The sequence below is a fragment of the candidate division KSB1 bacterium genome (genome assembly GCA_016214895.1).
GTDB lineage: Bacteria > Electryoneota > RPQS01 > RPQS01 > RPQS01 > JACRMR01.
In genome coordinates this window covers 1-57,671 of record JACRMR010000017.1, presented here as the reverse complement: position 1 = coordinate 57,671, position 57,671 = coordinate 1, and the positions used below count along the sequence as shown (strand labels likewise).

44 protein-coding genes (2 of these 44 only partly in view) are annotated in these 57,671 nt (G+C 59.9%); 28 read left to right on the top strand and 16 right to left on the bottom strand.

Annotated elements, in window-relative coordinates; genetic code table 11:
• A protein-coding gene (locus HZB60_09315) for a hypothetical protein (GenBank protein MBI5059959.1) crosses the window boundary here: on the bottom strand, positions 1-12 show its beginning. Its footprint begins 423 nt before the window's first position; 12 of the gene's 435 nt are visible here — the first part of the coding sequence; the start codon lies at positions 10-12; the stop codon falls past the left edge of the window.
• Positions 1-1,690 carry the 5' portion of a right-handed parallel beta-helix repeat-containing protein gene (locus HZB60_09310; GenBank protein MBI5059958.1) on the bottom strand. Its footprint begins 23 nt before the window's first position, so the window shows 1,690 of its 1,713 coding nt (coding positions 1-1,690); the start codon lies at positions 1,688-1,690; its stop codon lies off the left edge, out of view. Before HZB60_09310 ends, HZB60_09315 begins: the two co-directional genes overlap by 35 nt.
• A gap of 23 nt (positions 1,691-1,713) precedes the next feature.
• On the bottom strand, positions 1,714-1,989 hold the full coding sequence (locus HZB60_09305) for a DUF721 domain-containing protein (GenBank protein ID MBI5059957.1): 276 nt from the start codon (positions 1,987-1,989) through the stop codon (positions 1,714-1,716).
• 23 nt (positions 1,990-2,012) lie between these two features.
• A complete protein-coding gene (locus HZB60_09300; GenBank protein MBI5059956.1) occupies positions 2,013-3,194 on the bottom strand; it encodes a hypothetical protein in 1,182 nt (393 codons plus the stop codon).
• A 353-nt stretch (positions 3,195-3,547) separates the two neighbouring features.
• The gene (locus tag HZB60_09295) at positions 3,548-5,149 is read right to left on the bottom strand and encodes a tetratricopeptide repeat protein (protein ID MBI5059955.1); all 1,602 of its coding nucleotides are present in this window, start codon (positions 5,147-5,149) and stop codon (positions 3,548-3,550) included.
• 177 nt (positions 5,150-5,326) lie between these two features.
• The gene (gene dnaN, locus HZB60_09290; protein MBI5059954.1) at positions 5,327-6,445 is read right to left on the bottom strand and encodes a DNA polymerase III subunit beta; all 1,119 of its coding nucleotides are present in this window, start codon (positions 6,443-6,445) and stop codon (positions 5,327-5,329) included.
• Positions 6,446-6,589: 144 nt separating this feature from the next.
• Entirely contained in the window at positions 6,590-7,543 is a 954-nt protein-coding gene (locus HZB60_09285) for a hypothetical protein (GenBank protein ID MBI5059953.1), read from the bottom strand.
• 298 nt (positions 7,544-7,841) lie between these two features.
• Positions 7,842-10,595 carry a DUF2961 domain-containing protein gene (locus HZB60_09280; GenBank protein ID MBI5059952.1) on the bottom strand — a complete coding sequence of 918 codons (2,754 nt, stop codon included), beginning with the start codon at positions 10,593-10,595 and terminating at the stop codon, positions 7,842-7,844.
• 714 nt (positions 10,596-11,309) lie between these two features.
• On the bottom strand, positions 11,310-12,824 hold the full coding sequence (gene dnaA / locus HZB60_09275; protein MBI5059951.1) for a chromosomal replication initiator protein DnaA: 1,515 nt from the start codon (positions 12,822-12,824) through the stop codon (positions 11,310-11,312).
• Between the two features lie 562 nt (positions 12,825-13,386).
• A complete protein-coding gene (locus HZB60_09270; GenBank protein ID MBI5059950.1) occupies positions 13,387-16,005 on the bottom strand; it encodes a hypothetical protein in 2,619 nt (872 codons plus the stop codon).
• A gap of 2 nt (positions 16,006-16,007) precedes the next feature.
• Positions 16,008-16,466, bottom strand: coding sequence for a hypothetical protein (locus HZB60_09265; GenBank protein MBI5059949.1), 459 nt, complete (start codon positions 16,464-16,466; stop codon positions 16,008-16,010).
• 431 nt (positions 16,467-16,897) lie between these two features.
• Here HZB60_09265 and HZB60_09260 point away from each other — a divergent pair, with 431 nt between their 5' ends.
• From HZB60_09260 to HZB60_09195, 14 genes are all read left to right on the top strand, one after another.
• Positions 16,898-19,480 carry a right-handed parallel beta-helix repeat-containing protein gene (locus HZB60_09260; GenBank protein ID MBI5059948.1) on the top strand — a complete coding sequence of 861 codons (2,583 nt, stop codon included), beginning with the start codon at positions 16,898-16,900 and terminating at the stop codon, positions 19,478-19,480.
• Between the two features lie 179 nt (positions 19,481-19,659).
• Positions 19,660-20,049, top strand: coding sequence for an endonuclease domain-containing protein (locus HZB60_09255; GenBank protein ID MBI5059947.1), 390 nt, complete (start codon positions 19,660-19,662; stop codon positions 20,047-20,049).
• Positions 20,050-20,247: 198 nt separating this feature from the next.
• Positions 20,248-21,750, top strand: coding sequence for a hypothetical protein (locus tag HZB60_09250; protein ID MBI5059946.1), 1,503 nt, complete (start codon positions 20,248-20,250; stop codon positions 21,748-21,750).
• A 223-nt stretch (positions 21,751-21,973) separates the two neighbouring features.
• On the top strand, positions 21,974-22,120 hold the full coding sequence (gene rpmH, locus HZB60_09245; GenBank protein MBI5059945.1) for a 50S ribosomal protein L34: 147 nt from the start codon (positions 21,974-21,976) through the stop codon (positions 22,118-22,120).
• A gap of 102 nt (positions 22,121-22,222) precedes the next feature.
• Positions 22,223-22,492: a ribonuclease P protein component gene (locus HZB60_09240; GenBank protein ID MBI5059944.1), complete on the top strand. Its 270-nt coding sequence runs from the start codon at positions 22,223-22,225 to the stop codon at positions 22,490-22,492.
• Positions 22,493-22,539: 47 nt separating this feature from the next.
• Positions 22,540-22,773 (top strand): membrane protein insertion efficiency factor YidD, encoded by a 234-nt coding sequence (gene yidD, locus HZB60_09235; GenBank protein MBI5059943.1) that lies wholly within the window; start codon positions 22,540-22,542, stop codon positions 22,771-22,773.
• A 51-nt stretch (positions 22,774-22,824) separates the two neighbouring features.
• Entirely contained in the window at positions 22,825-24,552 is a 1,728-nt protein-coding gene (yidC, locus tag HZB60_09230) for a membrane protein insertase YidC (GenBank protein ID MBI5059942.1), read from the top strand.
• 483 nt (positions 24,553-25,035) lie between these two features.
• Positions 25,036-25,392, top strand: coding sequence for a hypothetical protein (locus HZB60_09225; protein MBI5059941.1), 357 nt, complete (start codon positions 25,036-25,038; stop codon positions 25,390-25,392).
• Between the two features lie 132 nt (positions 25,393-25,524).
• A complete protein-coding gene (locus tag HZB60_09220) occupies positions 25,525-26,658 on the top strand; it encodes an NAD(P)/FAD-dependent oxidoreductase (GenBank protein ID MBI5059940.1) in 1,134 nt (377 codons plus the stop codon).
• Positions 26,659-26,946: 288 nt separating this feature from the next.
• Positions 26,947-29,403 carry a T9SS type A sorting domain-containing protein gene (locus HZB60_09215; protein MBI5059939.1) on the top strand — a complete coding sequence of 819 codons (2,457 nt, stop codon included), beginning with the start codon at positions 26,947-26,949 and terminating at the stop codon, positions 29,401-29,403.
• A 506-nt stretch (positions 29,404-29,909) separates the two neighbouring features.
• Positions 29,910-31,004, top strand: coding sequence for a 4Fe-4S binding protein (locus tag HZB60_09210; GenBank protein ID MBI5059938.1), 1,095 nt, complete (start codon positions 29,910-29,912; stop codon positions 31,002-31,004).
• A gap of 121 nt (positions 31,005-31,125) precedes the next feature.
• Positions 31,126-32,733 (top strand): tRNA uridine-5-carboxymethylaminomethyl(34) synthesis GTPase MnmE, encoded by a 1,608-nt coding sequence (mnmE, locus tag HZB60_09205; protein MBI5059937.1) that lies wholly within the window; start codon positions 31,126-31,128, stop codon positions 32,731-32,733.
• 2 nt (positions 32,734-32,735) lie between these two features.
• Positions 32,736-33,338, top strand: coding sequence for a methyltransferase domain-containing protein (locus HZB60_09200; protein MBI5059936.1), 603 nt, complete (start codon positions 32,736-32,738; stop codon positions 33,336-33,338).
• A gap of 113 nt (positions 33,339-33,451) precedes the next feature.
• The gene (locus tag HZB60_09195) at positions 33,452-35,782 is read left to right on the top strand and encodes a T9SS type A sorting domain-containing protein (protein ID MBI5059935.1); all 2,331 of its coding nucleotides are present in this window, start codon (positions 33,452-33,454) and stop codon (positions 35,780-35,782) included.
• A 509-nt stretch (positions 35,783-36,291) separates the two neighbouring features.
• Here HZB60_09195 and HZB60_09190 read toward each other — a convergent pair.
• Genes HZB60_09190 through HZB60_09175 form a run of 4 tightly spaced genes read right to left on the bottom strand, consistent with a single transcriptional unit; the run spans position 36,292 to position 39,641 of the window.
• A complete protein-coding gene (locus HZB60_09190) occupies positions 36,292-36,993 on the bottom strand; it encodes an ABC transporter ATP-binding protein (protein MBI5059934.1) in 702 nt (233 codons plus the stop codon).
• A 3-nt stretch (positions 36,994-36,996) separates the two neighbouring features.
• Positions 36,997-38,217 carry an FtsX-like permease family protein gene (locus HZB60_09185; GenBank protein MBI5059933.1) on the bottom strand — a complete coding sequence of 407 codons (1,221 nt, stop codon included), beginning with the start codon at positions 38,215-38,217 and terminating at the stop codon, positions 36,997-36,999.
• A gap of 1 nt (position 38,218) precedes the next feature.
• Positions 38,219-39,184 (bottom strand): hypothetical protein, encoded by a 966-nt coding sequence (locus HZB60_09180; GenBank protein MBI5059932.1) that lies wholly within the window; start codon positions 39,182-39,184, stop codon positions 38,219-38,221.
• Positions 39,185-39,230: 46 nt separating this feature from the next.
• On the bottom strand, positions 39,231-39,641 hold the full coding sequence (locus HZB60_09175; protein ID MBI5059931.1) for a winged helix-turn-helix transcriptional regulator: 411 nt from the start codon (positions 39,639-39,641) through the stop codon (positions 39,231-39,233).
• A 381-nt stretch (positions 39,642-40,022) separates the two neighbouring features.
• Here HZB60_09175 and HZB60_09170 point away from each other — a divergent pair, with 381 nt between their 5' ends.
• Both HZB60_09170 and HZB60_09165 read left to right on the top strand, forming a co-directional pair.
• Positions 40,023-41,102, top strand: a complete 1,080-nt coding sequence (locus HZB60_09170; protein MBI5059930.1) for a hypothetical protein — start codon at positions 40,023-40,025, stop codon at positions 41,100-41,102.
• Positions 41,095-41,964 carry a hypothetical protein gene (locus tag HZB60_09165; GenBank protein MBI5059929.1) on the top strand — a complete coding sequence of 290 codons (870 nt, stop codon included), beginning with the start codon at positions 41,095-41,097 and terminating at the stop codon, positions 41,962-41,964. The genes HZB60_09170 and HZB60_09165 overlap by 8 nt, the downstream gene beginning before the upstream one ends.
• 113 nt (positions 41,965-42,077) lie before the next feature.
• On the opposite strand, the gene HZB60_09160 is transcribed toward HZB60_09165, so the two are convergent.
• Entirely contained in the window at positions 42,078-44,162 is a 2,085-nt protein-coding gene (locus tag HZB60_09160) for a carboxypeptidase regulatory-like domain-containing protein (GenBank protein ID MBI5059928.1), read from the bottom strand.
• A gap of 811 nt (positions 44,163-44,973) precedes the next feature.
• On the opposite strand from HZB60_09160, the gene HZB60_09155 reads away from it, so the two are divergent.
• The 12 genes from HZB60_09155 to HZB60_09100 all read left to right on the top strand — a co-directional run bounded on the left by HZB60_09155 (position 44,974) and on the right by HZB60_09100 (position 57,575).
• The gene (locus HZB60_09155) at positions 44,974-45,444 is read left to right on the top strand and encodes a hypothetical protein (protein MBI5059927.1); all 471 of its coding nucleotides are present in this window, start codon (positions 44,974-44,976) and stop codon (positions 45,442-45,444) included.
• Positions 45,445-45,570: 126 nt separating this feature from the next.
• Complete coding sequence (locus tag HZB60_09150) at positions 45,571-46,011, top strand: TfoX/Sxy family protein (GenBank protein ID MBI5059926.1); 441 nt, start codon at positions 45,571-45,573, stop codon at positions 46,009-46,011.
• A 314-nt stretch (positions 46,012-46,325) separates the two neighbouring features.
• A complete protein-coding gene (locus tag HZB60_09145; GenBank protein ID MBI5059925.1) occupies positions 46,326-47,246 on the top strand; it encodes a restriction endonuclease in 921 nt (306 codons plus the stop codon).
• 820 nt (positions 47,247-48,066) lie between these two features.
• Entirely contained in the window at positions 48,067-49,065 is a 999-nt protein-coding gene (locus HZB60_09140) for a restriction endonuclease (GenBank protein MBI5059924.1), read from the top strand.
• A gap of 90 nt (positions 49,066-49,155) precedes the next feature.
• Positions 49,156-49,470, top strand: coding sequence for a nucleotidyltransferase domain-containing protein (locus HZB60_09135; protein ID MBI5059923.1), 315 nt, complete (start codon positions 49,156-49,158; stop codon positions 49,468-49,470).
• Complete coding sequence (locus HZB60_09130; GenBank protein MBI5059922.1) at positions 49,454-49,846, top strand: HEPN domain-containing protein; 393 nt, start codon at positions 49,454-49,456, stop codon at positions 49,844-49,846. Before HZB60_09135 ends, HZB60_09130 begins: the two co-directional genes overlap by 17 nt.
• A 100-nt stretch (positions 49,847-49,946) precedes the next feature.
• The gene (gene mnmG, locus HZB60_09125) at positions 49,947-51,818 is read left to right on the top strand and encodes a tRNA uridine-5-carboxymethylaminomethyl(34) synthesis enzyme MnmG (GenBank protein MBI5059921.1); all 1,872 of its coding nucleotides are present in this window, start codon (positions 49,947-49,949) and stop codon (positions 51,816-51,818) included.
• Positions 51,819-51,841: 23 nt separating this feature from the next.
• Positions 51,842-52,489 (top strand): 16S rRNA (guanine(527)-N(7))-methyltransferase RsmG, encoded by a 648-nt coding sequence (gene rsmG, locus HZB60_09120; GenBank protein ID MBI5059920.1) that lies wholly within the window; start codon positions 51,842-51,844, stop codon positions 52,487-52,489.
• The gene (locus tag HZB60_09115) at positions 52,470-53,483 is read left to right on the top strand and encodes an N-acetylmuramic acid 6-phosphate etherase (protein ID MBI5059919.1); all 1,014 of its coding nucleotides are present in this window, start codon (positions 52,470-52,472) and stop codon (positions 53,481-53,483) included. Before rsmG ends, HZB60_09115 begins: the two co-directional genes overlap by 20 nt.
• Before the next feature lie 102 nt (positions 53,484-53,585).
• A complete protein-coding gene (locus HZB60_09110) occupies positions 53,586-55,559 on the top strand; it encodes an ATP-binding protein (GenBank protein MBI5059918.1) in 1,974 nt (657 codons plus the stop codon).
• 4 nt (positions 55,560-55,563) lie between these two features.
• Positions 55,564-56,916 carry a hypothetical protein gene (locus HZB60_09105; protein MBI5059917.1) on the top strand — a complete coding sequence of 451 codons (1,353 nt, stop codon included), beginning with the start codon at positions 55,564-55,566 and terminating at the stop codon, positions 56,914-56,916.
• Positions 56,913-57,575, top strand: a complete 663-nt coding sequence (locus HZB60_09100; protein ID MBI5059916.1) for a Dam family site-specific DNA-(adenine-N6)-methyltransferase — start codon at positions 56,913-56,915, stop codon at positions 57,573-57,575. The genes HZB60_09105 and HZB60_09100 overlap by 4 nt, the downstream gene beginning before the upstream one ends.
• The last annotated feature ends 96 nt before the right edge of the window (positions 57,576-57,671 follow it).

Below are 57,671 nucleotides of genomic sequence, written 5' to 3'. Positions count from 1 at the left end.
GCGTGTGGCCACGGTCTTGGGTCTTGAGTTGACAGAAATAGACTCCGGACGCCTCGGCGGCGGCGTTCCAGCGAATCACATGACCTCCGGCGGCCGCCTGCCCGTCAAACAGCGTCGTCACCATTCGGCCGGTCAGGTCAAATACGGTAATCGTCACACGTTCCGCCCGCGCCAGCTCGAACGGAATCGTGGTCGTCGCGTTAAACGGATTCGGGTAGTTCTGGCCGAGCGCGAATTCAGGTACGGGCCGACCGGGTTCATCCGCCCGGACCGTGTGGTGGTAATAGAATGCGCCGATATCCGCGAACGTCGAATCGGGATCGCGGGGTAACGAGTGCTGTCCCGCGTCGATGCACGGCGAATCCTCGCTGAGCCGGTAGTCGCCGCCTTCCAGATCCAGCAAGCCGGGATCCTGATACAGGTTGTACAGCACATCGCACGAGTCCCGGTTGTCATTGACACGGCTGACAACGCCGAGTGCATCGGGGTCGGGGTTTTGCGCGAAGTTGCCATCCGGATTCTCGAAGAAGCAGTTGTAGAACACGCCGCATCGATTCCAAATAGCAGATGGCGGGTTCGCCACCGCCGCCGCGCCGGTATTACGAGCGATCACACACGATGTCAGCACGGTATAATCCGGGTAGGCCATCTCGATCGCGCTCCCGGAAGCCGTAACGGAGTTTTCAACGATGGTAGTGCGCGAAATCGTGAGCACCGGATAGTAAGTCGTGGCCAGTCCGCCCCCGACAGCGGCCGAGTTCCCGGCGATGATGCAATGATCGATCTGGACCTCACCGTAGGAAACATACACACCCCCGCCGTCCTGCTCGCTGTGGTTGCCCGAGATCAGGCAGTTGGTGATGCGCGCGTTACTGCTCCCGACATAGATCCCGCCGCCAGGGCTCGCGCTGTGATTGTCGCGGATCGTGCACGAGTCGATCAGCGCGTCGGCCTCGCCCACACTGATTCCCTCTCCATCATTGTCTTCAATCACGCACCGCCTGACCGTCGCCATCGTTCCGCTGCCGATGCAGATTCCCCCGGCGAAGTGCTCGCCGCCCCAGTAACGCGATTCGCGAATCACGCAGTCTTCGACGGTTGCCACGCATTCATTGCCGAACCACAGTGTACCGCCGATTGGCCAGTTGGCTTCAAACCGGCAGGACCGGAGTTCCACATCACAGCCGATGAACGCCGCAATCCCCCCGATCCCGCTCTGGTCCACATAATCGGTCACACAATTGCTAAATTCACTGTGTTCCAGCCTGACGCGGCAGCCTGTCGCCTTCATGGGTGTCCCGGTCCCGCGCGAGAGACTCATCCGACAATACGCGAATTCGAGCGTCGCGTCCGGCGCGCTGGTGATTCCCCGCCACCACGGCGCGGATCCCGGGCCGTTGGTGAAGACCACCGAATCGGTCGCGGTACCCGTCGCGATCAATGCCCCGCCCGTAACCACTTCGACCCATCCATAATCGAGGAACAGGACTTGGACCCCGGCCTCGATGCGCAAGGTATCCAACTGCGCGACGCTAATCCCTCCTGACACCAGGTACGGACTCCCGTTCGCGGTCCACGTCCCGGAGACATCCCCCGCCGCCACCCACGTCGTATCCGCGAGGCTGGGCTCCGCCAGTGCGACCATGAACAACACGACGAGGGTGCATGCGATGATTTGGGTGGTTTTCACGTTTCAAGTTTCACGTTTCAAGTTTACCTCAAAAACACTTCCCTTACGGCATCCTTGCCCAGCACTTCGTTGACGCGTTCGATGATCTCCGGCTTCAGGAATTGCAGTTCGGTGCGCCAGGTGTCATGATCGCATTCGATGGTCAGTCGGCCGCGCTCGATCCTCGCGGGTCTGGTGTGCAAGGCATTGACCGGACCGACGATGGCTTCCCATTGCGTGGCGACGCGCGCGGACAGCACGTGCCCCTGCCAGCCCTTGCGCTGCAGGATCCGCGTAATCAGATCGCCAATGGGAGTCATCCGCTCGGTTCGTCGCATGTGGCTTACGGCGTGTGCTTGAGCGCGCGTGACAGCTCCGGCAGCAGGTGCTCTTCAAGCCGTTGCTTCAGTTGGTCCTGATGCGCCCCCTCGAACTCCACCAGTCGGCACGCGATCTTGTTCGCCGTCAGCAATCTTGCAAACTCGCGGCAGCCCGGCGGAATCCACGCGTGTTCATCACGGGTTCCGACATCAATCACCACGGCGTTGAGCTTCAGCAGATTCGATTTGTAGTCTCTGACTTTGCCCGCCAGGTCGCCGAATCCGGATTCCCAGCGCGCCCATACCACCGGATCGAGCGCGACGGTCCCCTGGACCGCATGATACGGATACTCGAAGAACGGTGGTTTGCCGTCAGTTCGGGGCGCAAACGTGATTCCATAGGCGATCGCGAAGACTCCGGTCAAGTCCGCGGCGTTCAGCATCCCGTTGACTCTCGACATCAGCAGGAGTTTAGCTTCCTGCTCCGGCAGCCGGGACAACGTGTCCATCAGCGCCAGCGTCCTCTCGATTCGCACCGGATCAGCAAACATGTCATGCTGCTTCAAACCATCGGGGGCGGCGAGTCCGGGCGACAGGGCATAGACGGCGCCGAACACATCCGGGTGACGCATTGCCAGGAAGAGCGCGCCGAACCCGCCCATCGAATGTCCCGAGATCCCCCGCGCTGCCGGAGCGGGCAGGGTTCGGTAGTGCGCGTCCACATAGGAGACGACGTCGCGCACGATGAACGACTCCCAGTCTCCTGCGAGCGGTGAGTTGACATAGAAACTACCCTGCAGGAAGTCGCTGCCGTTCGGAATGACGACAATCATCTCGTTCACGCTCCCCGCGCCGATCAGCTGATCCATCATCGGCTGGAGCGAGAATCCGTACACGCCCCACAGCGTGTAGTAGTGAACCAGATCGCCGAAACCCGGGAGAAAGTACACGACCGGGTAGCTGCGGGATGACGAGCGGTACGACGGCGGCAGATACACCGACACCGGTTGCTCGTCGGGAATCGCGAACGCATTATGTCGCAGCGATGGTGCCGGCACGGAAACCGCATGCAGTTCGCCGCCGGGCGGCGCTGGCGTGGTAGCGACCGCGTCGGGTGTTTGCCCGCGGACGGTTCCGGGTCCGGCCGGGCAAACGAGTCCGAGCCAACATACCGCAAGTACGATTACGAAAAGAATTCGTTGCATGTTCTTTTCTCCCCCTCGCTCACGGGGACAGAGGTGGTTCGGCGGAAGCGTAATCCGATTCCGTCCGGGTTGCGCCGACTTAACCGGGCCCGGCGGCGTATGGCCAGGCCACGCCACCCAGCCCGTTGCGCTGAAAACTGGGCGTCCTGAAATCCACAACGATGTGGGCGGGCTAAACCAAGTTAATATACGAAATTCGCCTCTGAATTCCAAAAAAAAGACCGCCCGAAGGCGGTCTTTAAGTATATATCCTGTTTGCGGTTACAAACGTTTTTGCGCTGTCGTGTATTTTCCGGGTCTGGGTCCTGATTTGACCTCGGAAGGCCTCGATAATCCGTCAGCGCCGCAAGGACTCAGGTCCGTACGGGTTGGTCTTTTTCTGCGAAAGCGGCTGTGCGTCTGAGCGCTTCCGCGACATCCGGCCGCGCCAAATAGAAGTTTAGGTTATTCAACATTTTAGGAACACTCGCTCGCTCAAACGATTCCCGTGCTTTGGCCAGATCTCCGCTCTTCTCATAGGCCAACCCGAGATAGTACAGGTTGAATGCATCGAGGGGACTCGACTGCGCCAGTTCCGTGACCGCCTGGGCATAGTGTCCGTCGTGGTACTCGACCAGTCCCGTGCAGAAATGCGACAGTTCGCGGAAATACGGATCGCTCAAGGTCGCGACCAATTGCGATAACTTGTCGGCATAGTGCCGGGCGGCAGCCACGTCACCCGAGACCGCTTCGTAGATACACCCGTTGACGGCAGCCTGCACGGCCTCCTGCCGTCGCCGGATCGCGGCCGGAAAGCCCGCGGCGTCACATTCCCGCTTCTGTTCCTGAAAAACCTGCTTGGCGTCGGCAAACTGACGGCGAACCAGTAACATTCGGCCCAGCATGTTCAGGTTCTGGACCGTCTCATAGGGCGATTGCGCCGCCCGCGAATACTCGACCTGCTCGCGCATCAGTTTGAGCGCCTGCTCATGATCGCCGCGGTCGTAGCAGCAAAACACCTTCGCGAGCTTCAGCAGCCCCCATGCTTCGGCGGCCAGCGAATCATCTCCCGCTCGCACCAGATAGGGCACCGCTTCGTCGTGCCGGCCGAGCATCATCAGGTTCGTGGCCGCGCCCACCCGCGCGTTGACGAAGCCCGGGTCCAGCGCCAGCGCCTGTTTGTAGTTATCCAGCGATTCTGCGTACCGGCCCTGCGTCAACAGGAATTCCGCGAACGAATCCCGTGGATTCGCCTCGCCCGGCAAGATCTCCGTCTGCCGCTTGAAGGCCTGCTCCGCGGCCTTCATGTCGCCCTTGCGCACGCAGTAATAGCCGAGCATGTTATACGCTGCGGGGCAGGCCGGCTTCAGGGCGATCGCCCGCTGATATTCGGCAATGGCCTCGTCGTATTGCTGCGCCTCGGCATAGCAGTCGCCGAGCAAGCGGTGCGCTCGTTCATCCTTCGGATAGTGGGCCGCCAGGGTCGAGCACGCCTCGAACTGCGCGCGCCTGTCCGCGTTCAGCTGCGCCTGCAGGCTGAGGATCCACAGCCGTTCGCCGTCGGAAACCTTGTTGATGCGTTTGGTGGCCTGGCCCACGAGGTCCGAAGAGACTTTGTTTCCGGCGAAGGCGTCGATCCGGATTCCGAAGCCGGAACGGGCGGGCTTGCTGCGTTCTTCGGGACGGGACATCGTCTCGGCCTGCGAGGCGACCTCGACCATCTCCCCGGCATTCGGCTGCACCATGGACAGTCCGGCATAGGCCATGGCAAAGTCCGAGTCGATCATCGCCGCGGCCGCGAATTCGGCCCGCGCCGCGTCGCGTTTGGCGCACTCGGCATATTCCATGCCCTTCAGAAAGTGCTGTTTGGCCTCGGCGGAATTGGTGGTCAGTGGAATCGTATCCGACCGCATTCTGGCACAGCCAAGGGCCAGCAACACACCCAGCAGCATCAGACTCAAAATACGACTATTCATGGCGGATTTACGCCCTCCTGATCGACTGAACTTCACGGGTTCTGTTACTTAGACTCGGGAATCGATGAAAGGGATTCCGGGATAGTCAACCAACTTGGTGACTTTTGAGAGCACACGAGGCGGGTGCCGCACACCCGCCCCGCTTCCTGCATCCGCTTTCGAACGAGTCCCTGCCGGTCAGTTCAAGCGAACCGGCATGATCAGCATGAGCAGGTTTTCATCTTTTTCCTGTTCGGCGGGAGTGACGATTCCGGCGGAGGTCGGTCCGCCTAATTTCATCACGACTTCGCCGGTGGGAATCTGTTTCAGCATGTCCATCACGTAGGCCGCGTTGTAGCCGACTTCCATCGGGTCGCCGTCATAGCTGCACGGCACCGACTCTTCGCCTTCGTTGCCCTGCTCCGCGTCTTCGACGTGAATCTGAATCTTCTCGCTGTCTAACTTGAGCCGGATCTGCCGCGAAATTTCGTTGGACACGATCGCCGCGCGGCGTACGGCCCCGCCCAATTCGTCCGCGCCCACGGTCAGCGTGTTGTTGTTGCCCTGCGGAATCACCGCTTCGTAGTTGGGATAGCGGCCTTCGATCAGCTTGGAGATCAGCGTAGTATGGCCGACGCGGAAGCCGATCTGATTGCCCGCGAACACGACCTCAACTTCGCCTTCGCGTTCGCAGACACGCTGCACGCTCTGCATCGCTTTCTTGGGCACGATCGCGGTCTTTTCGTCGCCCGCATAGGTGGTGTTGAGCGCGCTCACCTTGACCAGCCGGTGCCCGTCGGTGGAGACCAGCCGCAGTTCGCCCGCCACCGCCTGCACATAGACGCCGGTGAGTTGCGGCCGCAGTTCATCCTGCGAGACGGCGAAGATCGCTTTTTCGATCATGCGCTTCAGCCGCATGCGGTCAAACTTGAAGACCGGCAACGCTTCCAGCGTGGGGATCTTCGGGTAGTTGGCCACGTTTTCGGTGGCGAGCTGATAGAGCTTGCCGCCGGCGTCGCGCACATTCAGTCGATCGCTGTCCTTGGTTTCGACGTTCATCAGGCCGTCGCCGCCCCAGCCGCGCACGAGGTCGAGCAGCTTGCGCGCGGGCAGCAATGCTGTGCCGTCGCGTTCACCTTTGACTTCGAGCTTGGTCTCCATCGAGACTTCGAGGTCCGTCGCGGACAGCGTCAGCTCGTTCTTGTCGAGTTTTGCCAGAATATGCGTGAGCACCGGCATCGGACTTTTGGCCGGAACCACGCCCGCCACGGTCGAGAGGGCGGACAGCAATGCGCTTTGAGAAGCCGAGAACTTCATGAACACCTCAGTATGATCAAACGACAAATTACAAACATCGGACTCTCCCCCCACATCCTGTGGGGGGATCAAGGGGGGAATCCTCGCGGCGGCATGTCTCTTTCGCAGTGGACATGCCCCGCTCGGAACCGGCTTCATCCCTCTCTACTCCGGCCTCCACCGATACGTAAACCCGGTCACATGCTTACTCTGAATCCAGTACGCCTTCACCGGTTTGATTTCGGTCAGCGACCCGCGCCACGCTCCCGCCTCCGTGTTGTAGTACATATACCCCGCGCCCTGCTCAATCACTTTGTCCGACGTGCTGATGGTGCCGCCCAGAAACCCGGCGTCCAAGAGCGTCGCCCCGACCTGTTCACGCGGTAGATTCCGCACCGTCGCCCACGAATACGGCGTATACGAGTTCGGATTCACTACCGAGCTGTCCACCACTAGCGCCGAGCACGGATGCATCACGCCAGCCAACACCAACCGCGGCGGAAACTGCCACCAGGCCTGGTACCAGTAAGCGCATGACCCCCGCATCACCGGCGGGGTCTCCAGCGAACCCGCCCACACACAGTTCGAATACTCACTCCGATAGGAGAAGCCCCCGCCCTGTCGAATCACGCGATCGGCCGTGACTAGGTTGCCGCACGCGGGTTGTTCATCCAGAATGTCTGAAGGTCTGAACGACCGCGTGCACCAAATCGGTTCGTTCGCCTCGGTCAAGTCGAGAAACTCGAATCCCGGCAGCCCGAACGAATAGTAACCGGACATCGGCATGTCGAAAGTGAAATACCCCACCGTGTCCGACCGCGCCAGCAAAACGTACGTCCCATCGTACTTCAGCGCTTCAACTCGATAAAACCGCGACGAATGCCCCTTGTCTTCGTCCGCGTACATCCGCTCGCCGCCCCCGCCGATCACGAGGTAGTCATCATCGGCACGCTCCCCCGCATACACCCAATATTCCGTGGCATCGGCAATCTCGACCCAGCGCAGAACCAGCGAGTCGCCGTTTCCCGTCGCATAGATCGTCAACTGCAGCGGATCATCCGCCCATGCCGTCATGCCAAAGAACAGCACCGCCACGATCGCCCACCACACGGAGTTCATACAGCCCTCCTGTGTAATTTCTCCGAGCGCACTCAGTGCGCCATTACGATCACCCCCAGCAGGGTCTTCAGACCCTGCCGGAACCGGGTTTGGCCCCTGCGGTCTTTTCTGTCATTCTGGACACCGCAACGCGGGCGTCCAGAACCTCTCCGAGAGTTTCCGGACCTTCGCGGACGAAGTCCGGAATGACACACACCTTCCCCGCCGCGGCGGGTTAGCGCACACTCCTTCCGAAACCTAAACACCTGACCCGCGCGTTACCCGCCCGGAATCGGTTCCGGAATTCCGTCCCCCATCCCTATCGGAGCAGCATCGCCTTCCGGACAATCTGCGTCTGCGGCGCCTCCAGGCGAACGAAATACAACCCGCTCGCGAGTGCCGACGCATCCCACGTCAGCGTGTATTCGCCGGGATGATAGTGACGATCCGCGAGCAGTTCGACTTGCCGCCCGAGCAGATCATAGACCACGATTCGCACGTCACTCGCACGCGGCACCGTGAAGCTGAATTGCGTGGACGGATTGAACGGATTCGGGTAATTCTGTTCGAGCGTGAACCGCCCCGGCAGCTCGGCCGGACGCTCGCGTGCGTCCTGCGGAAATTCGGAGCCGATCGCAAACTGGTCGAACCAGGTTTCCCACGCCGTCGCCGCGTCGTTCCGGCCGGTGACCTTCACGGTCAGCGTATGCGGGCCGCGTCCGATCACGCGCCACTGTCCCCACACCGTATCCGTGCGCGCAATGCGCCAACCGTTGTCCAGCCGGTAGGTATCAAACGACACCACATCCAGCACGCCGTCGATCAGCGTCTGCACGATCGTCGCCCCCGTGGTTGCGGCGAAGAAGTAGCACGTCCGGTAATTGCCGCTGTCGGGAAACGTGAAGGCCAGGCTGAGCGAGTCGCCGATTCCCGTACCGCGCAGCCAGCGCACCACGTTGCGACCCCACGGGTAGCTCTGCCCGGCCGGCGTCCAGGTGGGCGCGAAGCGGTCGCTGTACGTGCTCCCCCGCCAGGCCGTCGTGACCAAATCCTCCGCTTCATAGCGAATCAGCTGATAGTGCTTCAGCGCGTGATCCGCCACGGCATTGTTCTCGCTGCGGAGTACCAATTCGCCCACCGGAAGTCCGGCCGGAATCACCACCCGGCCTTCCAGCCTGCCCGTGAGATCGGCGATCACGCTGGGATCAACCCACGCGAAAGTGTGCGAAGCCTGTTGGATCGTCGCCGACTGCCCCGCCGGGATTCCGTGCAGGGAGACGCTCAGCGTATCCGCCATGAACACCAGTGAATCCGCATCCATTCGCTCGGGCCGGAACGTGAACAGCGGCGTCGAGCTGACCCGCCAGTCGGCGGCGGCGGTCTCGGTTCCATTGGCAAACCTGACGGTCAGCGCTGCCGTACCGTCCAAGCCCACCGGCGAAATCACGGTGAAATCAATCACGCCGCTCGCGCGTACTTCCGTGTCACCGTTGGTCAGCACCAGATCAGTTCCGCCCCACGTCGCGCCCTCCAGCCAGCTCTGCGGCGCCAACCCGTAACCCACGAACCGCAATGGCTCGCCGGGATAGCTCTGACCATCGCCGCTCACGTCGCTCACGGCCCAGCGCGGCAGCGGCGCATAGTAGAAGGCCGTCGTCTGATAATTCGCGGGCACTTCACGGTACCCGCCGCACTCCAGCGTCATGCGCAAACCGTCCGCGAACGGCACCGGATCGGCCACGTGCCAGCGATACGCCGCCGCCTGGCCACCGCCCAGATACAGACACCCGTGCGCAGTAAGCTGATGGGGATCGACCTGTCCCTGCAAGTTCGTCCACAAGTAACCGCCGTTGAAATAGCCCTCGATGCCGGTGCCGCGCCACTGCGGAGAGTTGGCACCGTTCAGGTAGATCGCTTCGTCACCCTCTATCGTCCGGTGATCGGTCCCTATCATCTGCCAGAACATGCCGACGAAGTTCCCCGCGCCGCGTTGATTGAGCACTTCGTACAGCCGGAACGCCGGATTCGACGCGGCCTGCTGATAGAAGCTCTGCAAGCGGAATGGCTTGACTTCACTTTCCGCGCGCGCCACGACTTCGAGCACCGCCGTCACCGCCTGGGTAGTGGCGGTGCGATTCTCGGCTTCCACGCGCAGCGATTGTTTGAACGGCAGCGGCAGATTCAGATAGAGCGTATCTCCGCTCATCCCGCTGACCGCGGACTGAAACGGTCGCCAGCCGCTCGCGGCACCAAACAGCGAATTGACCGGGCCGTTCAGAACCGGCAGCGGGTAGTCGTCGCTATACACCCGGATCCACAGACTGTCATGCAACGCTGCCGTGTGCTCCCCGAGCAGCAACATGACCCGTCGGCAGGTTCCGTTGCCGGTGTATCCGACCATCGTATCGGTAACCGCGGGGCTGACATTTCGTGTGCCCGCGATCACCTGCACCGCTCCACCCAACTCGGGCGGCTGAGCGGGATTGGCAAACCGCTCCTGCAAGCTGTCCAGCCGCGCCAGATAGTCCGCGCTGGGCGGATTCGTCAGCGAAGTGATCGGCGTGCCGTTCACATAGCGCAGGACTTCCAGCTGGTAGTAGATCCCGCCGTGCATGTGCGATGTAATCTTCAGCCGCCCGGCAAACGGAATCGGAACATACGAATACCGCGAGTAATTCACCGTGTCGCAAAGTGGCGGAGTAAACGGAAGGTGATGACCGAATAACTCGTGAATCGGCAAATCAAACAGCGGCACGGTCCCATTATCAACGTAGATCTTCCAGCGCATCGTGTCCGGAATCGACCGCTGCGTACACCACATGTGCGTCAAGACCCCTGGACCCGTAACATCGCACATCACGCGAAAGCCGTCCGGATCGATGGACAGAAAGTTCGCGTAGTCGTCGTTCCCCCCATTCCGGTCATAACTTGAGAACTGGCTGACCTCGGCGTGCAGTGTGTCCGCCAGCTCCTCTGGATGCAACAAAAACCCCCAGTACGGATCCTGCGACCGGACCGAACCCGCACTACCCAACAGAATAACCACAAGCGTAACCACAAAATAGTGCCGCATGCGCTTCGCCCCCCTCCCGTATGGGGAACGCCGAAGGTTCTTCGAGCTTCAGCTCTTACTCTGCAATCTCTCAATATACTCAGAAACTCGCAGAGTTAGAAGAGCCTGTGGATAGCGGGAAAAGTCAAGTAAACTATATAATCTAATTACGTTTACATCTTCAATGACCAGTTGATAACTACCCAAATACCTCTCGACTTTCCGTTCCCGCGGTGGAACCACCTGACCCACGCCAACTCTGTCCACCGTTATCGACCCCCTATCCACACCGCCACCGCACCGTTTCAACACCCGAGTGGATAGCTCTGTGAATTAGACTTTTTGCCCAAGAGCCCCCGTAGCAGGACGCGAGCTTCGCCAGCCCGGGCATCCATTGTCGCTCGCGGCGGCACATCTCTTGAGCATTGATATCATTGCAGGCGGCGGCACATCTCTTCAGCATTGATGTGCCCCGCATTCATAGCGTCATCCGGGCTTGTTGCCGAAATCGGAATCCGCCGAGCGGGGACTGTGTCCCCGCCGGAATTGACGGCAGTCAAACTCAGTTGTGCTTCAATCGGCATCCAATGCCCCAGATTCCGTCCGCACGGGGACGCACGGCTCGGCGAGCGCCTTTCAGCAACAAGCCCATCCAGCCGTGCGCGAGCTTCAGACCCCGACCGGAGTCGGGAGACTCCGCCGGAATCGGAAACCGGCCTTCAGCTCAGCAGTGTCTCACCCTCGTCTTCCCATCAGCGTCAGCAGCGAGAGCCGTTGCAGCAGCGCATCCATGGCCGCCTTCACTTCCGGATCGTGGGCCTGTTTGCGTCCGTCGATCGTATCGCGGGCATGAATGACCGTGGAGTGATCGCGGCCCCCGATGAGCTGACCAATAGCCTTGAGCGAGAGCGGCGTCAGCTCGGCAATCAGCGAGATCGCCATCATCCGGGCAAACACCAGCTCCTTCTTGCGCGACGGCCCTTTGAGCGCCTCGATACTCATGCGGAAGTGCTCGGAAACCACTTCGAGAATCTTCTCCGCCGGTGGTCGTCCGCCAGCCTGCCCGGTCCGCGCGCGAATGATATCCCGGACCAGCTCCATCGTCGGCGGGATTCGCGAGAGCTGACAGCGTGCCGCCAGCGTCACATAGACCCCCTCCAATTCTCGCACATTCTGCGTCACGTGCGTCGCAATCAGGTCGGCGGTCTCTTTGGTCAACGGGAACTCGTCCTGCTCCGCGCGGCTCAGGAGAATCGCCACCCGCGTTTCGTAATCCGGCGGATCAATGTTAGTGACCAGTCCCGAATCAAAGCGCGAGATCAGGCGTTGGTCAAATCCCGCCAACTCGGCCAGCGGCCGGTCACAAGTCAGTGCAATTCGCTTCCCCGCTTGATAGAGCGTGTTAAACGCATGAAAAAATTCTACTTGCGTGCGCTCTTTCGCTGCGAAGAACTGAATATCATCGACCAGAAGCAGGTCGATCGTACGGTAGCGCGATGCGAATTCAGTCGTGTTACTCGTTCGCACCGAATGAATGAACTCTTGGGTAAAGCGTTCGGACGTCACATACAGCACCCGCTGCCGACGGCTGCGCTGTTCGAGCTTGTTGCCGATCGCCTGCAACAGGTGCGTCTTTCCCAGCCCCGTTCCGCCATAGAGTAAGAGCGGATTCCACGGGCACTTACGTGCGAAATCCGCCATCGCCATGCACGCCGCCCGCGCAAACGAGTTGGAGTCCCCCTCGACGAAATTCTCGAAGGTGTAACGCGGATTCAGCTGCGAAACCGTTCCTTCCCCTCCGCTGACGGTGGGGTGCGAGGGGGTCTCATCGGCACTCAGCCCACGCGTCCCGCGCGCGGCGATGCCATGAGTCTCCCCTCCGTTCACCGGGGAGCAGGAGGGGGTCTCCGTTGCATCGGTCACCCCAACCTCGCCCGTTTCGGCCCTCGGATTTTCGATTTTCGATTTTGGATTTTCGTCCCTGGCCCGCGCGACGACCTCCAGCTTCACGCGCACGTCTCCGCCGCAATGATCGCGTAAACAGTGCTCAAGGGCGGGCAAGTAGTGTCCCTCGATCCATTCGCGGTGGAACTGAGTCGGTGCACCGAGGTGCAACAGGTTGTTAACGAAGCGAAGTACCGTGACAGGCTGAATCCAGGTGGTGAAGCTCTGCTCGGGGATCTGCGGGCGGAACAGCGCGCACGTTCCCTGCCACAGCGCTTCGGCTGCGGAGACGTCGGAGTGGGACATGAAGGTGGGTATATCTTAAATCCGAAGAATCGGAGATTCGGAACCGTATAGGCAGCCGCCCCAAACGAGACGAACAGCGGGGTAATTCGGGCTTTTTGCCTGTCCGGATTTCCGCCTTTCCGCCTCTTCTTGCGCGGGTTCATAATATAACACCTGCGCTCTCGTAGTCAACTCATAATTTCTCAGATTATCTCACCTTGCTTTTCGTTACGAGCTTGTAATTTTTAGCTCTGCTTACCCACATCGCGCTCCTGCCACCTCGCCGCAGAGGCGAGGCAGATCGCGGCCATCGTGGCACGTTCATATGTTCATCTACAGAGGCAGAATCTGCGCTGTACAGAGTGTGCCGCCCGGCGGCGGCAGGTTGCAATGGATCGTACGTGAAAAGCGCAGGCCGAACCCTTTCGGATCCGGCCTGTGTTGTGCGCCACAGCGTCTAAGCCCGTTTCATCCCTCGACTCTCATCCCTCATCCCTGCTGCGCCGCTCCCGCCGAGCCGACCTTCGCTCACTCCCTGCTGAACTTACACGTCCGCAGCGGAGATCTCGCGGTCCGTCGGGACTCAGCGCGGCTCGGTTGACAGGGCCGTCACGACGTAGTACCGGAACGGCAGAGACGGCTGGATTGCGGCGGCATCCACGTACTGCGTGTCCGCCACCGTAGCGATGACATGGGTGAAGTCCACTGGAAAATCATAGGTATCACCGCGATAGACCCGGTAAGCAACCGCACCCGGAGCCGTCCGCCACCTCAGGGCCATGCTGGAGGGAGCCGTCCGCGGCATCAGAATCAGACCTTCTACGGTCGCCGGCGGCGCGCACGGCGCCCCGGTCACGCTCAGATGGTAATCCCCGGCCAGCGCCTGATTTCCGCCCACCAGCAGGTAGTACTGCTCCTCGATCTGCGTGGTGAACTCCACCTGACTGCCGAAGCCGCCGCAGCTGCCATCGCCGGTGTTGCAGGCCACTACGGTGTCGCCGGGACAGGCTCCGCCGGCGCGGACCATGATCTGGGTATCGAAATCCAATCCGCAAAGCGCCGCGGTAATTTGCTGACAACCGGACACCGCCAGCGTATAGACCACATTGCGATAGGCACTGTCCGTTCCGCAGCGGTGCGGATACAGGCCTGTGGCCGCGCACAGCGTACTGCCGTCCGCTTCGTACGGCAGGCTCATGATCCATGCATACGGGCAACTCGAGTTGCCGTTCAGCGACGTCGCCTGCACGTTGAGCACGTAGTTGCCAAACGCCTCGTCGTTGGTCCCCCCCACCGCGAGCCAATAGGTTCCGCTATGGCGGACGAACGACAGCTCGCTCTGCAGTCCGCAGCTATTGTCGTTGCCATAAAAGGTCGTGCCGGGGCAATTCACGCCCTCCCGCGCACTGAGGTAGGTGTCGTAGGTCGATCCGCACAGTGAGGCCGTAATCCGGGAGCACGACGGCAGGCTGAACTGATAGATCACTTCGCGCCCGTCGTCATGGGTGTTGGCCATGTAGTTGTCCGTCGCGCAGGCGGTGCTGCCGTAGTCGGTGTATGGAAACGCCGGAATCACCGTCGCCGGGCAGGCATCGTTCGGCGGCGACTGCGCCGTCGTCCGCGTTACGCTCAGTTCGTAATCGCCGGTGGATGCACCGGCCGCGGCATTGCCCGCCACGAGCAGGTAGTACGGCACATTCGGCGCGGCCATGAACGTCAAGACCCCGCGCGCGGCGATCAGGCACGACGCATCGTCACAATCCACCGCGACGTCGCCCGGACAAGGCCCGCCCGCCCGCACATAGATCTGCGCATCAAAGTAGGTCCCCATGCACAGCGACGCCGTGACCTGCGCATAGCAAGCGCCCGTATCGAAATAGCTGAACACGACATCGTGCGTGCCGGGGACCGCGCAGCTCACCCCGTAGTCCGTCAGCGCGTTGGCGTTGTTGCCGCTATACTCAAACGGAAACGTCGTGATTGCCGCGCCGGGACAAGCGTCGTTTTCGGGTCGCGGCATGGTCACGTCGAGCACATACGTCCCGATCCCGTTCGTCTGCCCGACACCGTCCACCAGCAGATAGTAATCGGTCCCCGCCGTCACCGGAAACGTCACCTGACTCCGCAGCCCGCAGTAATCATCGTTGCACACCACCGCCGTCGTTCCCGGGCACTCACCGCCCGACCGCACGACCATCATGGTGTTGTAATCCGATCCGCACAGCGACGCGGTCACGTCGCCCGCCTCGGATAGATTCAGCGTATAGACCACCTCCCGATGGTCCGCCACCGGGCAGGCGTACGCATAGTCATTCGTCGCGCACCCGGTATTGCCGGTATCGTTGAACGGCAGCGTCGAGATCAGCGTCCCCGGACAAACATCGTTGGGCGGTGTCGCGAGCGGCGTCCCGCTGATGTTGATGACATAGTTCCCCGTTTGACTCACCCCATCCACGGTGATGAAATAGTGGTAATCGGCGCGCGCGACGAACGTGGCCTGACTCTGCAACCCGCAGTAATCATCGTTACATACCGTCGGATAGGAGCCGGGACACGGGGCCATCGAGCGCACGATGAGTTGCGTGTCGAAACTTGAGCCGCACAGCGACACCGTGACCTCGTAGCACTCTGCCAAGGTGAGTTCATAGACCACCTCGTTCGTGTTGGGATCACCGGCCTCGCAGCTGAGGTCGATGTCGTCCTCGGCGACGACCGTACTTCCCGCATCGGAGTACGGCAACTGGGTGATCAGCGTGCCCGGGCAGTCGTCATTCGGCGGCGCCTCGACGCCGGAGACCACCAGCTCATACGCGCCCCAGGCCGGAGCCACCCCTCCCCCCACGATCAGATAGTAGGTTCCCCCCGCCTGCGCCAGGAACGTCGCGGTCCCGCGCTGGAAGTCCGCTCCGCAATCGTTGTAGCTGCACGCCGCCAAGAAGATCCCCGGGCAAGTGGGGCCGGCGAACACGAAAAGCTGCGCATTGAACAACGTTCCCGCGCACAGCGAGGCCGTCACCTGTGTCAGCACGGGAACACTGAGCGTGAACACGACATCGTGGACGCTGGACGGACCCCCGGAACATTGCAGGTCGTAGTCCGTTCCGGCGTACAACGTATTCCCCGTGTACGTGTAGGGCAGCGCGGGAATGGCGAAGCCGGGGCAAGCATTGTTGCCCGGTACACCCGGGCTGGCTCCCGTCACCCTCAGCCGGTAGTCGCCGAACGGCTCGCGGTCGTCATCCCTCCGACGACAAGGTAGTAATTGATGCCCGCATTGGCCGTGAACGTCGCGATCCCGCGATTAAGACCCGCGCCGCAGGCATCGCTGCTGCACACCACTTGCAGCATGCCGGGGCACGCGCCCCCCGTGCGGACAAAGATTGCCGCGTCGAAGTTGGTGCCATCGCAGAGTGACGCTGTGACCAGGGTCGTGGTGGTGAGGTTCAGCGTGAACACCACATCACTCGAGGTGGAAGACACGGGCGGGCAGGCGTACCCCCAATCCGTGTTGGCCGTCCAAGTTTGCCCTTCATACACATAGGGCAGCGCCAGAATCTGGAAATTGCCGGAGCAGTTGTCATTGCCGGGCGGCTGTGCGAAGCCCGGCGAAATAGCGACCCACAAAGTAAGGCAACAAATGACTCGACAGATCTTGTCCATCATGTCCTCCGGCACATAGGTGCGGCATGTAGGTGCATCGGCACGGGCGCAACAGAAGTTCGGTACACGGTGACGCCCTTCATGTCAAGATACAGAGGTGCTCACCGACAAACAACGTCTTTCCGCGGACTCGCCGCGTGTCGCGCGGCCATGACCGAACCTGAACACAGCGGCAAAGTCAACACAATCAGAAGCATGGATCGTGCGGTGCGATCCGGGTATTCTTCACAGGAAAGCTGACAGACGAGGTCCATTTTCGCCCCGCAAAACCTGCACGCTTTCCGGTCGCCACACGCCGGATTCCGGCCCGTTCTCTCCGTCCGAATCCGCCACGCCCGTTGTAATCGAAGCGGTTCGGCCATATCTTAACAGCGCCCCCCCGCGTTCGGACACCTCAGGCAACCCGGTGGGCAATTTCTCCTAAGGAGTTTGCCATGCGTTCATGTGTCTTCTTTCACATCGCAGTCGCGATCTCACTCGCCTGCTTCATCCCTGCCTGCGCCACCGACGTCAGCGGCCCCGTCTCAGGCACTTGGACACTGTCCGGATCTCCCTACACGGTGATCGACCACGTCACCGTTCCGGCCGGCCACCTGCTGACCATCGAGCCGGGCGTGCAGGTGCTGTTCACAGGGCATTACAAAGTCAACGTTCTGGGGCGCCTGCAAGCGATCGGGACCGCTCAGGACTCGATCATTTTCACCCGCGCCTTTCCCACCGAGGAGAGCAAATGGTGGGGAATCCGGTTCGTGGCTGCCGACGGTCTCTGCATCCTCGAATATTGTCGGATCGAGTATGGCCGGGCCACGCCGGGTGCGAACACCTACGACGACGCAGGTGGCGGGATCATGAGCCTGCTCAGTTCCCCCCTCATCCGGCACTGCCTGATTACGAACAACTATGCCGCCCGCACGGGGGGCGGCATCCTCGTTGACAGCAGCGATCCGACGATCGAAAACTGCGTGATCTCGGGGAACATCTGCGCCGGCACGGGCGACGGCGGCGGCATCGGGAGTTGGCTCAGCAGTCCTGTAATTTCCGGCTGCCTGATCGTCGGCAATAGCGTGATCGGATCGGCCAGCGGCAGCGCCATCGGCTACGACAACTGGTCCACGGAGCCGATCATTGTCAACTGCACCATCGCAGGAAATTCTTCAACAAACGGGAGCGGACCGGTGTGGAGCACCTTCTCGACCGCCCAGCTTTCTAACTGCATCGTCTGGGGTAATTCGAGCGAAACAGTGAACGCGCAGGTTCGCTACTCGGACATTCAGGGCGGCTATTTCGGCGAAGGCAACATCGATGGCGATCCGCGATTCGTCAATGCCGTGCAAGGGGACTTTCATCTGCTGCGAACCTCGCCCTGCATCGATGCGGGCGACCCGGCCTCTCCCCATGATCCCGACGGAACGCTTGCGGACATGGGCGCCTATCCGTACAACCAAGGCGTACCGCTCTGGACCACGATCGATTTCCCCGGCGGTTTCACCGGCCTTGGCTGTCCCTGTGAGTACCCGGTCACCTTGCGCGAAGGCTCGCAGGTCTGGTTGCGCCGCGATCTCGGCCTCGACGGCGTATCTTCCGATGATTCGGTCGTGAGTTCGTTCTCCGTCATGGCCGGTGCCGGCCTGCCGCCCTGGGATGGCCGCTGGACGCCCCTGCCGGCCGGGGGCTTCACAAACCCAAACTACTATGTCCAACTGATCACCGATGACTGCTGCTGGTTGAGTGGCCCTATCGAGTGGAATGGCGGCTACACGACGACCATCGACGCCGCGAGTTGGTCCTGCGGCACGGCTGGCGATCCGCACGAAGCCTGTGGCGCATCGGTGGCCACTCCCGTCTGCGGCGCTGTCTCGGGTGTGTGGGATTTGTCGGGCTCACCCTATATCGTAACTTGCGACATTACCGTCACTGCTGGACAATCGCTGGATATCAGGCCCGGTGTTCGTGTGCTCTTTTCCGGGCACTACCGATTCAACGTTTACGGCACCCTGCGCGCCGTCGGCACCGAGCGGGATTCGATCAGCTTCACCCGCCAGTTCCCGACGGAAGCATCCCGCTGGTGGGGTATTCGATTCCACGACAATTCCAACGACGACTCGCGCCTCGAATATTGCGTGGTGGAACATGCCTTCAAAGGCGAGGGCAATGACCACGACACCAACGGCGGCGGTTTACTCTGCGTCAATGCCTCGCCGACCTTCGCGCACTGCACGATTCGCTACAATGAGTCCAGTCGCGGCGGCGGCCTGATGGGCTTTCAAACGTCGCGGCCCACCATCGATCACTGCGTCTTCGCCCGCAACCGTTCGCCCTGGACGGGCGAGGGCGGCGGCCTCTGGATCGGCTTGAGCGGCGGCACGGTCACGAACAGCACCATCGTCAACAACTGGCCGGGCGGCCTGCAAAACGAAGTCGGCGTGACGTTGGTCAATACCATCATCGCCTGCAACACCGGAGCCGGGATTACCGGATCGCACAATGTGATCGCGCGTTACTGCAATTTCTTCGGCAACAGCACGGAGATCGGCGGCGGCCTCGAAGAGCGGCGCGACACGACAAACGCGAACGGCGATTCCTGCGATGCGAATTTCAACATCTTCCTCGACCCGCAGTTCGCCGATACGCTGTTGGACGATTACAGCCTGACCGCCAGCTCGCCCTGCCTCAACGCCGGGGATCCAAACTCCCCGCGCGATCCCGACTTCACCATCGCCGACATCGGTGCGATTCCGTTCACATTCTCGCAGCTTGGCCACAGGTTGCATGTCAAGGTGGAACACCTCGTGATCGCGCGCGGTCCCGACCACAGCATCCGCCTGCACTGGTCCCCGGTCACGCATACGCTGAGCGGCCAGCCGTTCACACCGGCTTATTACATTATCTACGGTTCCCCCGGCGCGGACGGCCCGTTCACTCCCCTCGGTACATCCCGCACCACGAGCTATCATCATGCATCGATTCTGACCGCGCCGCCAAGCTACTTCTATCAGGTATCCGCCGCGCCAGGTTAGGTCTTCCTCGGGTTCCCCCCGCATCCAGTGGGTCTTTCGGATTCCCCCCATATCCTATGGGGGGCCAGGGGGGAAATCTTCCGCCCCAATTGAGTTTTGCCAAAAACCGCCGTAACTTGATCTTCCCACCTTTCGGGTTCCCCCCACATCCAGTGGGGGGCCAGGGGGGAAATCTTCCCATGAAACGCTGGACCACCGTCCCCCACGAAAATTGGTCGCGCGCCCACGAGCTTCGCCGGGCCTTGACCCCTGCCGAGCAGGTGCTGTGGAGCGCGCTCATGGGCAAGCAACTCGGTGTCAAGTTTCGCTGCCAGCATCCCATCGGTCCGTACATCGTCGATTTCTATGCCGACGAATTGCGCCTGGTGATCGAACTCGATGGCGAGATTCACGCGCTGGAAGAAGTGAAAGCCCGTGACGCCGAACGCGAAGCCTATCTGAAATCGCGTCAGCGCGTCGTCGTGCGCTTCACCAACCGCGAAGTTTTGGAAACGCCGGAAAAAGTCCTCGACGAAATCCGCAAGATCATCACGCAACTGAAGCCCGAGCTCCCCCCCGGCCCCCCATAGGATATGGGGGGAGTCGGAGTCGGGTCTCCCCCACATCCTGTGGGGGATTAAGGGGGGAAATCTCCGTCGCTCAGCCCAATCCATCTGCCCCAGTTGAGAATCGCCAAATTCCGCTGTATCTTATCTTCCCCTCGTTATCGGCTTCCCCCCATATCCTATGGGGGGCCAGGGGGGAAAGAACACTTCAAGGAGCCACTCATGCCCCGTATGCTTGCCTTCATCGCCGCCGTAATCGTGTCTCAAGTCTCCACGGCACTCTGCGAAGACAGCTTGAGAGTGCGCCGAATTGGCAGTGTCGATACACCTGGACGGGCTCGGGGAGTAGCCATTCGCGACACCTTGGCACTTGTAGCCGACTTCGAAGGCGGCCTACGCGCGATCAACGTGAGCAATCCGACGAGTCCATTTGAAACGAGTTACTGCTTTTCGTACAACATGACGTATTGCTATGCCGTCGAGTTAAGTGGAACATACGCCTATGTTGCAGACTACGAGGGCGGACTGCGAATCGTCAATATTGCGAACCCGAATTCGATATACCAAGAGGGGCACTATGTTTGGGGGCAAGCAACGTCGGTAGCATACTCCGATCAGACGGTCTACATAGGGCATGCAGGAGGCTATCTCAACAGAATCAATGCGGCCAACCCAACCGCTCCGTACCAGGTCGGCCTTTGCGAAATTCCTGGCGGGGCGCACGATATTAAATTGTCCGGTCAGTATGCGTACGTAGCCACAGGCATCGGGTTGTGCAGGGTGAATCTCGCCCCGTTCCCCGATCCGGTCGTGGATGAATTCGTGCCGACCTCGTCAACTGCATGGGCAGTCGAAACATATGACCACTTCGCAGTGGTCGGAACAAGTGCGGGCTTAGAGATCTTTGATATCTCAGGGCCACCGCTGTCCATTGGCAGCCTGGCCACGAGCAATGACGTTCGAGATGTGTGCGTTGCTGACGATCGGGTCTATCTGGCGTGCCTTTCCGCTGGACTCCGCGTGGTCAACATCTCTAATCCAGCGGCACCTCGCGAGATCGGATTCTACGTTACGCCGGGCGAGGCTGACGGCGTGGTAACTGCAAATGGCGTAGTCTACGTTGCAGACGGATATGCTGGCATGGGCATCTATGAATATCTTGATGATCTCATATTGTCCCCGGACTCCTTCGCCTTCGGCCTGCTCGACATCGGCACGGACTCAACACAACTGCTATTACTCTTCAATCCATCCGGCTCGGCAATACCAATCTCAAGCATCTCACTCGCCACCCCCGCCTTCTCCTTCGACACCACCGGGCTGAACGGCCAGATCGCCGCGCATACAACGTTTCAATTGCCCGTCACCTTCGCGCCCACAACGACCGGCAGCTTCGCTGACACGCTGACGATCATCGCGCAGCAGCCGGGCGATAGCGTGATCCGCGTTCCGCTTTCCGGCCAGGCCGAAATTCTGCTCCCGCCCGTGGACAGCCTCGTGGTGCAGCGCGGCCCGCAGAACGGGACGCTGCTCTATTGGGCCCCCGTCACGCACACAATCACCGGCCAGCCGTTCGCGCCGCCTTACTACATCATCTACGGCGGCACGAGCGCGGATGGTCCGTTCACCCCCTTCGGCGTCTCGCCCACCACCAGCTACCATCATCCCTTCATCGTCGGCGCGCAGCAGAAATATTTCTATCAGGTGACGGCCGCGTCGGAGTAAATTCTCCCACCCTAACCCCCCCACAGGACGCAGGGGGGAACCCGATTCGGACCTCCCCCCATATCCTATGGGGGGCCGGGGGGAAATCGGATTTGTTCCTTGGTCCTTGCTCCTTGTTCCCCGCCCCACTTGCGCTCTTCGCTCTATTTGGCTATATTTGCTCTTCTTAGCTGGGAAGCCCCGGCCCCGTCATCGAGCTTAACTATCGGAGGATAAACGAGTTATGAAGCGGACCTATCAGCCTTCGCGCCGTCGCCGGGCGAACAAGCATGGATTTCGGACGCGCATGTCCACCAAGTCGGGCCGGGATGTGCTGGCTCGTCGCCGGGCAAAGGGTCGGAAGCGGCTTACCGTTTCGGATGAACGCTAACTTTCCCCGTGCTGAGCGGCTCTCAAGCCGATCGGAACTGGTGAAGCTCAGAAAAGAAGGTCGGCGACGGGTACTCCCGGAGTTGGTCCTTTTTTTTTGCCTTTGACCTCCGCTCTCCCCCCCAACTCGATTGGGGGGGCAGGGGGGGGTCTCGGAACTCTCCCGACCCGTCGGATCGCCTTTGCCGCGACCCGCGCAGTAGGGAATTCAGTTGTACGTCACCGACACATTCGCAAACTCCGAGAATACTATCGTTTAAACAAGGATAAGTTTCCGGTAAACTACACAGTTCTCCTACACATCCGCGCTCGCATATCTGACTGGAACATCTTTGAAAAACGTCTTACAGAGTTATTAAGATCAATAAATTAATCTGAGTCTCGGGTTTTCTGACTTTCCGCCTTTCCCCTGTTCTCTTCATGCGCCGCCTGTTCACCCTCCTCATCGACGCCTACGCAGTGACCCTCGGTCCCCATTTGGGCGGCCGTTGCCGCTTCACGCCCTCCTGCAGTTGCTACGGCAAGGAGGCGATTCAGGCGCATGGCGCCCTCCGCGGCGGCTGGCTGACCCTGCGGCGGCTTGTGAAATGCGGCCCCTGGCATCCCGGCGGCCATGACCCCGTCCCTACCCGCTCGCCCATGCTATCGAAGTAGGTCGGCCTTTCATCCTTCATCCTTCATCCCTCATCCTTTCTGCTCGTCCCCATGTTCGACCGCCACACCCTGCTCGCCCTGGTAGTCGTCGGCATCATTCTGCTGGCTATGCCGATCTACTATCGCTGGATCTCACCGCCGCAGCCGCCCAAGCCAGCGGTAGTTGCGGACTCAATAGCAACCGAGAAACCAGTTGCAGATACTGTTAAAACAGTAACCTTAGATACTCCGACCAGCGCATCCGTAATCGCATCTGCCCCGGCCACACCCGACACGCAGGCGCTCGATCCGGGCTTCGTCGAGATTGAGACTCCCCTGTTCACCGCAAGGCTGGCCTCCAATGCGCAGGTGTCGAGTTATATTCTAAAAAAATACACAGATAAGCACGGCAATCCGATTGCTCTGCATCATCGGTCCGCAGGCAAGGACCCAGTTGTCGGAGTCTTGGACGTTGACTTCGGCAACTACAACCCCGGCAGCCTCAAAGAGCTGCGTTTCACGGCGAGCACGCATCGCCTGTTTGTCCCCTCCGGCCGGGATTCCGTTACGCTCGATCGTGTGGATTCTTTGGGCCGGGTGATTCGGCTGACCTACATCTTTGATGCAGATAAATATGGGTTTGAAGCGGAAGTCGCAACGAATGGCCTGCGCAAACCAGATAATGCTGAGTTCAACGTAAAGTTCCTCGGCGGTGTTCCGATCACTGAAGAGCACGCCGAGCGCGATCTGCAGTATGCCGCCGCCTACGCCAAGGTCGGAGAAGAGCTTGAAGATATAAAAGTTACGTCTGATCCCGAGCAGAGCTTCAACGCGACCGGACAAACGACTTTCGCTGCCGCCCGCTCGAAGTACTTCATGGCCGCCGTGGTGCCGTCGGTCCCGGCTGGCGGAGTGGATCTCAAAGGCAAGAATTTCAATCACAAAGACAGTAAGAATCCGCATTTCTACGATCTCAGCCTGCGGCTCCCCTGGGGTGAGCAGGCCAAGGCGCGGGTGCGGGTCTATTGGGGTCCGATTGATGTGAACCTGCTCAAGGCCGAGAACGCCGGCCTGGATGAGACCATGAACTGGGGCTGGGCGATTGTCCGGCCGTTCTCGAAAGGCACGCTCTGGCTGCTCACGCTGATGCACCAGTTCATCACGAACTACGGCGTCGTAATTATTATTTTTGCGGTAATTGTAAAGGTCGTGCTATGGCCGCTGACGCGCAAGTCGCAGGTCTCGATGCGCAAGATGTCGGCCTTGCAGCCGCAGATGCAGGCAGTTCGCGAGCTGCACAAGAACAACCCGCAGGCGATGAACGCGGCGGTGATGAAGCTCTACAAGGACAACGGGGTCAACCCGGCCTCGGGTTGTATTCCGCTGCTGTTTCAGATGCCGGTCATGATCGGCCTGTATCAGGTGTTTGCCTCGACCATCGAGTTCCGCCAGGCGCCGTTCACGGCCTGGATCACGGACCTCTCCCAGCCCGACGTGATCTTCACGCTGCCGTTTTCGCTGCCGCTCTATGGTGCCGGTGTGGCGCTGATGCCGATTGTGATGGGCGTGACGCAGTTCTTCATGAGCAAGCAGACGGTCACGGATCCCAATCAGAAGGCCATGGTCTATATCATGCCGTTTTTCATGACCTTCATGTTCAACAGCTTCCCCAGTGGCCTGACCTTTTACTACACCTTGTTCAACGTGTTCGCCATGATCGAGCAGAAGCTGATCAAACTCCCCGATTTCACCCCCTCTGCGGTCGTGATCGAAGACAAGCCGAAGAAGTGGAAAAAGTAGGGGCCGGCCGCGCCGCCCGCCTGCCCTTGGCGAAAAAACAGCAAGACGCCCCGTAGCGCCCACCTTGGTGGGCCAGTCCAAGCAACAGATTCACCGGCTTGGCGGCACTTGTCTTCAAGTGCCCCAATCGGGACAACACAGGCAATCGGCGAAGATTACGGGTTCCGCAAGCTCCTTCCAGACGGGGCACATGCAGACATGTGCCGCCCAGAATAGACCAGCAAGACGCCCCGTAGCGCCCACCTTGGTGGGCGAGTCCAAGCAACAGATTCATCGGCTTGGCGGCACTTGTCTTCAAGTGCCCCAATCGGGAGAACACAGGCAATCGGCGAAGATTACGGGCCCCGCAAGCTCTTTCCAGAATCCCGGATTTCGAACCACACGACACCCGCCGCGAAGACAAAAGACAGGCGGGTCACGGACCCGCCCCTACTGGTCCTTGACCCCAAGGCGCGGCCGAGCGACCTTTGGCAAGTCGAGAAGATGCGGCTCTCCAGATTAACCCCCCCTGCCCCCCCAAGCGAGTTGGGGGGGAAAGTCGGGTCTCCCCCCGGCTCGACTGGGGGGACGGAAGGGGGGTTCCGGGAGCTATTGATCAACAAGCACGTCAGCGTGACGGGGATCCCGCCCGAAGTCTTCGACTATCGCCTGGGCAACCGCAGCGCGCTGGAATGGGTCGTCGATCAATACCAGATTAAGACCGACAAACGCAGCGGCATCACCAGCGATCCGAACCGCGAAGATGACCCGGAATATATCGTGCGGCTGGTGGGTCAGGTGATCCGCGTGAGCCCCGAAACGGCAAAGATTGTGAACGCGCTGCCGGAGGAGTTTAGTTAAGCCCGATCTACCCCCCCCGCAAGCGGAGGGGGACCCGATTCGGACTCCCCTCCGTTCACGGGGGGGGCAGGGGGGGTAAGGGCGATGCAATCGGCTCCTACGGATCGCGGCTTTGTCGTCTAAATCCCACCTATGACTTCGGATTATCAATACGCCATCATCGGCGCGGGCGTCGTCGGTCTGGCGGTGGCGGCGGAACTGGCGCCGCGCGGCTCCCTCGTGGTGCTCGAACAGGCGTGGAAATACGGTCAGTCCACCTCGAGCCACAACTCCGAGGTGGTGCATGCCGGGCTGTACTATCCGCCGGGCTCACTCAAGGCGCGGCTGTGCATCGAGGGCAACCGCCTGATCCGCGACCTCTCCGCCGCGCACGCCATCGGCTATCGGCGGATCGGCAAGCTCGTCGTGGCGACGACCGAGCGTGAGGCGGAGCTGCTGCGCGATCTCCGGGCCAATGCCGAAGCGTGCGGCGTTTCGGATTTGACGTGGCTGGAGCCGCCGGAGGTCGCCGAACTGGAGCCGGAGCTGGGCGCGACGACCGTGGGCGGACTGTTTTCGCCATCCACGGGCATCGTGGACAGCCACGGTCTGATGAGCTATTTCCTGCACACGGCGCAGCAGGCCGGCGCGGACGTGGTCTATCACAGCGAAATCGTCGGGATTGAACGTACCGCGGGTACCTACCGGCTGACCGTGCGCATTGGGCAGGGCGGAACCGACACGCTGACCGCCGTGCGCGTCGTCAATAGCGCCGGACTGCATGCCGATCGCGTCGCCGAACTGGCGGGTCTGAGCGTGGACGCGCTGGGCCTACGGCAGCACTGGACCAAGGGCTACTACTTCGCCCTGACCGGCGCTTTCAAACCGCAGCTGCAGCATCTGGTCTATCCGATCCCGGACAAGGCTCATGGCTCGCTGGGGGTACATGCCGTGCTGGATTTGAGCGGCGGGCTGCGCTTCGGCCCCACCGCCGAGTTGATGGACAAAGCGATTGAAGATTATGGATTTGTGGCCGCAGATCCGATCAGTGCGGCACAGGCGATCGACCGTTATCTGCCCGGCATCAGCGACGGCGATCTTGCGCCGGTCATGTCCGGGATCCGGCCCAAGCTGACCCTCCCCGGCCAGCCGCAGCGCGATTTTTACGTCGCAGAAGAATCCGCTCACGGTCTGCCGGGATTCGTGAATCTCATCGGTATCGATTCGCCCGGCCTGACGGCGTCCCCGGCGATTGCGCGACGGGTGGGAGAGCTGCTGAAGAGATGAAGGATGAAGGAAGTGCGACACAAACCGCGACATCCCAACCACTTTCGCCAAGCAAATTCTGCACACCGCTCTCGTACTGATGTCCGGCTTTCCCGCCGGATTTCTTGCTTATTGGGCAGACTTGTGATACTTTTCACTTGACGGAATATCTCCGCACCCCGATCCGCGTCCGGAAGACATAGCCGCCGCATGCAGTCGGCTTTTCGCCATGGCGGCAGCGGAATCTGGACCGGGTCAGCGCCCGGTCTTTTTGTGTCTGTTCCTCTCACATCACCGGAGGGTCTGATCATGCTTCCCCGCTTTGCAGCTGCCCTACTCTGTGCCCTGCTCGGTTTCACGCTGGCCGCTCCGCCGGTCTCGGCGTTGAACCGGATCGCCATCGACGGGATCCACGGCCAACAGAACCTCAATGGCGTTCACTATGGCCCGGACCTGCCCGCGATCTATCCGGAAACGCGGTTCACGATGTTTGGCGTCGAACGCCTGCCGATCTATGAGATGATCGCGGAGGGCAGCACGGCCCATACCCACTATGACACGGTGCGCTTCGCCGTGCCCGCGGGCGCGCCGGTGCTATACTTACACGTGGGCGGCCACACCGTCTATCCGCCCGATCCGGCCTGGGCCTATCCGTTCCTCTCGCTGGTGCTGCCGGACGAATCGACCATGAGCGGCGAATACGGCTTCACGCACCTCGACTCGCCGCCCGCCGGCGACTACACCCTGTATATCTCCCATTCCGACGGCACCTTCCCCTATCAGATCGGCACCGGGCCCCACGTCTGGGATATTTATCCGCTGGATGACTACGACGCGCTGTTGGATTTTCACAATGACATGTACGCGTACTGGTCCGGCGTGCCGCCGCATCGCACCGCCGCGGACTATAGCGCGATCGATAGCGCGATCGCGCGCGGCATGGGCATCGGCCTGTTCTACGATTGCAGCGAACCCATCGCGGACAAGCCGATCATTCGGCTGCGCGGGCTGGCCGCCGGAGGTGCGACGGTGCGAATCGATGTGCCCGGCCGCCTGACGCTCGCGCTGCCCGAGCCAACCTTCCGCAAGCCGCTGGAGTGGCAAATCCGGCCGACGACAGGCGAGGTGGAACTTGACTACGAAGTCCAACTGCGGCAGCCGCTGAATTTTGTCTGGTCGATCCCGGGCAGCGGGATCGCCGAGAACCGTTCCTGGGCCACCGTTCACGACTTGCAATTGATCTCGTTTGAGTCGGGCCAGGGCTATCGGATTCAGCCCGTGGGAACATTGTTGCCCGGCGCCAGCGGGCCGGCGTCCGGTGCGGCCAAACTGTCGTTCGCCGCGGCCTATGCCGACCTTGACCGCCTGATGCGCGCCCAGGCCGCGAAAGCCGGGCTGACCGACGAAGAGATTAGCTCGTTCTTCACGCGCTGCAACTGGCCGCTGCGCATCCTCTCGCGCGTCAGCGCCGAGCCGGGGCAACTCGCGCTCTACTATCTCGACGGTGCCGATTATGACGCCCTGTTTCCGCAACTGGTGACGCCCGTTCCCGCGGAGACCAAGCGCGTGCTGTGGGTGCATTCGTTCGTCCCGGAGCGGGTCGGCGAGCCCGCCGGTGTGCATCCGCGTTGGGCCACAACGACACAGCCCGCCCGCGGCGACGTCGGCGAGTATCACGAATACGGCGCACTGCGGGAGTACTACGGCGGCGATCCGCTCGACGACATGGACGCCTGGGGCTGGCACTTTTACGACGAGCCGCTGCTGGACACAACGAATCCCGGCTATGTGTATCCCGAGTGGGGCCTCTGGGGCAGCATTCTCTTTCATACGCCGGGGGCGAGTCCGCTGACGGCCGAGCTACTGGCCGGAGTGACCGCAGTAAACGGAGAGTTCACGGGTCCGATTCTGGCCCCTCCGGAGGAAGTTGTCCTGTCAGGTGACGACGACACGTATTGCGATCCCTGGGCGGGTCCGTGCCCCTATCCGCAGGGGAGCTATCCGCCGGTACTGGTGGCGCGGGAAGTGGTCTCGGGCGCGCGGATCATTGGCGCGGGCGACATCTGCTTTCTCGATACGTTGGCGGACAATGTGCAACTGGGCCACAATATCTGGAATGCGTTGCACGGCACGCACACGGAGAATGTGCCGGACATCGACATTCCTGATGCCATTGTGGATTACACGCTGACAGAAGGCCAGACCGGCGCATCGACAATGTGGATTCACAATCGCGGCGACGCGCAGTTACAGTGCAACGGTCCCTTCGCGCCGCCGCAGGTCGCTTGGCTGACGGTGGAGGGCGATCTTCCGCGCTCGATCAGTCCGAATGATTCGATCAGCTTCACGCTGCACTGGTCCGGAGTGGGGCTGACGCCCGGCTATTACGTGGGTTGGTGGGAACTCAACTCGGATGATCCGAACGAGGATTCGGTGCGCTGGCCCGTGCGCCTGCACGTATTGCCCGGGTCCGCTGTCGATCCGAACCAGCCCGTGCTGCCGCGCGAGACGGCATTGTATCCGGCCTATCCGAATCCGTTCAACGCGACGATCTCGCTGCACTACTACCTGTCGCAAGCCGGGGAAGTCAGGCTGGAGGTCAGCAACGTGGTGGGTCAGCGCATGGCCACACTGGTCACCGACAAACAGCGTGCGGGCGAGCACTCCGTCGTTTGGAATGCGGAAGCGTTTGCCAGCGGCGTGTACATCGTTCAGCTTCGCGCCGGGGGTCAGCTGCTCACTCAGAAGATCGTGCTGATGAAGTAGCCGCGGTCAGCTCACGCCCCGCTACTCAAGATTAGCCCGCGCCGTTCCCGGTGCGGGCTAATTTCTCTATCGGGTCCTTCCCCTCCTTCGCCGAGCGGGGTGCCCTCACCCCGCCGGAATCTTGCTGGCTCCGCCGCGGCATGTGTCTCCACATGCCCGGAATCGGAGGGTCACCGCCGCGCCGGGATTCCTTCCTCACTTCCGCCGAGCGGGGTGCCCTCACCCCGCCGGAATGATACTGGCTCCGCCGCGGCATGTGTCTCCACATGCCCGGAATCGGAGAGTCACCGCCGAGCAGGGATTCCTTCCCTGCCGGAATCTCGTTCAACGCACCGGCCGCTCGCAGCCAGCGCAAGTCATCTCCCATCCTCGGTCCGCCGGGGGGACAACAGGGTCGGCCTCGTCCTTGTTCCCTGTTCCTTTCCGCTTCTGACCTTTCCGTGACATTCCGGACTGATTAGTCATGTATATTGTGACTGATTCAAAGCAATCCCGGAGTATCCGTCATGGACCGCAAGTCTGACTCCCCCCATTCCGATGGCGGTGCGTATTCATCCCTCGTCCCTCCGCCCTCATCCCTCCCGAAACCCATCCTCCGTAGAGTCAGAAAGCTATTCTGGACGCCCCGGCGCTATGTGCAACTCGGTTTCGTGCTGCTGAATATCTGGTTATGTACTGAATTTTATCTGTTTGTGCTGGCCGCACAACTGACTTCAGACGGCCCGCTGCCCAGTCGTCCGCCGGGAGCTGAAGGCTGGCTGCCGATCAGTGGGCTGATGGGGGCCATTGACTGGCTGGCCTCGGGATCGCTGAATCCGGTGCATCCGGCGGCGACGGTGCTCTTTCTCACATTTCTGGCCATCAGCTTCCTTGTACGAAAGGCATTCTGCGGCTGGCTCTGTCCCATCGGCACACTCTCCGACGGTCTGGCCAAGCTGGGCCGCTGGCTCTTCATGCGCAATTTCCTCTTGCCGCGCTGGCTGGATTTCCCGCTGCTGGGTCTGAAGTATCTGATTCTCGGCTTCTTCCTCTGGGCGTTCTACATGATGGGCGCCGCGGGCATCTCGAGTTTTATCCAGAGTCCGTACAATCAGGTCGCGGACGTGAAGATGCTGCTGTTTTTTGTCCAGCTTGGGACGTTGGGCGCGGTAGTCTTGCTCCTGCTCACGCTTCTCAGTATCTTTGTCCAGGGCTTCTGGTGCCGCTATCTCTGTCCCTACGGCGCACTGCTGGGTCTGTTCTCGTGGCTTTCGCCGATCAAGGTTCGCCGCGATCCGGCGAGCTGCATCGATTGCGGCAAGTGCGCGAAAGTCTGTCCGTCGCGTCTGCCGGTGGATACGAAGCTGGCGATTATCTCGGTCGAATGTACCGGCTGCATGCAATGCGTCGAAGCGTGTCCCGTGGTGGACTGCCTGCACATGGGCACCCCCCGCTGGAAGCCCGCGCCCAAACAGGTCGCGATCATCGTAGCTGCTGTTTTTATTATCTTTGTCATCACCGCCCAGCTGTCCGGGGTGTGGCAGTCGAACCTCACCGACGAAGCCTACCGCTACCACATCCAACGCCTTGGCAACCCCGAGTACGGGCACCCAGGACAATAGTCGTTCGGACTTCCCCCCACATCTTGCGGGGGGGACCGAGGGGGGGACTCGAGGTCCGTGCGCACAAAACCCGGGAACGCAAATAATCGAAATTCTGCTTCCTAATTCTTCATTTCTAATCTTGTCTTCCCCTTCGACCATCGCTGCCATTTCCACCCCGCCCGGACTGGGCGGGATTGCTGTTCTGCGCCTTTCCGGCTCGGATGCGCTCGCGATTACGAGCACGATAGCTACCCCCCCTTTCAAGGGGGGGCAGGGGGGGGTGTCGGGCGAGCCGAAGTCGCTTCCACCGAACTCCGCTCGCTTCTCCCGCATCTCTCACAACGGCGAGTTCATTGACGAGGTGGTGGTAACTTACTTCAAGGCGCCGCACTCTTACACCGGCGAAGATGTGGTCGAGCTGAGCTGCCACGGCGGGCGATATGCGGCAAGTAGGATATTGGAATTATTGTTATTGAAAGGTGCTCAGCAGGCCAAGCCGGGAGAGTTCACCGAGCGTGCCTTTATGAATGGCAAGCTCGACCTGGCCCAGGCCGAAGCCGTGGCCGATGTGATTCACGCGCGAACCGCTCAGGCGGGGAGCGCGGCGGCGCGGCAGTTGGCTGGTGGACTGTCGGAGAAGATTCGGGCCATGCGATCAATGTTATTGGATTTATTGGCATTGCTTGAGCTTGAGCTGGACTTCTCGGATGAGGACGTCCAGTTTCAGTCCCACCAGCACCGGCTGGACAGCCTGACCACGGCGGAGCAGACGCTTCATGCTCTACTCGCGACGTTCACTCGCGGTCGGTTGATTCGCGAGGGGATACGCGTGACGATCATTGGTGCTCCAAATGCCGGAAAATCAACACTCTTGAACGCCTTGTTGGGCGAGGACCGTGCGATTGTCAGCCCCGAACCGGGCACGACGCGTGATGTGGTGGAAGCGCACTTGGAACTCGCCGGGATTGAAGTGATTCTTCAGGACACCGCCGGCATTCGCTCAGCGGAGGGGCACATCGAGGGCGAGGGCATTGCCCGTACCCACCGCGCCATCGACCGCGCGGATCTGATCTTGCTCGTCCTCGACGAGCAGCGACCGATCTGGCCAGACTTGGCCGTCCCCCCTTTCAAGGGGGGACTACAGGGGGGTCTCGGCTCTCCCCCCAGCTTGACCGATGGGACTGAGGTGGGTGTCGGCTCTCCCCCCAGCTTGACTGGGGGGACCAAGGGGGGGTTCGGTTCTCCCCCCAGCTCGACTGGGGGGACCAAGGGGGGTCTCGGCTCTCCCCCCAGCTTGACTGGGGGGACTAAGGGGGGTTCTGCTTCATCGTTCATCGTTCATCGTTCATCGTCCCCCCCCCTCGCACTCGTCCTCAACAAGATCGACCTGCGAACGGGCAGTGCGGCGCCCGATCTGGGCTGCCCCGTCGGCATCACACCTGCGGCGATCTTCGAGATTTCGGCACGCACCGGACTTGGAATACCCGAATTACTCGCCGGACTTGTCCCACTCCTAATCACGGAAACCGTTACAAATTCAGAAATTGTCGTAACTGAAGCACGACACGCCGACGCCCTGACCCAGGCGGCGGCGAGCCTGCAAGCCGCCCGCACACAGCTTGACCAGCCGACACTCATGGCTGCCGACCTGCGCGATGCCGTGAACGCCTTGGGCGAGATCACCGGCGAGACCGTGGGTGAAGAGATCCTCGACCGCATCTTCTCGAAGTTCTGCATTGGGAAATAGCAATGTCAACGTTCTGGAATGACCGCTACAATGAGCCCGGCTACGCCTACGGGACCGAGCCCAACAGCTTCGTCGTCGAGATCGCGCGGGACCTCCCGCCGGGCCGGCTGCTGTCCCTCGGCGAAGGCGAGGGCCGGAATGGCGTGTACCTCGCGGGCCTTGGTTTCGCGGTCACTGCCGTCGATGCGTCCGACGTCGGTCTCACGAAGGCCCGCCAGCTGGCCACGAGTCGCGGGGTTTCCCTGGAGACCGTCGTTGCCGACCTGTCCAGCTATCCGATCCCGCCCGCGAGCTGGGACGTGATTCTCTCGATCTTCTGCCACCTGCCGCCCAGCGTCCGGCTTCCGCTTCATCGCCGGGTGGTGGACGGTCTCAAGCCCGGCGGCCATTTCGTGCTCGAAGCCTACACGCCGGAGCAGCTCACCTACGCCACGGGCGGGCCTGGCGACGTGTCGATGCTGCTGAAGCTGAGTGATTTGCGTGCGGAGCTTTCCGGTCTTGACTTCATCCGCGCCGGGGAGCAGGTCCGCGAAGTCCGCGAAGGCACGTGCCACACCGGCCCCGCCTCGGTCGTGCAGATAATCGCGCGGAAGCCGTCCAGCTGAACAGACCGGTGGCCTCGGGAAGGCTTGCCTCCGCACACGGCAAGCCGTATATTGGGCTGAAACCGAAAGTCGTATTCTGACCAAACACGGGGGGTACCATGTTGGGAAGAGTTTTGTCCATTCTGGCCGCACTGACGGCCTTTTTGTGTTGCGGCGGATCCGCCGCGCTGGGCTGGGTGCTGGACACTCCGGTATCGCCGGAAATTCAAGCATACCAAGCGAATTCAACGAATTCGCGACGGTTCATGGAGCTCTACCCGAGCGGATTTTGGCGCAGTGCGGACGCGGGACAGACCTGGCAGCCCATGACACTGCCCCCCGACGCCCAATCGCTGTACAGCCGCAGCCTGCAGATCGTCGATGCCGCGGCGGACACCTTGGTCATAGGCGCCGACGACCAATATGTGCTTTATGCCTCCGTGGATGGCGGCACGACCTGGGTTGATCGCACTCCGCATCCAGCCGGGTTCTTCTACGAAACCGGCGGGATTGTTGACCCGCGCCGGCGCGACCGTTGGTATGCCCTGGGGCGATTCACTCGTCCGCCCTACGGCGCGGCCTTCGCGCGTTCGGACGACGGCGGAGACACCTGGCAGACCTTCGTCTTTCCCCGGATCGGCGCGGCCGCCTTTGCCCAGTGGCTCTATCCGGATCCGCTGTCCGACAGCACGCTGTGGTCGATCAGCTATTACCGCTACTCGCCCACGGACACCCTGCTGCCGGGTGGGATCATGCGCAGTACCGATCTCGGCCAGACGTGGACGGAGTTCTTTGACTTTCACGCACACTATGCGTCCCAGGACGTTGCCATCGGTTCGTTTCTCCACCAGATGAACGGCGACTTTCTGTTCTCCTTCAACAGCTGCGACGGAGATACCTGTATCGCCGACTGGCTGCGTTCGACGGATAACGGCCAGACCTGGACATCTCAACGCGCCGGTTGGCCCGGCGACGACGTGCCCTGGGGGCCTGTGATCGAGGACATCGACCAGCCCGGGCGGCTCTATACGGAAGGCTGGGATTTCCAGCATCCCGTGGCCTGTTCGCCGGACAATGGCGACACCTGGAGCTCCTGTTCGAACGGCATCCCGGCTTCGACCCGCTGGACCTCGGGCCTGCGGCAGAACCCGGACAACGGCTCGCTGACCATCGTGGCCTCCGACGCGCCGTGGGAGTCCATCGACGACGGCGCATCCTGGCATGCGCTGCCTGTCCCTCCGGTGGGGGCGACCGGGCCGGTTCAGATTCATGACGAGTCCCTCACGTTTTACCACTTCCCGGGCGCACTTTTTCGGCAATCCTTCTCGTCGCGGCAATGGGAGCCGATCACGGTCCCGGTCTTCCCGGACACCGTCACGTCCATCGAATCGGTGCTCTATGACCGCGCGGGCGTGATGCTGGCGGCCGTCAGTCGCTACGGTGAGCATGAGGGCGGCAGTCCAGCGCTCGCCGTCTCTCAGCTTGTCCGCAGTGTGGATCACGGCCAGAGCTGGCAGTTCGGCCCGGCCTTGCCGACTGATCTATGGTCGTGGTTTACCATCGAGACCGATTCGGTCCCGGTCTTCGTGGCAAGCGGCTGGTCGGACAGTCTCTACGTCTCGAACGACCTCGGCGAGCACTGGCTGTCCCGTGGCTATCCGGTTGTAAGGGATTATTATAATTTCGATTGTGCCGAGCGTAGCAACGAAATATGCCTGGTCGGCTCGAACGAGTGGGGGGCCGACGTCGTGGTCTATCGCTCGACCGATCTGGCGGCGACATGGCAGGAGATTGGCCCACCGGATACCCCCGCCGAGGGCGAGCGCCTCGAACCGACTGTCTTCCCGGGTGGGGTGCTGATCCGATTCTTCCGCCACAACGACGTTCAGAACTGGCTCTGGACGGAAGCCGGTTGGTCCCTTCGCAGCGGCGACGCGGCGAGCGACGGATTCCTCACCGTGCTTGATGATCCGCTCCGCATCCTGCTGTTCTCCTCGGGTGGTGACGCCTGGATCTCGCCTGACACCATGCGAACCTGGGTGCATCATGATCTGGAGTTGCCGTTCGCCGGGACCCACCCGCAGCTTGGTACGGTCATCTATTCGCCCCAAACGGAAGAGCTGTGGGGTTCAAGCTCGCTCGGGCCGGTGCGGATGAATCTGAATGAGCTGGCGGCGCCGGAACGGGTGCGCTTCACGCCACTGCCCCAATTGTCGCTGTCGGCTTTTCCCAATCCGTTCAACAGCGTCGCGACAATTTCGCTGAATCTGGCGCAGCCGGGGCCGGTCAGCTTGCGGCTGTACGACCTGACGGGCCGGCTGAGCGCGGTGGTTGCGGATCGCGTCCTCCCGGCGGGCGAGCAACGTCTGCGGTTTGATGCCCGCAGGCTGCCGACCGGCACGTACTTCCTGCGGCTCACGGCGGACTCCCGGACCCGCGAAACGAAACTGCTGCTGCTGCGATAAGTTGACGGCACCTCCGCTGGGCGGCGCAGCCTGTCACCACCCCGCATCGGGGGGGTCTTAGAGCCTATCCTGAAACAACGAGTTGTGCGGCAACGTGGCTTCAGCCCGTTGTCGGAGCGGAAGGTCAAGGGGCTAAAGCCGCTTTGGCTCGCCGGAATCTTGCTGGCTCCGCCGCGGCATGTGTCTCCACATGCCCGGAATCGGAGCGTCACCGCCGAGCAGGGATTCCTTCCCTGCCGGAACCTTGCTGGCTTCCGCCGAGCGGGGTGCCCTCACCCCGCCGGAATCTTGCTGGCTCCGCCGCGGCATGTGTCTCCACATGCCCGGAATCGGAGCGTCACCGCCGAGCAGGGATTCCTTCCCTGCCGGAATCTTGCTGCCTTCCGCCGAGCGGGGTGCCCTCACCCCGCCGGAATCGGATCGGGTCCCCCCCCATCAAAAAAAGCGCCGACCCCCAAACAGGGCCGGCGCTTCTCGAATCACGGATGTGTGTACGGCCCGGACTTAGGTCAAACGCCAGACAGCAGCCGGCTGGCTTCGGCAACATGGCCGTTGGTAATCCGCCCGTTCTCCAACCGCAGCATTCGTTTCGCCCTGCTGGCGGCGTTCGGATCGTGCGTGACCATGACCACCGTTCGACCCTCGCGATGGATCTCCTCGAGGAAGCCGATGACCTGCTGACTGGTTTCGGGGTCAAGATTGCCCGTCGGCTCGTCAGCCAATACCAGCATCGGGTCATTTGCCAAGACCCGCGCCAACGCCACGCGCTGCTGCTGACCGACACTCAATTCTGACGGCTTGTGATCGAGGCGATCCGCCAAGCCCATCCGCGAGAGGAGTTTCACGGCCCTCTGCTTTTGTTCACCCTCATTTACCCCGCCCAGCAGCAGTGGAATCTGGACGTTTTCCAGGGCGGTCAGGTAGGGGATCAGATTGAACGTCTGGAACACGAAGCCGATCTTCGCGCGCCGGACCCGCGCCCGGGCGTCGGGCGAGAGTTCATAAAGCGAAGTGCCGTCGAGATAGACCCGGCCTTCCGTGGGGGAAAGCATGCCGCCCAGCGTCAGCAGAAGCGTGCTCTTGCCGCTGCCGCTGGGGCCTACCAGAGCGACGAACTCCCCCGCGGCGACCTCGAGCGATATATCATCCATGGCGGCCACGGTCTGCCCGCGATGCCGGTAGTGTTTTTTCGCGCCTTCGATCTTCAGCATCGCTCAAACCTCCTGCAGGGTAGTGCACGGATCAAGCCGGGCGGCCCGGATCGCAGGCAAGAAACTGGCCAGAACCGCCAGCGGAATCGCCAGGGCTAAGGCCAGCACGATCAACGTCGGCATCGGCAAGACCGGAACCCCGGCCAGCTTCGGCCCCATGACGATGGCCAGAATCGTGCCCAGGACATAGCCGCCGATTCCGGCCGCCGATCCGAGCAGGACCGCTTTCCAGAGGAAGATCCGCAGCACCATCGCCGAATCGGCGCCCATGGCCATCAGGGTCCCGATCTCTTTGCGGCGCTCATAGACATTGGCGAACATGTAGTTCGCGATGCTGGCGCCACCGACCAGAATGATAATCACCAGAAACACCAGCGACAGCCGCGCCATGGTGCGGTTGGTCTGGAGCTGGGTATCGACGATCTGCGTAATCGTCACCACCTTGGCATCGGGCAGGAGCTTGTTGATCTTCTGGACCAGGCCCTTGGAGATTTGGCTGCAACAGCCCACGACCTCGATGGCACTCACCACCGCGCCCCGGCCGGTCATTTCCTGCACCGTGTGCAGGTGCGCAAAGATGCGGGCATCGTCCACGGTGCCAGTTTCGGGGAGCACCGCCACGGCGGTGAAGCGGCGGCCCATGACGTCGATTGCGTCCCCTTCGCGAATCCGCAGGGACGATGCGATATCCGCACCCACGAGGACTTCAGTGCTGCCCAGCGTCTCGATCACGCGGTTACGGACCAGCGTTTCTTTCGGCGATGTGGCGCTGAGGCCCGGAATCACGGCCACGGTTCCACACCCTTGCGGCCGCGAGAAGATCCCCGCGCCTTCCCACGCCGCTTTTGCGGCGAACTCTTCCTTCGGTAGAATGCCGGTCAGCGTGACATGCTGGTTTCGAACCGAAATCGGAACCGACAGCTTTGGCGAAAGATTGTCCAGACCCTCCAGATCCGAGTGGATCAGCCGATCCACATATTCTTCGGGGATCTCCTCGGTTTGCAGATCCGCCGAATAGTAGTCCTGCATCGAAACGGACTTGGGCAGGATCAGCACATTGGCCCCCAGCGCGTCGAGTTCCCGGGAGACGGCTTTCTCCGAGTAGAAGGTGACGTTCTTAATCGAGACGATCACCGTAATTCCGAGCAGAATCGCCATGAAGCTCGTCGCCAGCTGATTCTTGCGCTCGAAGATCTCGCGCCAGACGAGGGTTCTGAGATTCATTCTACTTCCCCTTGGGTGGCGTCGGGGGCTTCGCCGAAGTTGAAGTTGACGGTACGGGCACTACCTTCACCGGCGGCGGGCTGTTTTGCGGAGCGGCCGTGGCGGTCGGGCCACAGCTTTTGCCGCTTCCCGGAGGACAACACCCCCCGGCTTTCGGAGCGGCGGCGGCCTGTACGGCGGCCACGATCTTGTCTTTCGGCGTTGCGCCCTGAAACACGCCGATGACCGTACCGGGAGGTGCCAGCAGCGCGGTCACGGCGACAGGTGACTGCGGATCAAGGCCCAGCTTGGTCGCGAACTTTGCTGTTGCCGGATCCGAAGGATCCGCCATCACGACGGCCGTGCTCTGACCGTATTTTGCGTCTTTCAGGAACTCCTCGACCCCCCGCATCGCGCCGGCGTTATCGGCCGTCTGCTTGTTCTGCATGCAGAACGCGACCATATTCTTCGACTGAAGCGCCTTCATGGCTTGCTCCGAGGCCTTGCAGCCGACACACTCCACCAGCATGGTCTCGTCCGTCAATTGCATGGCCGGATAGCCGCCCATGATGGCACCGTTCGGGGCCAACACGAGAATGAGTGGCATCTGGGCACGGCTCGCGCCGTACTTGTTGACGATGTCCTGCTCAGCCGGGTCCGCAACATTGATCTCAACCTCAGCAGACTTGCGCGTGACCTGCTTCCGCGCGGATTCAACGAGTCCACGCGCTCTCGTCAGCTGGTCATTGTCGTCCCGGTAAAACACGGCGTACACGTACTTATCCGCGCTGCCGGCCTGTTCTACTGCCTCCGCGCACTTTCCCGTGCCGATGTGCCCGATCGGTTCAGCGGCCTTGACGCTGGCCACTCCGAAGTGGGTCGGACTGCTGCTGTTGTGATTCGACGCCGACACAAATTGGAAGACCAGCGCGGCCGCGACCAACAGAATGACGCCTCCGCTCACGGACCACTTAGCCTGCTTACTCATAATCATGCTCCTCTATGAAATCGCTCCATTGAAACTTGAATCGTTGTTAGGCCTTCTGCATTGCCGGCGTCCGCTGGGGGTCATCCACGGGACACGGGGAAGCGTCGGGCAGACAGCGCATCACATCTGCTCTGCTGAGCATTCCGACCAACCGCGTCTCATCCGCGACCACCGCCGGATCTCCCGCCAGGGCCTCTCGCGCCAGTTGGACGACCTGACGCACCAGTGGCGAGGCGTTCGGACCTGCCAACCGATAGTACACCCACTTCCCGCACTTTCGAGCATCGACGAGTCCGGCATCCCGCAGGATGGCCAAGTGTTTGGACACCGTCGAATCCGCAAGCCCAATAAAGTCAACGAGATTGCAGACGCACAATTCACGATCGCGCAGGCTCAGGAACAACCTAAGCCGATTGGCATCTGAAAGCGCGTTCACGATGTTCAGGAATTCCCGCATTCTTACTCCCTTGTTTCGCCAGATAACGAAATGTAGTGAGGAAATATCAGGTTGTCAAGTAAAACACCTTCCAAATATGTAATAAGACTTGTGTTGTAATATTTCAAGCAACGAGAATCCGTAGGGGCGGGTCCGCGACCCGCCCGGTGGAAAGAGCCACGCATACATTTGACTAAAAATTTGCAATTGACAACATTATCAAATATGACAATTTAGTCAAAACACATATAAAATATAAAAATAGCTTATACAGGCCAAATCTATTTCTTCAGACCGTTAGAATATCCGCGTTAGCATGCATTTGACTAAAGAAACAGAAATGACTATATTGTCAAGACAGCCAATTTAGTCAACACAACTACATATAAACAGTTTACAGAAATGAGCAACTCTGAGCTTCATCCTAAACCAAGGGGCATTCTTCGCTGGAGTCTTGTCCAGATTCATATTATCGATAGCCTGAAGAAACTGTTGCCGGACGCTTCGATTGAGCTAATGGGCGGCGCAGTGGTAGGGACCATGCTCCATCTGAAGTTGTCAGCCGGAGATCATCGTTTCACGGTTAATTGGGCATCCACGGGCTCATCATCGGAGATCCTCCGTTCGATCTACTTCGTCAAAGCTGACCCCGACCACTATATCCCGGTAATCGCTGTGCCATTCATGGGGCCAACTGGCCGAAAGTTATGCCAAGAGAACGGCGTAAACTGGATTGATTTGTCAGGCAACGCCGCCATCAAGGCCCCCGGGCTACTAATCAACATCAGCGGCAACCCCAACCAATTCATCGCCCGGGGCCGCCCGTCGTCCGTGTTTGCCCCGAAGAGTTCGCGCGTCATTCGCTGGCTGCTGTTGAATCCCCATCGCAGAGTCACGAAGAAACAACTGGTCGAAGCAACCGGAGTTGATCCCGGCCACCTCGGTCGCATTCTTGATCGACTGGTGGAGTCTTCATACCTTTCCCGCGATCAAGTTGACGAATTCGCACCGCAAAACCACCAACTCTTGCTGGCGGATTGGCGAACTTCCTATGATTTCTTCAAACAAAACGAAGTGCTGCGCGGCCACATTCCGGCCAGGACAAGCGAAGAGTTAGTCAGGAAGCTGGCCACTCGCTTTGACGTCGAACAAGCTCAGAAATTCGCATTCACCGGCTTGGCTGCGGCATGGCAATATACCCAGTGGGCAACCTTTCGCCTTGTTTCAGTCTATCTCAAGACCATGCCGAATCCCGACTTGCTACAGGTCTTGCTCTTTCGTGAAGAGCCACGCGGCGCCAATGTTTGGCTTGTAGTTCCCAAAGACGAAGGTGTATTTATGGGAAGTGAAATCGTGGCAGGCATTCCGTGCGTCAGCCGCATTCAGGCCTATCTCGACCTGAAGGACCAGCCGGAACGATCCGACGAAGCGGCGGAAGAGCTCTTCCGAACAATAGAGCCCGGACTACTGGCAAATGGCTGAGCCGAAACCGCGGCACGCGGACGAATACGTCGCCGACACAACGCAAATCGTTGTTCGTACCAGCTTGCATCTGGCCACGATACTGGGTGACTTTCAGGATGATATTGTTGTTATCGGAGGAATGGTTCCGTACTTCCTTGTGGATCAAACCGAGCAACCATACGAGCAGAAACACATTGGGAGCATGGATGTTGATCTGGGCCTAAGCGTCGCTCTGTTGCACGATCATCGATACGAGGCTATCGCGGACCGATTGCGAAATTCCGGCTTTGAACCCGGCACAAACCGAGACGGGAACGTTACCCGCCAACGCTGGCGACATCCTCGGTTTGATAACGCGATAGTGGACTTCTTGATGGACGCCAATGGCGAACCGTCCAAACTGCAAAACCTCACCGGCGATCTTGCCGCGATCGTCACGCCGGGCATAGGACTCGCCTTTCGCGATTTCGAACAGATCCTGCTTGCCGGGCAGACACTTGATGGCGCTAATGTGGAGCGCAGCATCAAGGTGTGTGGCGCCGGGGCACTACTTATCACAAAGGTGCTCGCTCTGCAATCCCGTTCGTATGGAAAGGACGCGTACGACATACACTACGTATCGCGTAACTATGGCAGAGGCCCCGAAGATGTGGCGGAACGTCTCCGGAGCTTGTTAGACGACGAAACCGCTAGGCATGGGTTGTCCTTGCTTCGGCAGAATTTCGGGACTCTCGACTGCATCGGCCCGGTCAAACAGGCCTTGTTCTTTCGACGCGAAGGCGATGAAGCCTACCAGGCTGACATTTCGGGAACGGTCATGGCCGTCGTGCAACTGTGCGGCGAGCCGCGCCTTCCCACTCCTGCGAAACCGCAAGTCTGAAAACACCAGACCGTGATTCTCCGTCGACCACCCCCCCCCCCTACGCAAAAGCGCCGACCCCCAGACAGGGCCGGCGCTTTCTATGTAATGTCCCCGGTGGGGGATCAGCCGTCTTAGCGCAGCAACATCATCTTGTTCGTGAGGCTGGTCGAACCGGCGGTCAGGCGGTAGAAGTAGATGCCCGAGCCCATGCCGTTGGCGTTGAAGTTGACGGCATAGCTGCCCGCGGCCTGAGTGCCGTTGAACAGCACGGCCACTTCGCGACCGGTCACATCATACACCGCCAGCCGGACCGTGCCCGTGGTCGGGATGTTGTAGTTGATGATCGTCGAGGGGTTGAACGGGTTGGGATAGTTCCGCGCCGTCAGGTAGCTCGTCGGCGTGCCGATCGCAATCGGCTCGTCCACGGCGTTCTGCTCAAGCGGTCCGAGGCCCAGCGTGTCGCCCGGCTCGCGCCAGAACATGCCGTTGATCTCATAGACAATCACCATCGGCATCGGCGCATTCGGGCAGAAGATTTCGCCGCCCACGATCGTGATTTCGTCGCCGTTGGCGGGACGCGTCGCGCCGTTGCCCGGATCGTAGTCCGGTGCGCCGAAGTCGAGGAACGAATTGATCGCGCCGTCGCCGTCGGTGTCAATCGCGTAGCAGGTCGGGTCGCCGTGCAGCGGGTTGCACTCATGGACGATCGCCACACCGGCCAGTTCGACCGCTGTCACGCTATCCGGGTTGCAGCCGCGCCGACCGTGGTCTCCGCCGCCGTGGCCGCCGTGGCCGCGCCGCGGTTCCCGCCAGAACTGGCCGTTGATCGTATAGACGACCACGATCTGCGGGTCGGCATAGGTCAACAGGCCACCGGTCACCGTAATCTGATCGCCGTTGGCCGGGCGCGTCGCGCCGTTATCCGGGTTGTACCAGGGCGGACCGAACGCCAGGCGATAGTCACCCACGCCGTCGGCATCGATATCGATGAAGTAACGCACGCGGATCCGGTTGGGATTCGTGGTGTCATCGACCACGATCGCGGTCCCGGACAGCTCGACCACCGTCAGCGAGTCGCCGTGGTGCCCGCCGCCGTGCCCGTTGGAATCACTCAGGACCAGCGTCACATCGATGACGCTCAGGTCAGCCACGTCGATTTCCGTCGTCGCAAAGCCCAGCATGTGTGCGGAGGCGACCACAAAATAGTGATCGGCCGGGACATGCTCAAACGTCACCGTTCCGGCCTCGCCGGTTTCCCCGTGCAGATGGCGTCCGTGACCGGGGCCGCCCGCGTTCAGATTGACGTTGGCGCCCGGAACCGCCGCGCCGTCCGGTGTGGTGACCAGCACGTTAACCGTCCCGGTACCCTCCGCCGGCTCACCGTGCAGCATGATCATGACATGCGCCGTAACGCCGTCGAAGACCATCACCCGCGCATGACCGTCTTCAAAGCCTTCCAGCGATGCAGTGGCATCCCACCCGCCGACCGCGACGTCCGCAAAGCCGAACTCGCCGTTCTCGTTGGTCGTCGTGACCAATTCGGCGTCTGGCCGCGACAGGACAACCGTCGCACCGGCCGCCGGACCCCCGTGATTGTCAACGATCACCACGCCCTCGACGTTGCCGAAGCCCGTCGGCAGCGGATGCAGCATGAAATTGGCCTCACCGGTCTCGCCATCCGGGACAAACGCCCCGTGGAAGTCCGCCCCATAGCCTTCAAGTTCCGCCGAGCCGCCGTAATGGCCGGTCTCGATGTTCTCAAACAGGTAGTAGCCGTCGTCGTTCGTCGTGGCGACGAGCGGCGGATTCGCCGGGTCGCGCATTAGCGAAACCGTCGCGCCCACGGCCGGGCCCGCCTCTTCCGGCAGCCAGACATGACCTTCAAGGTTGCCGAAGCCGGTCAGCGGCGCATGCAGGAAGAGGTCCAGTGTGACGACGCTGTCGCCGAACACCCAGGCCTGACCGTCACCGGGTCGATAGCCTTCCAGCGTAGCCACGGCCATGTAGCGGCCGTTTGCCAGACTTTCGAACAGATAGAAACCTGCGTCGTTCGTGGTCGCCACCAGTGGCTGACCATGATTCGCATGAATGGTAACGGTCGCGCCCGCCGCGGGGCCGCCGTCGTTTGGCAGATAAACGGTCCCCTGCAGGGTGCCCGCCCACGCCGCCGCGGCGATCATCAAAATCGCCAGAGTTGAGAGAAGGTTGCGGTTCATGTCTCTTGTTTTCGCCTCTTATTTAGGGGTTGTTTGGTTTCACTCTCGATAAGTGCAAACAGCAACCCCCGGACCAACGACTAAAGTAAAGAATAAACAGCAGGAAAGCAAATACACCGGACTCGCCATCTGTTATGCCACTGCCCTCCCGAGCGCATCGCATGCGCAGCCGACGGTTCGCGTCGGCATGCCGAACGATTCGGGCGCGTTTTGGGTTATGTCGCGGGCCGGATTTAACCCTCCCCCGCCGGAACGCCTTGTCCGCCGAGCGGGGTGCCCTCACCCCGCCGGAATCTTGCCGGCTCCGCCGCGGCATGTGTCTCCACATGCCCGGAATCGGATCGGGTCCTTTTCCCCTTCCCAAGGGGGGAGCACAGGGGGGGTATAGAACCGATCCCGGAATAGCAGCAAGGGGGGCAACGTGGCTTCAGCCCGTTGTCGGAGCGGAAGGTCACGGGTCTAAAGCCGCCTTGCCTTGCCGTAGTGATCAGCCAACCCTATTTCGAGCTACATCCTGAGACGGGGGTGCGGCACACCCAGCCGCAGAACCGGGTCAGCGCTCTATCGCCTCCGCCCTCACGCTTCAAGTTTGGAGTTCCAAGCTTAGCCATTCTTTGATGTTAGCGTTTCCGCGGCTCGCGGTTTACATGTTTTCTCTCAACTCTCCGCTTTCGTTTCTGGTTCACTCTCATTATCTTACTGTGCTTGGGCCAACCTCCCCTGCCCGCCCCGATTTCACTCGGGTTTTCTCCGCTCCACGGTGGCCACGCGGTCTCGGAATTTCAATTCTCGATCCCGGATAATTCTTCCCATGCCTCTTCACGACCTCCAGCACTATGCCTACCGCGGCGCCCGCGCCATGGTGATTCTGCACGATCAGGAACTGCGCAAATGTCTGGTCACCTGGCGCGCGGCCAAGGCGGCGGGTATCCCGCTCCCCAAGACCGATGATCCGGACTATCAATCCAAAGAGCACCTGCTGCACCATATCCTGCGTGCGGCCCGGGGCTATCTGAGCTGGATGTGCGAGATGCTGGGCCTGCCCGATCCGGGCCTGCCCACGGCCCCGGAGCCCGCCGTGGTGGAGCGCGAGGCCGAAGCCTATCTTGAACAACTACTTACCGCTTGGCGCGAGCCCTTGGCTGGCGTCGCGGAGCCGCGTTTCGACGAAACCTACAAATCCCGCTGGGGCGTGGACTACTGCATCGACGCCATGCTCGAGCACGCCGTCATGCACCCCCTCCGCCACCGCTTTCAGCTCGAAGAGCTGCTGGAGTCGTAGGGGCCGGCTGCGCCGCCCGTTGGACCCGCCGCGGCACCGGTCCCCGGGTGCCCGGAATCGGTCAGCCTGTCCCGCGCCAGTTCTCGGCATTTGAATTTTGGATTTTCGATTTTGGATTTTCCTCCCATGCCCATCTCCGATTCCTATCTTGACTACATCATGGAGCGCCTCGCGGTGCTCGGTAAAGTCCACTGCCGCAAGATGTTCGGCGGGGCCGGGATCATGGTTCCGGTGCGCGGCGAGCTCAAGCCCGCGATGTTCGCCATCATCGACGACGACACGTTGTACTTCAAGGCCGACGACACGAATCGCGCGGACTACACGGTGCGCGGCTTGAGCCAGTGGGTGTACGACCCGTCCAAGCCGGAAAAGAGCCGGATGCCATACTTCCCGGTGCCCGCGGACGTGCTGGAGGACGACGACCTGCTGCGGGAGTGGGGTCAGAAGGCCATTTCCGTGGCCCGGAATCGCCGATCGGCCCGTAAACCGTCTCCCAGCCTCAAACCGGCCCCGAACCGCGCCAAATCGCCCGCAACGAAGCCGAAGACCAAACCCCGAAAGCCGTAGCGCCCACCTCGGTGGGCGTGTCAAAGGGTAAGGATGGATCATCCCCCCCCCGTTCACCGGGGGACAGAGGGCGGGTCTCGGTGGTCCGTCGCGCCTCCTGGGCATGCATTCGGGGGTGTTCCTTCCGCCGTTCCGATTCCGGCGGGGTGAGGGCACCCCGCTCGGCGGGCTAATTAATCCGACGGTCAGAGACCACGGCATGGAGAAAACGGCGTCTCCCGCAGGGGCCGATTGCATCGCCCGCTTCGCAGCACCCCCTGTGTACGCTCGGGGCTGATTCAGAAATTATCAATGATTCCACAGGGGACAACAACATGCCGATACCCGATTTTCAGACCCTTATGCTGCCCGTGCTGCGCAGTTTGGCCGATGGCAAGCCTCGCAGCCTGACCGAGATTGTGGAAACGCTCGCTGTGGAGTACAAACTCTCGGAAGCGGAGCGATCAGAGCTGATGCCCAATGGTGCGAGCCCGCGGTTCAACTACATCGTCCGGTGGTCCATGACTTACCTCTTCAAGGCGATGTTGGCATCGCGCAAATCTCGCGGGGTGTACTCAATTTCGGAACGCGGGACCGCGACGTTGAAAGAGAATCCCGCCCGGATTGACATGAGGTTCCTGACCCGGTTTCCCGAGTACGTCGAATGGCGAGAATCCTCGACACGCGGCGACGACGAACGCACGGCGCACCCAGCACACGACGGTCCCGCGCCTCGCACCCCCGAAGAGCAGATCGGCGGGGCATACCAGGAGATCCGCGCTGCCCTGGCCGACGATATTCTGGACAAGGTCAAGTCCTGTTCCCCGCGCTTTTTCGAGCGTTTGGTTGTCGATCTGCTGGTACGCATGGGCTATGGCGGGACACTTCCCGAAGCGGGACAGGTTATTGGTAAATCGGGGGACGGCGGGATTGACGGCCTGATCAAGGAAGACAAGCTGGGGCTGGGCGCGATCTACCTGCAAGCCAAGCGCTGGGAGGGCCTCGTGCCCGTGGGCGCGGTCCGGGACTTCAGCGGAAGTCTTGATGCCCACGGGGCCAAGAAGGGCGTGATGATCTCAACCTCCAGCTTCACCAGTGACGCGAAAACGTACGTGACCAAGACAGGCGAGAAGAAGATCGTGCTAATCGACGGCTATGAACTGGCCCAACTCATGATCGACCACGACGTGGGCGTGACGCCCGTGACCAGCTACACCATCAAGCGCATCGACTCGGACTATTTTGAGGAAGAATAGCCTGCTCTGACTTTCCCCCACTCCGTGGGGGAACCGAAGGGGGTCGGCCTCTTTGCGGCGGCAGATCTCTTTCGCCGTTAACCTGCCCTGCTCTGCTCGCCGCCGCGCCGTCCATCCCCGGGGGGCCGGAATCGGCACCCCCCTCTTGGCGGCACTTGTCTTCAAGTGCCCCATCGGAAGAGTAGTCGAAGCCACCGGATTGTAGCCGCTGCCCCCCCGTGGCCGCCTTGCGAACCGTCGCGCCCACCTTGGTGGGCGTGTCAAAGCGTAGGCACCGCATCCATCGCCCCGCCCGTAGCGCCGCACTGCGTGCGCGAAATCGGGGTTCGTCGCCGTGCAGAGTCTATGTCTTGATTTCCGCCGAGCCGGGATTCCTTCCCCGCCGGAACGGTGCTCGGCCCAGATCCGGAGCACCTTGGCGGCACTTGTCTCCAAGTGCCCCCTCGGCGAAACAAACCGAACCCCGCGCCCCCTCCGCCGCAGCCCCGGCAAGAAGCCTGTCATCCTGAAGCACGTCTTCCGGCTGCAGGATCACAAGAAGTCGTCTTCATCGACAGGCGGCCCGGCGGTGGGGACAGCCCCGCGTGGCTGTCCGGCGAAACCCAAGGACTGTAGCCGCTGCCCCCCGTGGCTGCCCATTGCATCGCCGATCCCAAGCACCGCAAAGCATACGGGAGGGCGATTGCATCTCCCGCCCGTAGCAAAGCACACCCGTGTGCGAAATCGGGACAAATGTCTGCATCGTAAATCACAATTCCCGCAAGCGCCGCAATGCGTACGCTCGGAAGAATTTGTCAACAACCCAGCGAGAGGAATCGCCATGCCTATTCCAGATTATGAATCAATGATGCTCCCTACTCTTAAAATCTCTGCAGATGGACATTCTCATACAACAGAGGAAACCTTAAATATCCTGGCAAAGCAGTTCGGAGTAACAGAAGATGACAGACGCGAGCGATCGGGAAATCTGTACTACTTTGATGCCAATTTTAGTTGGACTAAAACTTATCTCAAAAAGGCAGGATTAATCACGTACCCAGCAAGATCGCAGTTTATGATCACGGATTTGGGTAGAAGAATCCTTACGCAAAATCCAACAAAAATTGATAAAACGTTTCTCTCCAAAATTCCTGACTTCAAAAATTGGCTGGATGAATGGACTTGGGAGAAAGGGACAAACCCAGTATTCCCGGATTGGTCTTCTGTTCGTGAACAATCAACACAATCAACCAGCCGTGCACCTGAAATCCAGGCCTTTGAGTCGAAACCCGCAATCGCACCGCCGGTCGATACGAAAACGCCGGAGGAAATCGTGGAACTCAATCTGCGAGTCATTAATGGACTGTTAATAGATGACCTCCTAGAGCGAATTAAGTCAAGCAGTCCGAGGTTCTTTGAGCAACTTGTTGTTGATCTCTTGATAGCAATGGGCTACGGAGGAGGCTTCGATGGCGCTGGTCAGGTTGTTGGACGCACAGGTGACGGTGGTATAGACGGAATAATCCACGGAGACATGCTTGGACTTACCGATTCTATTGTCATTCAAGCAAAAAAATGGGATAGCCAAGTTCCTGTATCGGCGGTAAGAGATTTTTCTGGAAGTTTTGATCAGCGACGAGTGATGAAAGGCGTTCTAATTACAACAGCTGACTTCTCAAGCGACGCAAGAAGATATGCTGGGGATATTCTACCGAAGAAAGTCATTCTAATAGATGGCAAGATGCTGGCTCAACTTATGATTGAACACGGAGTAGGCGTAACAACGACGAAATCATTTGCAATCAAGCGAATAGACTCTGATTACTTCCCAGAACCCTAATCTATGACATCCTTACGACATCATCGTCATCGGCGGCGGCACGCCAATGTCGAGCACACAAACACAGCACAAACAAAAACTTACAATAGCATGACCATTGACTTCGCCACGATTGTCTCGCGGATCGTTGCCATCTCCCAGCCGCGCAAAGTCGTGCTGTTCGGTAGCTACGCGCGCGGCGATTCAAAGCCGACCAGCGATCTGGATATTCTCGTAATCGCTGAATCCGATCTCCCCCGCTATAAGCGCGCGGCGTCACTCTACCGTGCGCTCAGCGATATTCCGCAGCCGATGGACATCATCGTTTACACACCGCAGGAAGCCGAAGATTGGAGCCAGGTCAAGCAGGCCTTCGTCACGACGGCCCTGCGGGAAGGGAAGGTCCTCTATGAAAAGCCGAGCTGATCTGGTCGCGGCGATGTTGCGCAAAGCGGATTCTGATCTGGCCAACGCGCGGCTCTGTTTGAAATCGGGCGAATCGCTGGATACGGCCTGCTTTCACTGTCAACAAGCGGCAGAACGCGCGCTGAAAGCGTTTCTCACGGCACACGAGGTCATGTATCCGCATACTCACAATTTGCAGAAGCTGATTGAACAATGTACGACAATCGACGCGTCGTTTGGCGATCTTGAAACCGCGGTATCTGACCTCACGCCGTTTGCGGTGGAACTTCGTTATGACGAGGAATTCTGGCCGGACACTTCGGTGGTGAAGCTCGCGTTAGATACGGCAGAGAAGATTAGAGAGTTGGTTGGCGAACGAATGAATCGGAAACAGTAACCCGGCCGGAACCGCACCGCATGACAGCACAGCTTAAACATACCATGACCCAACTGCATTTCTTCAAGTTTCAAATTTCAAGTTTCAAGTTTTCCGCCTGATGCCCCATTCCTACGACATCATCGTCATCGGCGGCGGGCATGCGGGCTGTGAGGCCGCGCTGGCTTCCGCGCGGATGGGATTCAAGACGGCATTGGTCACGATGAACTTGCAGACCATCGGACAAATGTCGTGTAATCCTGCGGTTGGAGGGTTGGCCAAGGGTCAACTCGTGAAGGAGATCGATGCCCTGGGCGGCGAGATGGCCCGCATCACCGACCTGGCCACCGTCCAGTTCCGCATGCTGAACCGCTCCAAAGGCCCTGCCGTCTGGTCGCCTCGCGCGCAGTGCGACCGCATGATGTATGCTCGGGAGATGCGAAAGGCGCTCGAATCGCAACGAAATCTTGATCTTAAGCAAAGCATGGTCGTCGATTTCGAGACTCGCGGCGGTCGCCTGACTGAAGTTATCTGCCAGACCGGCCAGCGCTTCGAGTGCCGCGCCGCCGTACTCTGCCCGGGGACCTTTCTGAACGGCTTGATCCACATGGGCGACTTCCAGATTCCCGCCGGCCGCATCGGTGAAGGCCCTGCCCTCTTGTTATCTGAGAATTTGCAACGGCACGACTTCACTCTGGGCCGCCTGAAAACCGGCACCCCGCCGAGGCTCGACGGTCGGTCGATTGATTATAATCGCTGCCAGATTCAACCCGGCGATGGCCGGATTATTCCATTCTCAAAACGTTCACAATTAAACAATAATCATCAGCTTGCCTGTCATCTGACGCATACGAACGAGTCCACTCATAAGCTCATCAGGAACGGCCTTGTTCACTCGCCGCTCTTCGCTGGCCGCATCACCGGACGCGGTCCGCGCTACTGTCCATCCATTGAAGATAAGGTCGTCCGCTTCGCTGATAAAGATAGTCACCAGATATTCTTAGAGCCAGAGGGCTGGCATACAAGTGAAGTCTATATGAACGGCTTCAGCTCCAGCCTGCCTGAAGATATCCAATTCGAGGCCCTGAAGACCATCAATGGCCTCGAAAACGCCGAGATGATGCGCCCGGGTTATGCCGTTGAGTATGACTTCTTCCCTGCTCATCAGATTCACTATTCCTTAGAAACCAAGCCTATAGATGGTTTGTTCTTCGCTGGACAGATCAACGGCACCACCGGCTATGAGGAGGCGGCCGCCCAGGGCCTCGTTGCCGGAGTCAATGCCGCGCTGAAACTAAAGGGAGAGCCACCGCTGGTGCTGCGCCGCGATCAAGCTTATATCGGTGTGTTAATAGACGATTTAATCACGAAGACTCCGGTGGAGCCTTACCGCATGTTCACGTCCCGCTCGGAACACAGGCTGTTGCTCCGTCAGGACAATGCCGACTTGCGACTCACGGCGATCGGCCGGAGCCTCGGTCTCGTTTCGGATGAGCAGTACGATAGTTATCTGAAAAAGCAGCAATTGCTCTCAGAAGTCACGGACTACCTGGCAGCCACAAAGCTGCAAGAACTCGCCGAATCCGGCTTACTCTCTGATCCATCTCTGAAAGGCTCTCGCTTCGCTGCCATTTTGAAGCGTCCTGAAGCCAGCCTGAGCGAACTGCTGCGCCACCCCGACCTTGCCGGGATCGCTCACGCTGCTACTGACGAAGATCTCGTCGCCGGAGTGGAAATGGATATAAAATATGATGGTTACATCAAGCGCGACCTCGCGCGCGCCGACCAGATGCGCTCCCTGGAGTCGCATCAGATTCCCGTCAGCATCGATTACAAATCTATTCATTCCATCTCGTTCGAAGCGCGGGAAAAGCTCTCGCGCTTTCGCCCACTCACGCTTGGCCAGGCCAGCCGTATTGACGGCGTCCGTCCGGTGGACTGCACGGCGCTCATGATTCACCTGAAAAAGTCCCGCACCTCCGGAGCGCAATGACATCGACAGCTGAGTTAACTGCTATGCTGGCTCGGTTCGGCTGGTCTGCCGACGATTCGCGTTCGCTCCACGTGAAACACTTTCTGGAGCGGGTGCGGGATGCCGGGCTGTCGCTGGTCTCGGATTCTGATCGTAACAGATTGGAACAAAGACATTTAGAGCCAAGTATGACAGGGAACGACCTTGTGCCCGATGGGGCGCGAGTGCTGGACTTTGGCTCCGGCGGCGGATTTCCGGCGATTCCGCTGGCAATCGCCCGGCCGGACGTTTCCTGGCTGCTGGTGGAGTCAAGTGCTCGAAAAACAGCGTTCCTGGCGCGAGTTTCACGTGAAACCCAACTCTCGAATGTCGAGGTGCTTACGGCCCGGGTTGAAATGCTCTCCGCTGAGTACAATGCGCGGTTCGATGTCATAACTGCCCGGGCGGTGGCGGAGCTGCCGGAGTTGATCGACTGGACGCGGCGGCTCTTGAAGCCGGGAGGGCGGTGGCTGCTGTGGAAGGGCGAGAAATGGCGGCAAGAGGCTGATTTGGCTCAGCTTAAACTAATTCTGAAGCAAGAGATGAAGCTATCCGATGGCGGGCGGCTGTTGTGGCTGGAAACCGAACCCGATTTACCCCCCCCCCCCCGCGAGCAGGGGGGAATCCGAGCACATGACCAAGCGCATCGTTGACGAATTGTCGGCCCTGACGACCGAAGCGCGCAACCCCCGCACGCTGGGGTTGGACAGCATGAGCACACGCGAGATCCTCGCAGCGATGAACGCCGAGGACCGCACCGTCCCGGAGACCGTGGCCCGGGCGATCCCGGATATCGAGCGCGCGGTCGAGCTAATCGTCAGTTGCTTCCACCTTGGCGGAAGATTGATCTACGTCGGGGCGGGGACATCGGGCCGATTGGGCGTGCTGGATGCGGCCGAGTGTCCGCCGACCTTCGGGACGGAGCCGTATCTGGTACAGGGCTTCATCGCCGGTGGGAAGGATGCCGTATTCCGCGCCGTGGAGGGGGCGGAGGACGACTTCGCACAAGCCGCCCATGATCTCGACGTCTGTACTCTAAATGAGGCGGACGTGCTGGTCGGGATCACCGCTTCGCGTCGTACACCATACGTGCTGGGTGCTCTAACGTACGCAAAATCAAGGGGTGCGAAGACGGTGCTGCTGATCTGTAATGAGCCGCCGGACGAGAAAGCGGAAAGCGGAAAGCGGAAAGCGGAAACCGCCGAGCCGTCCGTCCCCAGGCGGCCGGAATCGGATTCGGCTTCAGGTTTCAGGTTTCAAGTTTCAAGTTTGGATGTCGTCATCTCCGTTCCGGTCGGTCCCGAAGTGTTGACCGGCTCGACAAGGCTGAAGGCGGGGACGGCAACGAAGTTGGTATTGAACATGTTGACGACGGCGTCGATGGTCCGGCTGGGGAAGTGTTACGAGAATCTGATGGTGGATTTGCGGCAGGGGTCGTTGAAGCTGCGGGCGCGGGCGCGGCGGATCTTCATGGAGCTGACGGGCAGCGATTACGAATGGGCGGACGCAGTCTTGAAGGAAGCCGGGGGCGAGCTGAAGACCGCGCTGGTGATGCACTGGCGGTCGGTGGGTGCCAACGCCGCCCGGGAGCTATTGGATGCAGCCGAGGGGAATATCCGCAACGTGCTGGAAACGACAAAGCCGTAGCGCCGCATGGATATGCGCTCGGAAATACTGCTCGGCAAGGCCATGGACTGAGAAGAGTCGATCGTTGGAAAATAGTCAACCAGACACGCACGAAAGGAATCTATGAACAGCGTTCTTGCGCCAATTGAGAATGCCGCGAAAGACATCAAGCGGTTTCATACTGAACTTGGTGCTGAAAATCGACACCTTCTTGGCTACGTTATGGAGTTGGGGTACGATACGGGCATAGTCGTGACCAACGACTACTACAAAATGCGGGCTGGTGGCATCTCAAAGAACTCGTTGCTTGTCATTCGCCCGGGCTCGATTACCCAATTGATGCAGCCGGACGAGACAACGAGTAGCATCGACATTCAGGACAAACCACCCCATCTCATACTTTGCCGGGTACTCGAACCTGCTCCCACGCCTCTTGCGCAGGACATCGCTCGAACGTACTTTGAGATGCACAAAAGCCATATGCCGGAGCTTGACGTCTTTACAAAAAGTGAGTTGCAGTGGGGCGCCGTTAAGGTCGCAGTTCTGGGGACATTCTATGACCATCCTGTCAATGCTACTGTGGAGTTTGGCGGGGACATCGAGACGTTCTTATCACCTCACATGTACACCGTCCATATTCCTACGGCTGACATGTTGACCAAGTTGGTCAACGCTTTCGTCGATCCAAAGAATGCCTACCCGATTGGTGAGATGCGGCTCACAGAAAGTCGTCTGACCGCGCCCTCTGCTCCAATACCGGTTCAGGTCTCTCCGGCGGACTTTATCGGAACACGCACGGCACTCTTTGGCAAGACACGTATGGGGAAGAGCAATACTATCAAAATCATCGCACAGATGATCTTGGAGTCATCCGCAAGCGTCGGTCAGGTTATCTTCGACTTGAGCGGAGAATATGCGAATCTGAACGGAAACGATAAAACGTCACTATTCGACTTGTATAAGGAAAGATGTGTCCGCTACTCCTTGCGTGAATCGACGTTTTCGGATGTGCGACCCCTGAAAGTAGACTTCTTTGCCGACATCGCATTGGGGCACCAGATCATTACGCAGTCATACCGTAACGAGCTGGGAACAGAGCCGGACTATTTGAAAGGGCTGTTCGAGTGGGAAGTGATGGATGACGCGGAATTGCAGCGACTCGAACAAGATGAAAGATCACGGCACACGCACTACAGACGCCAAGAGAGTATCTACAAATGCATTCTGACCGAAGCAGGCTTCGTTCCGGGTGCTGCGAACAACGTAAGTCTCAACATGAAGGCTGAGATTCGAACAGCGTGTGGCGCTGCCACGGCGGAAAGTGTCACTGTGGACCGGGCTGCTGAAATCTTTAAGCAAGCATGGACGCACTTTGTAAACAAGACGGGTCCGTTCAAATCGAAGCAACAGCCGAGTGGACAAGAGAGTAACGTTGATGAAGCTCCCGAAAAGGAGTATTTTGATTCAACAGAGCAATCCATGTTAGCCACGCTGACCGGACTCAAATGGAACAAGACCACCGTGAGTGGATTCAGGAAAATCCAATCATATCGCCGGTATCATCAATCGGGCGCGGGACGTCTTCTGGACGACATTACCAGGTTTGTCGATCAGGGAAAGACGGTGATCATAGACTTAGGCAACGCATCGGAGGAATTGTCCAGTTTTTTTGGAGATCGAGTCTGCAGGCACTTATTCCAGCACCAGACCACAAAATTCGTCAACGATAAGCTAGAAGAACATTATGTTCAGTTCTACTTTGAAGAGGCGCACAACCTGTTTCCCCGAGACGACAAAGACCTACGCAAGATATACAATCGCCTCGCGAAGGAAGGCGCAAAATTTCATATCGGAATGATTTACGCAACGCAGAGCATCGAGAGTCTGAGTCCGGATCTACTGAAGAATTCAGAGAATTTCTTCGTCGCGCACCTGAACGACGACCGCGAGATCACAGCGTTGACGAGATATCATGAGTTCCGGGATGTCGGGCCCGACGTACAGAGGACGAAGAGCCAAGGGTACGTCCGCATGATCACGCGTTCGCATCGGTTCGCTCTGCCGGTTCAGATTCGCAAATTCGCAGCTAAGGGTTAATCACATGGCTTACAAGTCCAGTTCAAACCTTTCATACGAATCAGCGTCGAAGCTCGGTCATCTTTCTGTAATTCAGGATCCCTTTATCGAAGAAATGGTCCAATCATTCGAGTTGGTCAAACGGGACAAACAAGCCGAACCTCTGCCAGACATGACAACTATAGACGTCGACGGCACGGATCCGCTTGACTTCATTATATGTGTTGATGGGAGCTTCTCGGTCGTACCGAACACACTTGCACCCGACAAGACACTTGGGTACATCAAGATCGGCGTCTTGAACATTAGCTTGTCGGAGCTTCGGCAGGCAAACGCCCCGATTGTCAATCCGGAGGTCGTGCAGAAGATTCTTAGCCGTTACGCCGACACCCAAAGCACCGTCCTGCCGTTGAGCAATGTGACGGTCGGTGACAGGACTTTATTTGAGAGCATACGGCACGCGATAGAGACTACTCTTCGCCATTTCAACGACGGCGCGTTGTACGACACGCTGCGATTTCTCGTCAGTCAGGAGTGGGAGGAATCCCCCCCGGCATGGCAAGGGGAAACGTCCCGACGCCCGCATTTCCAGTGTCCATTTTGTGATCAAGTAACCTACTTTCCAAGAAGCCAACTCCAATTCACGTGCACGCACTGCGCAAGAGAGCTCGTGCTATCAGATTATCTGGGACTAATGCTTGATGTCAGTGAAACGAGTAACGATTCAAAGCTGGCCGTAAACCTGATGGGTGTGTTGGAACACCTAACCCTAATTCACTATCTTCGAGTTCTGGTTGAGCGCGGTCCGAAATTCCACTCAAAGGTACTCTTGCTGAAAGATGGCCCACTGATGTTGAGGGGTCAGTATGCTCGCCTCGTTGATCCAATCCGCGGCTACCTGCATCACCTGTACGAACAGGGCTTTGAGTTCTATCTTGCGGGTGTTGAGAAAGATGGCGCATTTGTGCAGTTCATTGAACAAGTGCGCTCTGCCTTCCCAGAGAAGGGCAGCGTTTTCACTCCGAACAGCCAGTTCATCCTTGATCGAATCAAACACAGTGGAGCGAACGATACAATTTATGGACAGAAGGTACTGTACGGCCAGAAGTCATACTTGCGGATCGACGAGCGCAATATCATCGTCATGAGCGTGCCAAGCCGAAAAACCAGCTTCAGCATGTATGATCCGGACGCAGGCACATCCGATTTGATTGGCCTGCCACGAATCGCGTCCACTCTTTCTCGGCTTGTTTCTCGCCAATACCAAAACGCGCTGGTTCCGATTACCGCAGTGAACAAAATTGCTTCTCTCTCCTTCTACCCTTCGAACAATATTCTCGAACGCTTCACGGACAGCTTAATGCGTCGTGGACAATGACTAACTGTACTGACCAACGCCCTCGCGTTCAGCCGTTTATCAAATGGCCCGGTGGCAAGCGATGGATCGTTCCCACTATTCGAGGATTAGTGGACGGACGAAATTTCGCCAATTACATCGAACCATTTCTCGGCGGCGGTGCCGTCTACTTCGGGTTGCTTCCAACGTTTGCGCATCTTTCAGACATAAACAAAGATTTAATAAATACTTACTTGCAAGTTCGGGATCATCCACGGGCGATTATGAATCGGATTCAGATGCTCCGCGTGACGAAGCCAACTTACAACCGTCTCCGAGCGAGCGAACCCTCGGATCCCATAGATCGAGCCGTTCGTTTCCTGTATCTCAATCGAACCTGTTTCGGCGGAGTTTATCGGCTCAACGCGAACGGCGAGTTCAATGTCCCCTTTGGCGGCGGCGAACGCGGACTATCCCCATTTTGGAAAGACAATCTTCTGATCAACGCGTCTCGGGCTCTTTCGAATTGCCACATAGAGCAATCTGATTTCGAGCCGATAATTGGCCGGGCGAAACACGGCGATCTGGTCTACTGCGATCCCACCTACACGGTAACTCACAACAACAACGGGTTCATTCGATACAACGAGAAGAACTGGACTGCACCCATCGGACTGGACAGTCAGGGGTTGATTTCGTAGATTAGGGGCGGGGCAACAAAGGAGCCAAGGATGCCACGTCAGAGACGGTCGTTCAGCCCGGAGTTTAAGCGGCGGGTGGTGCAGGAGCTGGAGTCG

Coding starts and splice junctions, on each gene's coding strand:
- HZB60_09305 (MBI5059957.1), bottom strand. CDS start 1,989: ATGACTCCCATTGGCGATCTGATTACGCGGATCCTGCAGCGCAAGGGC.
- HZB60_09300 (MBI5059956.1), bottom strand. CDS start 3,194: ATGCAACGAATTCTTTTCGTAATCGTACTTGCGGTATGTTGGCTCGGA.
- HZB60_09295 (MBI5059955.1), bottom strand. CDS start 5,149: ATGAATAGTCGTATTTTGAGTCTGATGCTGCTGGGTGTGTTGCTGGCC.
- dnaN (MBI5059954.1), bottom strand. CDS start 6,445: ATGAAGTTCTCGGCTTCTCAAAGCGCATTGCTGTCCGCCCTCTCGACC.
- HZB60_09285 (MBI5059953.1), bottom strand. CDS start 7,543: ATGAACTCCGTGTGGTGGGCGATCGTGGCGGTGCTGTTCTTTGGCATG.
- HZB60_09280 (MBI5059952.1), bottom strand. CDS start 10,595: ATGCGGCACTATTTTGTGGTTACGCTTGTGGTTATTCTGTTGGGTAGT.
- dnaA (MBI5059951.1), bottom strand. CDS start 12,824: ATGTCCCACTCCGACGTCTCCGCAGCCGAAGCGCTGTGGCAGGGAACG.
- HZB60_09265 (MBI5059949.1), bottom strand. CDS start 16,466: ATGATGGACAAGATCTGTCGAGTCATTTGTTGCCTTACTTTGTGGGTC.
- HZB60_09260 (MBI5059948.1), top strand. CDS start 16,898: ATGCGTTCATGTGTCTTCTTTCACATCGCAGTCGCGATCTCACTCGCC.
- HZB60_09255 (MBI5059947.1), top strand. CDS start 19,660: ATGAAACGCTGGACCACCGTCCCCCACGAAAATTGGTCGCGCGCCCAC.
- HZB60_09250 (MBI5059946.1), top strand. CDS start 20,248: ATGCCCCGTATGCTTGCCTTCATCGCCGCCGTAATCGTGTCTCAAGTC.
- rpmH (MBI5059945.1), top strand. CDS start 21,974: ATGAAGCGGACCTATCAGCCTTCGCGCCGTCGCCGGGCGAACAAGCAT.
- yidD (MBI5059943.1), top strand. CDS start 22,540: ATGCGCCGCCTGTTCACCCTCCTCATCGACGCCTACGCAGTGACCCTC.
- yidC (MBI5059942.1), top strand. CDS start 22,825: ATGTTCGACCGCCACACCCTGCTCGCCCTGGTAGTCGTCGGCATCATT.
- HZB60_09225 (MBI5059941.1), top strand. CDS start 25,036: ATGCGGCTCTCCAGATTAACCCCCCCTGCCCCCCCAAGCGAGTTGGGG.
- HZB60_09220 (MBI5059940.1), top strand. CDS start 25,525: ATGACTTCGGATTATCAATACGCCATCATCGGCGCGGGCGTCGTCGGT.
- HZB60_09215 (MBI5059939.1), top strand. CDS start 26,947: ATGCTTCCCCGCTTTGCAGCTGCCCTACTCTGTGCCCTGCTCGGTTTC.
- HZB60_09210 (MBI5059938.1), top strand. CDS start 29,910: ATGGACCGCAAGTCTGACTCCCCCCATTCCGATGGCGGTGCGTATTCA.
- HZB60_09200 (MBI5059936.1), top strand. CDS start 32,736: ATGTCAACGTTCTGGAATGACCGCTACAATGAGCCCGGCTACGCCTAC.
- HZB60_09190 (MBI5059934.1), bottom strand. CDS start 36,993: ATGCTGAAGATCGAAGGCGCGAAAAAACACTACCGGCATCGCGGGCAG.
- HZB60_09185 (MBI5059933.1), bottom strand. CDS start 38,217: ATGAATCTCAGAACCCTCGTCTGGCGCGAGATCTTCGAGCGCAAGAAT.
- HZB60_09180 (MBI5059932.1), bottom strand. CDS start 39,184: ATGAGTAAGCAGGCTAAGTGGTCCGTGAGCGGAGGCGTCATTCTGTTG.
- HZB60_09175 (MBI5059931.1), bottom strand. CDS start 39,641: ATGCGGGAATTCCTGAACATCGTGAACGCGCTTTCAGATGCCAATCGG.
- HZB60_09170 (MBI5059930.1), top strand. CDS start 40,023: ATGAGCAACTCTGAGCTTCATCCTAAACCAAGGGGCATTCTTCGCTGG.
- HZB60_09165 (MBI5059929.1), top strand. CDS start 41,095: ATGGCTGAGCCGAAACCGCGGCACGCGGACGAATACGTCGCCGACACA.
- HZB60_09160 (MBI5059928.1), bottom strand. CDS start 44,162: ATGAACCGCAACCTTCTCTCAACTCTGGCGATTTTGATGATCGCCGCG.
- HZB60_09155 (MBI5059927.1), top strand. CDS start 44,974: ATGCCTCTTCACGACCTCCAGCACTATGCCTACCGCGGCGCCCGCGCC.
- HZB60_09150 (MBI5059926.1), top strand. CDS start 45,571: ATGCCCATCTCCGATTCCTATCTTGACTACATCATGGAGCGCCTCGCG.
- HZB60_09145 (MBI5059925.1), top strand. CDS start 46,326: ATGCCGATACCCGATTTTCAGACCCTTATGCTGCCCGTGCTGCGCAGT.
- HZB60_09140 (MBI5059924.1), top strand. CDS start 48,067: ATGCCTATTCCAGATTATGAATCAATGATGCTCCCTACTCTTAAAATC.
- HZB60_09135 (MBI5059923.1), top strand. CDS start 49,156: ATGACCATTGACTTCGCCACGATTGTCTCGCGGATCGTTGCCATCTCC.
- HZB60_09130 (MBI5059922.1), top strand. CDS start 49,454: ATGAAAAGCCGAGCTGATCTGGTCGCGGCGATGTTGCGCAAAGCGGAT.
- mnmG (MBI5059921.1), top strand. CDS start 49,947: ATGCCCCATTCCTACGACATCATCGTCATCGGCGGCGGGCATGCGGGC.
- rsmG (MBI5059920.1), top strand. CDS start 51,842: ATGCTGGCTCGGTTCGGCTGGTCTGCCGACGATTCGCGTTCGCTCCAC.
- HZB60_09115 (MBI5059919.1), top strand. CDS start 52,470: ATGACCAAGCGCATCGTTGACGAATTGTCGGCCCTGACGACCGAAGCG.
- HZB60_09110 (MBI5059918.1), top strand. CDS start 53,586: ATGAACAGCGTTCTTGCGCCAATTGAGAATGCCGCGAAAGACATCAAG.
- HZB60_09105 (MBI5059917.1), top strand. CDS start 55,564: ATGGCTTACAAGTCCAGTTCAAACCTTTCATACGAATCAGCGTCGAAG.
- HZB60_09100 (MBI5059916.1), top strand. CDS start 56,913: ATGACTAACTGTACTGACCAACGCCCTCGCGTTCAGCCGTTTATCAAA.